The organism is Chryseobacterium sp. Leaf180 (assembly GCF_001424585.1).
In the GTDB taxonomy this organism is placed as follows: Bacteria; Bacteroidota; Bacteroidia; order Flavobacteriales; family Weeksellaceae; genus Chryseobacterium.
Map to the genome: position 1 here is coordinate 57,672 of NZ_LMPJ01000012.1, position 57,671 is coordinate 115,342.

General features: G+C 37.7%; 57 protein-coding genes (2 of these 57 cut by a window edge). 34 read left to right on the plus strand and 23 right to left on the minus strand.

Annotated elements, in window-relative coordinates; all coding sequences use genetic code 11:
* The 3 genes in view from ASG01_RS14275 to ASG01_RS14285 are tightly spaced (at most 45 nt apart) and all read right to left on the minus strand, a layout consistent with a single transcriptional unit that may run on beyond the window.
* Nucleotides 1–165 carry the 5' portion of a hypothetical protein gene (locus ASG01_RS14275; RefSeq protein ID WP_055865096.1) on the minus strand. Its footprint begins 132 nt before the window's first position, so the window shows 165 of its 297 coding nt (coding positions 1–165); it begins with the start codon at nucleotides 163–165; its stop codon lies off the left edge, out of view.
* A gap of 6 nt (nucleotides 166–171) precedes the next feature.
* Entirely contained in the window at nucleotides 172–1,251 is a 1,080-nt protein-coding gene (recF, locus tag ASG01_RS14280) for a DNA replication/repair protein RecF (RefSeq protein ID WP_055865099.1), read from the minus strand.
* A 45-nt stretch (nucleotides 1,252–1,296) separates the two neighbouring features.
* Nucleotides 1,297–2,058: a hypothetical protein gene (locus ASG01_RS14285; RefSeq protein ID WP_055865102.1), complete on the minus strand. Its 762-nt coding sequence runs from the start codon at nucleotides 2,056–2,058 to the stop codon at nucleotides 1,297–1,299.
* Nucleotides 2,059–2,153: 95 nt separating this feature from the next.
* Between ASG01_RS14285 and ASG01_RS14290 the strand changes: the two genes are divergently transcribed.
* The 11 genes from ASG01_RS14290 (at nucleotide 2,154) to ASG01_RS14340 (ending at nucleotide 15,560) form a co-directional block, all read left to right on the plus strand.
* A complete protein-coding gene (locus ASG01_RS14290; protein WP_055865103.1) occupies nucleotides 2,154–8,081 on the plus strand; it encodes an alpha-2-macroglobulin family protein in 5,928 nt (1,975 codons plus the stop codon).
* 113 nt (nucleotides 8,082–8,194) lie between these two features.
* Complete coding sequence (locus ASG01_RS14295) at nucleotides 8,195–8,650, plus strand: DUF1569 domain-containing protein (RefSeq protein ID WP_055865105.1); 456 nt, start codon at nucleotides 8,195–8,197, stop codon at nucleotides 8,648–8,650.
* A gap of 10 nt (nucleotides 8,651–8,660) precedes the next feature.
* A complete protein-coding gene (locus ASG01_RS14300; RefSeq protein ID WP_055865344.1) occupies nucleotides 8,661–9,137 on the plus strand; it encodes a hypothetical protein in 477 nt (158 codons plus the stop codon).
* 6 nt (nucleotides 9,138–9,143) lie between these two features.
* Nucleotides 9,144–9,515, plus strand: a complete 372-nt coding sequence (locus tag ASG01_RS14305) for a VOC family protein (protein ID WP_055865108.1) — start codon at nucleotides 9,144–9,146, stop codon at nucleotides 9,513–9,515.
* Nucleotides 9,516–9,612: 97 nt separating this feature from the next.
* Nucleotides 9,613–10,062 carry a VOC family protein gene (locus ASG01_RS14310; RefSeq protein ID WP_055865111.1) on the plus strand — a complete coding sequence of 150 codons (450 nt, stop codon included), beginning with the start codon at nucleotides 9,613–9,615 and terminating at the stop codon, nucleotides 10,060–10,062.
* Between the two features lie 90 nt (nucleotides 10,063–10,152).
* Nucleotides 10,153–10,827, plus strand: a complete 675-nt coding sequence (locus tag ASG01_RS14315; RefSeq protein ID WP_055865114.1) for a DUF2490 domain-containing protein — start codon at nucleotides 10,153–10,155, stop codon at nucleotides 10,825–10,827.
* Nucleotides 10,828–10,883: 56 nt separating this feature from the next.
* Nucleotides 10,884–12,497: a Na+/H+ antiporter gene (locus ASG01_RS14320; protein ID WP_055865115.1), complete on the plus strand. Its 1,614-nt coding sequence runs from the start codon at nucleotides 10,884–10,886 to the stop codon at nucleotides 12,495–12,497.
* A gap of 87 nt (nucleotides 12,498–12,584) precedes the next feature.
* The gene (locus tag ASG01_RS14325) at nucleotides 12,585–13,610 is read left to right on the plus strand and encodes a glutaminyl-peptide cyclotransferase (RefSeq protein WP_055865117.1); all 1,026 of its coding nucleotides are present in this window, start codon (nucleotides 12,585–12,587) and stop codon (nucleotides 13,608–13,610) included.
* A 44-nt stretch (nucleotides 13,611–13,654) separates the two neighbouring features.
* On the plus strand, nucleotides 13,655–14,572 hold the full coding sequence (locus ASG01_RS14330; RefSeq protein WP_185097246.1) for a hypothetical protein: 918 nt from the start codon (nucleotides 13,655–13,657) through the stop codon (nucleotides 14,570–14,572).
* A gap of 7 nt (nucleotides 14,573–14,579) precedes the next feature.
* The gene (locus ASG01_RS14335; RefSeq protein WP_055865121.1) at nucleotides 14,580–15,194 is read left to right on the plus strand and encodes a deoxynucleoside kinase; all 615 of its coding nucleotides are present in this window, start codon (nucleotides 14,580–14,582) and stop codon (nucleotides 15,192–15,194) included.
* 18 nt (nucleotides 15,195–15,212) lie between these two features.
* Nucleotides 15,213–15,560, plus strand: coding sequence for an arsenate reductase family protein (locus tag ASG01_RS14340; RefSeq protein WP_055865123.1), 348 nt, complete (start codon nucleotides 15,213–15,215; stop codon nucleotides 15,558–15,560).
* A 34-nt stretch (nucleotides 15,561–15,594) separates the two neighbouring features.
* Here ASG01_RS14340 and ASG01_RS14345 read toward each other — a convergent pair whose 3' ends face one another.
* Together ASG01_RS14345 and ASG01_RS14350 are read right to left on the minus strand one after the other, a co-directional pair.
* Nucleotides 15,595–15,900, minus strand: coding sequence for a DUF493 family protein (locus tag ASG01_RS14345; protein WP_055865126.1), 306 nt, complete (start codon nucleotides 15,898–15,900; stop codon nucleotides 15,595–15,597).
* A 38-nt stretch (nucleotides 15,901–15,938) separates the two neighbouring features.
* Complete coding sequence (locus tag ASG01_RS14350; protein WP_055865129.1) at nucleotides 15,939–16,616, minus strand: DUF4197 family protein; 678 nt, start codon at nucleotides 16,614–16,616, stop codon at nucleotides 15,939–15,941.
* A gap of 412 nt (nucleotides 16,617–17,028) precedes the next feature.
* Here ASG01_RS14350 and ASG01_RS14355 point away from each other — a divergent pair, with 412 nt between their 5' ends.
* From ASG01_RS14355 to ASG01_RS14380, 5 genes are all read left to right on the plus strand, one after another.
* On the plus strand, nucleotides 17,029–17,412 hold the full coding sequence (locus ASG01_RS14355) for a hypothetical protein (RefSeq protein ID WP_055865347.1): 384 nt from the start codon (nucleotides 17,029–17,031) through the stop codon (nucleotides 17,410–17,412).
* A 256-nt stretch (nucleotides 17,413–17,668) separates the two neighbouring features.
* A complete protein-coding gene (gene purB / locus ASG01_RS14365; RefSeq protein ID WP_055865135.1) occupies nucleotides 17,669–19,096 on the plus strand; it encodes an adenylosuccinate lyase in 1,428 nt (475 codons plus the stop codon).
* Between the two features lie 136 nt (nucleotides 19,097–19,232).
* Nucleotides 19,233–19,667, plus strand: a complete 435-nt coding sequence (locus ASG01_RS14370) for a hypothetical protein (protein ID WP_131725382.1) — start codon at nucleotides 19,233–19,235, stop codon at nucleotides 19,665–19,667.
* 48 nt (nucleotides 19,668–19,715) lie between these two features.
* Entirely contained in the window at nucleotides 19,716–23,414 is a 3,699-nt protein-coding gene (locus ASG01_RS14375) for a phosphoribosylformylglycinamidine synthase (RefSeq protein ID WP_055865140.1), read from the plus strand.
* Nucleotides 23,392–23,784 (plus strand): hypothetical protein, encoded by a 393-nt coding sequence (locus tag ASG01_RS14380; protein WP_055865144.1) that lies wholly within the window; start codon nucleotides 23,392–23,394, stop codon nucleotides 23,782–23,784. The genes ASG01_RS14375 and ASG01_RS14380 overlap by 23 nt, the downstream gene beginning before the upstream one ends.
* Here ASG01_RS14380 and ASG01_RS14385 read toward each other — a convergent pair.
* On the minus strand, nucleotides 23,776–24,141 hold the full coding sequence (locus tag ASG01_RS14385) for a diacylglycerol kinase (protein WP_055865147.1): 366 nt from the start codon (nucleotides 24,139–24,141) through the stop codon (nucleotides 23,776–23,778). The genes ASG01_RS14380 and ASG01_RS14385 overlap by 9 nt on opposite strands.
* 210 nt (nucleotides 24,142–24,351) lie before the next feature.
* On the opposite strand from ASG01_RS14385, the gene dnaN reads away from it, so the two are divergent.
* The 3 genes from dnaN to ASG01_RS14400 all read left to right on the plus strand — a co-directional run bounded on the left by dnaN (nucleotide 24,352) and on the right by ASG01_RS14400 (nucleotide 28,550).
* Nucleotides 24,352–25,482, plus strand: a complete 1,131-nt coding sequence (dnaN, locus tag ASG01_RS14390; RefSeq protein WP_055865150.1) for a DNA polymerase III subunit beta — start codon at nucleotides 24,352–24,354, stop codon at nucleotides 25,480–25,482.
* Nucleotides 25,483–25,655: 173 nt separating this feature from the next.
* Nucleotides 25,656–28,058, plus strand: coding sequence for a phenylalanine--tRNA ligase subunit beta (gene pheT / locus ASG01_RS14395; protein ID WP_055865153.1), 2,403 nt, complete (start codon nucleotides 25,656–25,658; stop codon nucleotides 28,056–28,058).
* Nucleotides 28,059–28,139: 81 nt separating this feature from the next.
* Nucleotides 28,140–28,550: an META domain-containing protein gene (locus ASG01_RS14400; protein ID WP_055865156.1), complete on the plus strand. Its 411-nt coding sequence runs from the start codon at nucleotides 28,140–28,142 to the stop codon at nucleotides 28,548–28,550.
* Between the two features lie 51 nt (nucleotides 28,551–28,601).
* Here the strand turns inward: ASG01_RS14400 and ASG01_RS14405 are convergent, their stop codons facing one another.
* Together ASG01_RS14405 and ASG01_RS14410 are read right to left on the minus strand one after the other, a co-directional pair.
* Nucleotides 28,602–28,844, minus strand: a complete 243-nt coding sequence (locus tag ASG01_RS14405) for a hypothetical protein (RefSeq protein WP_055865157.1) — start codon at nucleotides 28,842–28,844, stop codon at nucleotides 28,602–28,604.
* A 38-nt stretch (nucleotides 28,845–28,882) separates the two neighbouring features.
* Entirely contained in the window at nucleotides 28,883–29,668 is a 786-nt protein-coding gene (locus ASG01_RS14410; RefSeq protein WP_131725383.1) for a hypothetical protein, read from the minus strand.
* 152 nt (nucleotides 29,669–29,820) lie between these two features.
* Between ASG01_RS14410 and ASG01_RS15910 the strand changes: the two genes are divergently transcribed.
* Nucleotides 29,821–30,177 (plus strand): hypothetical protein, encoded by a 357-nt coding sequence (locus ASG01_RS15910; RefSeq protein WP_131725384.1) that lies wholly within the window; start codon nucleotides 29,821–29,823, stop codon nucleotides 30,175–30,177.
* Between the two features lie 34 nt (nucleotides 30,178–30,211).
* Here ASG01_RS15910 and ASG01_RS14420 read toward each other — a convergent pair whose 3' ends face one another.
* From ASG01_RS14420 to ASG01_RS14445, 6 genes are all read right to left on the minus strand, one after another.
* A complete protein-coding gene (locus ASG01_RS14420; RefSeq protein ID WP_185097248.1) occupies nucleotides 30,212–31,102 on the minus strand; it encodes a 3-hydroxybutyryl-CoA dehydrogenase in 891 nt (296 codons plus the stop codon).
* 10 nt (nucleotides 31,103–31,112) lie between these two features.
* Nucleotides 31,113–31,517, minus strand: coding sequence for a hypothetical protein (locus tag ASG01_RS14425; protein WP_055865168.1), 405 nt, complete (start codon nucleotides 31,515–31,517; stop codon nucleotides 31,113–31,115).
* Nucleotides 31,518–31,541: 24 nt separating this feature from the next.
* Nucleotides 31,542–32,420, minus strand: a complete 879-nt coding sequence (gene bla, locus ASG01_RS14430; protein ID WP_055865171.1) for a class A beta-lactamase, subclass A2 — start codon at nucleotides 32,418–32,420, stop codon at nucleotides 31,542–31,544.
* A 76-nt stretch (nucleotides 32,421–32,496) separates the two neighbouring features.
* Entirely contained in the window at nucleotides 32,497–32,958 is a 462-nt protein-coding gene (locus tag ASG01_RS14435; protein ID WP_055865174.1) for a DUF5362 family protein, read from the minus strand.
* Nucleotides 32,959–33,041: 83 nt separating this feature from the next.
* A complete protein-coding gene (locus tag ASG01_RS16335; protein ID WP_055865177.1) occupies nucleotides 33,042–33,860 on the minus strand; it encodes a M23 family metallopeptidase in 819 nt (272 codons plus the stop codon).
* A 3-nt stretch (nucleotides 33,861–33,863) separates the two neighbouring features.
* Nucleotides 33,864–34,826, minus strand: coding sequence for a Gfo/Idh/MocA family protein (locus tag ASG01_RS14445; protein WP_055865180.1), 963 nt, complete (start codon nucleotides 34,824–34,826; stop codon nucleotides 33,864–33,866).
* 157 nt (nucleotides 34,827–34,983) lie between these two features.
* On the opposite strand from ASG01_RS14445, the gene ASG01_RS14450 reads away from it, so the two are divergent.
* From ASG01_RS14450 to ASG01_RS14465, 4 genes are all read left to right on the plus strand, one after another.
* On the plus strand, nucleotides 34,984–35,634 hold the full coding sequence (locus ASG01_RS14450; RefSeq protein ID WP_055865185.1) for a protein-L-isoaspartate(D-aspartate) O-methyltransferase: 651 nt from the start codon (nucleotides 34,984–34,986) through the stop codon (nucleotides 35,632–35,634).
* Between the two features lie 38 nt (nucleotides 35,635–35,672).
* Nucleotides 35,673–36,065, plus strand: a complete 393-nt coding sequence (locus tag ASG01_RS14455; protein ID WP_055865188.1) for a DUF1801 domain-containing protein — start codon at nucleotides 35,673–35,675, stop codon at nucleotides 36,063–36,065.
* Nucleotides 36,066–36,120: 55 nt separating this feature from the next.
* Nucleotides 36,121–37,092 (plus strand): 2-hydroxyacid dehydrogenase, encoded by a 972-nt coding sequence (locus ASG01_RS14460; RefSeq protein WP_055865192.1) that lies wholly within the window; start codon nucleotides 36,121–36,123, stop codon nucleotides 37,090–37,092.
* Between the two features lie 78 nt (nucleotides 37,093–37,170).
* A complete protein-coding gene (locus ASG01_RS14465) occupies nucleotides 37,171–37,473 on the plus strand; it encodes a hypothetical protein (RefSeq protein WP_055865195.1) in 303 nt (100 codons plus the stop codon).
* 56 nt (nucleotides 37,474–37,529) lie between these two features.
* Here the strand turns inward: ASG01_RS14465 and ASG01_RS14470 are convergent, their stop codons facing one another.
* On the minus strand, nucleotides 37,530–37,958 hold the full coding sequence (locus ASG01_RS14470; RefSeq protein ID WP_055865198.1) for a hypothetical protein: 429 nt from the start codon (nucleotides 37,956–37,958) through the stop codon (nucleotides 37,530–37,532).
* Nucleotides 37,959–38,123: 165 nt separating this feature from the next.
* On the opposite strand from ASG01_RS14470, the gene ASG01_RS14475 reads away from it, so the two are divergent.
* Together ASG01_RS14475 and ASG01_RS14480 are read left to right on the plus strand one after the other, a co-directional pair.
* Nucleotides 38,124–38,558: a hypothetical protein gene (locus ASG01_RS14475; RefSeq protein WP_055865208.1), complete on the plus strand. Its 435-nt coding sequence runs from the start codon at nucleotides 38,124–38,126 to the stop codon at nucleotides 38,556–38,558.
* Entirely contained in the window at nucleotides 38,558–40,543 is a 1,986-nt protein-coding gene (locus tag ASG01_RS14480; protein WP_055865211.1) for a urocanate hydratase, read from the plus strand. Before ASG01_RS14475 ends, ASG01_RS14480 begins: the two co-directional genes overlap by 1 nt.
* A gap of 138 nt (nucleotides 40,544–40,681) precedes the next feature.
* Here the strand turns inward: ASG01_RS14480 and ASG01_RS14485 are convergent, their stop codons facing one another.
* Together ASG01_RS14485 and ASG01_RS14490 are read right to left on the minus strand one after the other, a co-directional pair.
* Entirely contained in the window at nucleotides 40,682–41,263 is a 582-nt protein-coding gene (locus ASG01_RS14485; protein WP_055865214.1) for a DUF4276 family protein, read from the minus strand.
* Complete coding sequence (locus tag ASG01_RS14490; RefSeq protein ID WP_055865217.1) at nucleotides 41,256–42,473, minus strand: AAA family ATPase; 1,218 nt, start codon at nucleotides 42,471–42,473, stop codon at nucleotides 41,256–41,258. Before ASG01_RS14490 ends, ASG01_RS14485 begins: the two co-directional genes overlap by 8 nt.
* A gap of 404 nt (nucleotides 42,474–42,877) precedes the next feature.
* Here ASG01_RS14490 and ASG01_RS14495 point away from each other — a divergent pair, with 404 nt between their 5' ends.
* Nucleotides 42,878–43,576, plus strand: a complete 699-nt coding sequence (locus ASG01_RS14495; protein WP_055865220.1) for a DUF6261 family protein — start codon at nucleotides 42,878–42,880, stop codon at nucleotides 43,574–43,576.
* A 176-nt stretch (nucleotides 43,577–43,752) separates the two neighbouring features.
* Here the strand turns inward: ASG01_RS14495 and ASG01_RS14500 are convergent, their stop codons facing one another.
* Nucleotides 43,753–44,172, minus strand: coding sequence for an endonuclease domain-containing protein (locus ASG01_RS14500; protein ID WP_082498391.1), 420 nt, complete (start codon nucleotides 44,170–44,172; stop codon nucleotides 43,753–43,755).
* 175 nt (nucleotides 44,173–44,347) lie between these two features.
* Here ASG01_RS14500 and ASG01_RS14505 point away from each other — a divergent pair, with 175 nt between their 5' ends.
* Both ASG01_RS14505 and ASG01_RS14510 read left to right on the plus strand, forming a co-directional pair.
* Entirely contained in the window at nucleotides 44,348–45,028 is a 681-nt protein-coding gene (locus ASG01_RS14505) for a peptidoglycan DD-metalloendopeptidase family protein (protein ID WP_055865357.1), read from the plus strand.
* Between the two features lie 91 nt (nucleotides 45,029–45,119).
* On the plus strand, nucleotides 45,120–46,457 hold the full coding sequence (locus tag ASG01_RS14510) for a WG repeat-containing protein (protein WP_055865222.1): 1,338 nt from the start codon (nucleotides 45,120–45,122) through the stop codon (nucleotides 46,455–46,457).
* A gap of 88 nt (nucleotides 46,458–46,545) precedes the next feature.
* Here the strand turns inward: ASG01_RS14510 and ASG01_RS14515 are convergent, their stop codons facing one another.
* From ASG01_RS14515 to ASG01_RS14525, 3 genes are all read right to left on the minus strand, one after another.
* The gene (locus ASG01_RS14515) at nucleotides 46,546–47,376 is read right to left on the minus strand and encodes an alpha/beta fold hydrolase (protein WP_055865225.1); all 831 of its coding nucleotides are present in this window, start codon (nucleotides 47,374–47,376) and stop codon (nucleotides 46,546–46,548) included.
* Between the two features lie 209 nt (nucleotides 47,377–47,585).
* Nucleotides 47,586–48,146, minus strand: a complete 561-nt coding sequence (locus ASG01_RS14520; protein ID WP_055865227.1) for a YdcF family protein — start codon at nucleotides 48,144–48,146, stop codon at nucleotides 47,586–47,588.
* Between the two features lie 3 nt (nucleotides 48,147–48,149).
* Entirely contained in the window at nucleotides 48,150–49,694 is a 1,545-nt protein-coding gene (locus ASG01_RS14525) for a S41 family peptidase (RefSeq protein WP_055865230.1), read from the minus strand.
* A gap of 108 nt (nucleotides 49,695–49,802) precedes the next feature.
* Here ASG01_RS14525 and ASG01_RS14530 point away from each other — a divergent pair, with 108 nt between their 5' ends.
* Nucleotides 49,803–50,900, plus strand: coding sequence for an MBL fold metallo-hydrolase (locus ASG01_RS14530; protein WP_055865233.1), 1,098 nt, complete (start codon nucleotides 49,803–49,805; stop codon nucleotides 50,898–50,900).
* Here ASG01_RS14530 and ASG01_RS14535 read toward each other — a convergent pair.
* The gene (locus tag ASG01_RS14535) at nucleotides 50,897–51,184 is read right to left on the minus strand and encodes a GNAT family N-acetyltransferase (protein WP_055865237.1); all 288 of its coding nucleotides are present in this window, start codon (nucleotides 51,182–51,184) and stop codon (nucleotides 50,897–50,899) included. The genes ASG01_RS14530 and ASG01_RS14535 overlap by 4 nt on opposite strands.
* Before the next feature lie 244 nt (nucleotides 51,185–51,428).
* On the opposite strand from ASG01_RS14535, the gene ASG01_RS14540 reads away from it, so the two are divergent.
* Nucleotides 51,429–51,881, plus strand: a complete 453-nt coding sequence (locus tag ASG01_RS14540) for a hypothetical protein (RefSeq protein WP_055865362.1) — start codon at nucleotides 51,429–51,431, stop codon at nucleotides 51,879–51,881.
* Nucleotides 51,882–52,006: 125 nt separating this feature from the next.
* Complete coding sequence (locus ASG01_RS14545; RefSeq protein WP_055865240.1) at nucleotides 52,007–53,197, plus strand: MFS transporter; 1,191 nt, start codon at nucleotides 52,007–52,009, stop codon at nucleotides 53,195–53,197.
* 441 nt (nucleotides 53,198–53,638) lie between these two features.
* Here the strand turns inward: ASG01_RS14545 and ASG01_RS14550 are convergent, their stop codons facing one another.
* The gene (locus ASG01_RS14550) at nucleotides 53,639–55,858 is read right to left on the minus strand and encodes an NADP-dependent isocitrate dehydrogenase (protein ID WP_055865242.1); all 2,220 of its coding nucleotides are present in this window, start codon (nucleotides 55,856–55,858) and stop codon (nucleotides 53,639–53,641) included.
* A gap of 167 nt (nucleotides 55,859–56,025) precedes the next feature.
* Here ASG01_RS14550 and tpx point away from each other — a divergent pair, with 167 nt between their 5' ends.
* Together tpx and ASG01_RS14560 are read left to right on the plus strand one after the other, a co-directional pair.
* Complete coding sequence (tpx, locus tag ASG01_RS14555) at nucleotides 56,026–56,523, plus strand: thiol peroxidase (protein WP_055865245.1); 498 nt, start codon at nucleotides 56,026–56,028, stop codon at nucleotides 56,521–56,523.
* A 136-nt stretch (nucleotides 56,524–56,659) separates the two neighbouring features.
* A protein-coding gene (locus ASG01_RS14560; protein WP_131725385.1) for an adenylate/guanylate cyclase domain-containing protein crosses the window boundary here: on the plus strand, nucleotides 56,660–57,671 show its 5' portion. The gene runs 992 nt beyond the window's last position; 1,012 of the gene's 2,004 nt are visible here — the first part of the coding sequence; it begins with the start codon at nucleotides 56,660–56,662; its stop codon lies off the right edge, out of view.

Here is a 57,671-nt window from a genome sequence, read left to right on the forward strand (position 1 = left end):
CTCAAGACTCACGCTTTCAATTTCGCTGAAAAGTCCTGCATCAAGATAGTCTTCAAGAAAATCTTTGATCTCAAAAGCCATCAGTTTGCTTTCAAAACCATGAATTCTGGCGAAAGACTGCACCAGTTCCGACGACTGAAATTCCCTTTTTTTGTTACGCTTCATTTCCTGTCAAATTTCAAAAATAATACTTTCCTCGTTGATCTTTTTTACAATATTTTCTGTTCGTTCCCGATGTGTATCGGTAATAAAAATCTGTCCAAAATTCTCCTTATTTACCAAATTGATAAGCTGTGCCACGCGAAGATCATCAAGTTTATCGAAAATATCATCGAGCAGTAAAATCGGAGTTTTATTGGTTAATTGCTTGATCAGATTCATCTGCGCAAGTTTTAAACTGATTAAAAATGATTTCTGCTGACCTTGTGAACCTATTTTTTTGATCAGTTGCGAATCCATTTCAAAAAGCAAATCGTCTTTGTGAATTCCCTGCGAAGTGTATGTGAGAACGCGGTCTTTTTCAATGTTTTTATCCAGAAGATTCTGAAAACTGTCTTCAGATAAATGTGAAGCGTACTGAACCCGAACCGTTTCTTTTCCGCCAGAAATCACTTCATAAAACTGCGATACAACAGGATTCAGTTTTGAAACAAAATTGCTTCTTTTCTCAAAAATTTTTGTTCCTAATTTTACAATAGGTTCATCATAAATTTCAAGCGAATCTCTTTCCCAGATTCGGTTTTTAGCAAAATATTTAAGCAAGGCATTCCGCTGCTGAATGGTTTTTTGGTACTGAATCAGATCAAAAAGATATTCTGAATCGGTCTGAGAAATCATCGAATCCAGGAACTTCCGCCGGCTTTCCCCGGAATCTGAAATCAAATTTGAATCGTAGGGCGAAATCATGACGCTCGGTAAATATCCGATGTGGTCGGCCATTCGGTCATAATTTTTTCCGTTTTTACGGATAATTTTTTTTCCTTCCTTTGGCTGGGATATTTTTATAACATCTTCATTTTCATCACTTAAAACTTCTGCATCGATCGAAAAAAAGTCTTCGCCGTTTTTAATATTTAAAATATCTGAACTTCCTAGAAAACTTTTTCCAACCGAAAGGTAATAAAGTGCATCTAATATATTAGTCTTGCCTGCGCCATTGTTTCCTACAAAGCAGTTGATCTGCGGCGAAAGATCGAATTTTTGCTCGTCGTGATTTTTGAAATTATAGAGAGAAAGTTTTTTAATGATCATAAAAGCGGAATATTTCAGTCTTTTGAAGATAAAGAATGAAGAATTTTAAAACTTGAAGTAAAGATAAAGAATGTAAAACAAAAACGGCAAACCTGAGCAGGTCTCGACCCAAAATGAAAAATAAGATTCGCGGTTGGTGGAATCTGAAAAATAAATCAAAATAAAAGTAATAATTGAAGTGATGAAAAAGCTCAATGAAAATGGAAAATCCAGATAAAAAGCAGAAAGCAGACAGGCAGAAAAAACGAGAATGTATGCCAGATATTTCGTGTTTTGCACACCTATCATTTTTGGAAAAGTTTTAATATTGTCGCTGTGCATATCGCGTATGTCAAAGGGCAAAACGAGCGCTGTGACGAATAAAAAACTGATCAGGAAAATTGGGATGTTGAAAGTGGGAAGCGTAAGCCATGAATTGACGAGCGCCCACACAAAACCGACGTAAAAGACTTTGAGTAAAGGGATTTTCCGGATATAATTTTCAAGAAAAAAACTATTGTAGAGCAATCCAAGGATAACAATTACTGCCCATTTTACAAGTCGGATTTCATTATGATTAAAAATAATAAACACTGCAGAAATAACTCCGGAAATAACATTCAGAATGAAAATTTTATAAAAATGCTCGGTTTGCTGGTATTTGGTGTACAGATATCCGCTGAAATACGTAATGAAAATTAAAACCGCAGAAGGAAAACGGAAGGTATTTTGCTCCAGCATAAAAAAAACCGACAGCAAAGTTCCCATCAGAGAGACGTAAAATTGGCTGTTGATAAAGTATTTTTTGGCTAAACCGAAAGGAGACATGAATCAAAAATAATATTAAAAAAATTTAAATAGCTTCAAAAACGGTTATTTTTATTCGAATATTCCATAAATTTCTAAAAGACAAACAAATCTCTATGAAAAGATTTTTTAAAATCATCTTATCCGTAGTAATGCTCATCGTAAGCAATGCCATTTTTGCCCAGAAATACTACGACGCACAATGGAAAAAAATCAGTCAGAATGCAGAAAAGGGATTGTACAAAAGCAATCTGCCGATCATTTCTGCCATAAAAAATCAGGCTATGAAAGATAATAATGCAGTACAGCTCATCCGTTCGCTGAAGGCGGAATTTTCGGTTGTCAATCAGACAGAAGACGATGAAAAAAATGATTCTGCATCAAGATTTTTCGCAAAATTAATTCAGACAGAAAAAAAAATGAAAGGCAATGATCTGCTATTTTATAACGTTTTGCTGAACGATTTTGTGACCGAATATTACAGCGAAAATCAGTGGAAAATCAACAGGCTGACAAATATTAATTCGCAGGATGTTTCTCAGATTGAAACGTGGAGCAAACTTGATTTTAAAAATTATCTAAGTAATTCTTTCAAAAATCTCGATTTGGAGGTTGATGCGATGCAGAAAATTAAATTGTCTGATTATAAAAATGTACTGTACAACACCGAAAATTCAGACTATTTTCCGACGCTGAAAGACTGGTATCTGCTTAAGAAAATCACTTTTTTATCTGACCGCGCATTGTTTACCAAAAACGAGATTGCAGAAAATAAAGTCAAGGTGAATGAAATTTACGATGATTTAATTACTAGAAATTCCGGCAATGCGAAGCTGTATTACATGCATCAGAAAATGAACAGCAGTTGTTTTGTTAATGAATGCAAAAATAAACTCGCGCAGCTTGAGACGCTGATGAAAAGTCGTGTAGAAGGCGACTATAAAGTATTGATTGCTCAGGAAATCATGAATGAACTTGTGGCGAAAAACCGGCAGAAAGAAGCTTTGGAACTGGCAGATTCGGTTAAAAAGCAATATCCAAAATCGCCCTTCCTGAAAAATTTAAAAAACATTGAAAATCAGATTACGAATGCTTCGCTGGTTTTAAAATTTGAACAGCAAACTCAGCCGAACAAACCAATTCATCTGGTTGCAGAGGCCAAGAATCTTTCCGCTTTCTCTCTGAAAATTTTTGAGGTGAAAGATGATATAAAGAATTTTTTGAATTACTCCAGAAGTCCGTATAACAATGCTTTCGAGAAAGTAAAGAAATCGTTGGTCAAAACTGAAAATTTTTCTTTGCCGGATGCGAAAGATTACCAGAATCATACAACTTCAATGGAAATAAAACCGCTGCCTGCCGGAATTTATCTGGCTGAATATATTATTTCTAATGATGCCGGTTCAAAAGATGAGTCGAACCAGCGACAGTTTTGGTTTCTGGTTTCAGATAATTCTATTATTTATCAGAAAAAGGAAAATGCGTACAGTTTTAATAACGAAATGAAACTCATTAACGCTGAAAACGGGAAATCTGTAAGCAATGAAGATTTGGTTTTTTATGAGAGCGGAAATGATAAGATCTTAAGTAAATTTTCAGGTAAAACCGATGCAAATGGCGTATTCCGTTTTCCTGATTCTAAGAATAAAGATTATTACCGGAATTACCTGATTTATCAGTCGAAAAGTAATTCTTTTCAGCTCATGGATATTTACGGAAACCGTGCAGAACAAAATGACGAGCCGGAAAATAATATTCGTACAAAAGCTCAGATTTTTACCGACCGCGCGATTTACCGTCCCGGCCAAACGGTTTATTTTAAAGTAATTAATACAAAAATAGATCAGCAAAAGGAAAGCGTTTTCGCAGGAATTAAACAGAAAATCACCTTAAAAGATGTCAACGGACAGGATATTTCTTCGCAGGATTTTACGACGAATGAGTTTGGGTCATATCACGGAAGTTTTATTTTGCCGAAAGGAAAACTCAACGGTAATTTTAGTTTGGTAACCAATGGAAATGCAGAAGCTTACAAATATTTTCAGGTTGAAGAATACAAGCGTCCGAAGTTTGAAGTGACTTTTGAGCCTGTAAAAAGCGAGTACAAATATGGCGAAACCATCGAGCTGAAAGGAAAAGCAATGACTTTTTCCGGAATTGCACTCAGCAATGTGACCGTAAACTATGAAATCAAAAAACAGAATATCCGCTGGATGTATTTTCCGTGGTATCCGCAGGATTACGGTAATGAAAATTCGATTTTGGGTGAAGCGAAAACCAATGATAAAGGAGAATTTACCATTCGTCTCGACCTTAAAAAAGATGAAAATGTGGAGGGAATTCAGATTGATAATTTTGCAGTAAATGCTTCTGTGACCGACATCAGCGGAGAAACTCAGTCTGCAGATACAAATCTGAAAGTCGCTTCGGTGACGCATTTCATCAAAGCTGATGCGGTTGAAAATGCATTTGATGACGAGAAAATAGAGGTGAAAGTTGAAACGAAAAATTACAGCGAGCAGAATTTAAAGAAAACGTATCAGGCAAAACTTTCTAAGCTGGAAGGTGCGGAAAGAGTCTTCAGAAGCAATTTTGAAAGTGAGATTCAGGATTTACCGAAGTTTTCAAAATCAGAATTTATCAGCAAATTTCCGCATGATCTTTACGACAAAAATGATGCGGCAGAAAACCGAAAGGTGTCACAAATCATTTTTACTAAAGAAAACAGCAGCGAAAAAACACTTGATATAGGAAAACTTCCGGCGGGCGATTACCGTCTCGAACTCTACAATATTGAAGGGAAAGACACCATAAAAACAATGCAGAATTTCTCGGTATGGAATAAAAAAATGCTGAGTCCGGCTCAGAAAACATTTCTTACGGTTGTTGCTCCGAACGAGGAGATTATAAGAGGAGAGAAGGAGAAAATCTTTGTTTATTCCGCGATTCCTGATGCGTTGGTAAATGTTTTTGTACAGGATGGAACCGGCAAAAGTACAGCAGAAGTTCTGACGTTGAAAAACGGGGTTTTGGAGTATGAAGTTCGGGCGCCGAAGGATGAAAAGGTGAGTCAGCTATATGTGCAGTTTCAGATTGCCGCATTTAATGACATTCAAACCAAATCCGCATTGTTAAAAATTAAAGATATCAAGGATGAACTGAAGATCGAGACGGTGACTTTCCGTGATAAAATTGAGCCGAATTCGAAAGAAAAGTGGTCAGTAAAAATCACAGGAAAAGAGAAAATTAATGCTGAAGTTTTGGCAAATATGTACGATAAATCGTTGGATCAGTTTGCGGTAAATACTTATCAATGGGAGAAGCTGGCTCAAAATTTTACAAATTTTGCATCGTACTCGATTGAAAAAAATCTTGCGGAAAGTTATTATTCAAAGACTGTAAAGTTTTTATCAGAAATTGATTTGAGTGAGCCTGAATTTATTTGGTTTGATGGAAATGTTAATTTTAAATATCTGCGTGAAGAAAGAATACAAATTATTAATAATGTAATTCCTGAACCAGTTAAAGCTGCAAAAGTTGAAACTCCTGTTATGAGGTTGCAGTCCTTAAGATTAGATGATGATGTAATCGACCTTTTAAATTCTGGAAGAAAATTAAGCGAAGAGGAGAAGAGACAACTAACTGATATTGAAAATTTTAAGTATGGATCGGATGGCTTACCTATCAAAGATTTCGCAGGTGAAGATTTAAATAAAATCCCGGTTCGGCAAAATCTAAATGAAACCGCTTTTTTCTATCCCGATTTAAAAACAGATGCTAACGGAAATGTGAATTTTGAATTTACTTCGCCGGAAGCGCTTACCAGCTGGAAACTGATGTTTCTGGCCCACACCAAAGACGCGCGCGCAGCGGTTTTGGAGAAGGACGTGATCACACAGAAAGAATTTTCCGTTTCGCCAAATTACCCGAGATTTCTGCGCGAAGGTGACGAGCTCAATCTGCAGTCGAAACTTTCAAATCTCACCGATAAAAAACTAAGCGGTACGGCACAGCTGCAGATTTTGGATGCATTTACAAACGAAGATATTTCGTCCAAGTTTGGTCTGAATCAGACAGCGCAGAATTTTGGTCTTGCAGAAAACGGGAATTCGGCTTTAAGCTGGAAAATTAGCGTTCCGAAAAATGTTTCTTCGGTCATTTTAAAAGTAGTGGCAAAAGCCGGAAAATATTCTGACGGCGAACAGATAGCAGTTGCCGTGCTTCCAAACAGAATTCTGATAACCGAAGCCGTGCCTGTTTTTGTAAAAGAAGGCGAAACGAAAACTTTTGTATTGGAGAATCTTAAAAATGCCAATTCTTCCTCTATTACCAATGTTTCAAATACTTTGGAACTCACGACGAACCCTATTTGGGAAATTATGTTTGCACTACCGAGTCTGAAAAATGATACAAACAGTTCGGCTGATGTGATTTTTAATAAATGGTTTGCAGATGTTTTGGCTTCTGAAATTTTTAAAGCCAATCCGAAGATTAAAACAGTTTTTGATGAATATCAAAACAAAGGTTTACTGATGTCGAATCTGGAAAAAAATCAGGAACTGAAACAGATTTTGCTCGACGAAACACCGTGGATCTTGGAAAGCAAAAATGAAACGGAGCAGATGCAGAAACTGGCGCTTCTTTTTGATGCCAACACGATGAAAAATTCGCTGTCACAGGATTGGGACGATTTTGCCAAACTTCAGAATCCGGATGGTGGATTTTCATGGTACAACGGTTATCCGAGCTCGCTGACGACGTCTTTATATATTCTTAAAAATCTGGGCAAACTGAATCTCTGGCTTAAAGAAAATATCAAAAATTACGAAAACGAAGATCAGAAAGATTTGGTAAAAAAACTGACTGCTTATGTTGATGCTGAGATTTCTAAAAGCCCTTTTAATAAAGAAAATGCGCTGTCAGATTTATATTTAAATTATCTCGATGCTCGCAATTACTGGGAAAAAGAATATCCGTTTACTTCAAAAGTTGCGGCTCTGAAAACTTTGGTAAAACAACAGGCAAAAACAGCAAAAACTTCAGATTTTACTTTCTACGGACTGCACAGAATGGCTTTACTGACCAACAATTACGGACTTAAAGATGTTTCGGATAGATTTTTAAAATATTTGAAAGAAACTTCTGTGGAAAGCAAAACGCAGGGCGTTTACTGGAAGCAGAATCTTGATGACTGGGGCTGGTTTAGATCAAAAGTGGTGAATCATGCGGGCGCTTTGGAAGCTTTCAATACGTTGACGCCAAACGATCAGAAATTTATTGAAGAAATGAAAATCTGGCTGATTACGCAGAAGGAAGTGAATTCATGGGGAAGTTCAAGAGGAACAGCAGAAGTAATTTTCACGATTTTAAATTCAGGGAAATCCTGGACTTCGGCGGACAGCGATAAAGCAGAATTTTTGTGGGGTAAACCCAATCCAAATTTTGCAAAAGGTAGAAACCAAATTTCGGCGACAGGTTATATCAAACAGACCATAACGTCGGATGAAGTTGATAGAAATTTGGCGACAGTAGTAGTTAGAAAACCAGGCACAGGAATTGTGCAGGGTGGATTATTCTGGCAGTATTATGAAGATTTGGATAAGATAAAATCAACTGAAAATTATCTGTCCGTAACGAAAGAGCTTTACAGAAAAGTGAAAACGGTGAACGGTGAAGAACTGCAGAAAATCACACCATCAACTTTGTTGAAAGTCGGTGATAAAGTGACAGTGAGAATGATTATAAATACCGATCGCGCCATGGAATTTATTCATGTGAAAGATATGCGCGCCGCCGGTTTTGAGCCTTTGGATGTAATTTCCGGATATCAGTGGAAAACAGGTTTGGGTTATTATCAGTCGACAAAAGATGCGTCAACCAATTTCTACATCGAATATATGCCAAAAGGAAAATATGTTTTTGAGTACGATTTTGTGGCCAATGCTTCCGGTAAATTTTCGAACGGAATTACCACCGTTCAGAATTATTACGCACCGCAGATGAATGCGAATACGAAAGGCTCGACAGTAATTATTCAGCCTTAAAAAACAGCAATCATTACATTAAATCTTCATCTTTAAAAGGTGAAGATTTTTTGTTTACGCTAATTTTTTAAAACAGCAAAAACTGATTATATTTGTTTGCAAAGAAATAAACCATGGAAAACGTTTTTGATGCCGCAGTGGCGCAAAATTATATCATCAGAATCAACAAACTTGTGGAAGATACGCACGGCCACTGGGGCAAAATGACGGTCGACCAAATGCTTGCACATTGCTGCATCACGTACGAACTGGTTTATGAGCCGGAAAAACACAAAAAACCGGGTGCCATTGCTAAATTTATTCTGAAAACATTTGTGAAGCCAAAAGTAGTGGGAGAGAAGGCGTATCCGCACGATTCTCCAACGGCTCCACAGTTTCTGATCAAAGAAAGAAAAAACTTTGACGAAGAAAAGAAAAGGCTGATCGGTTACATCCAAAAGACGCAGCAACTCGGCAAATCAGCTTTCGACGGGAAAGAATCTTTTTCTTTCGGAAAACTCAATGCGCAGGAATGGAACAATATGTTTGCGAAACATCTCAATCATCATCTGAGCCAGTTTGGCGTTTAAAATTACAGCGATGAAAAATTTCTTTTTTATCCTGATTTTTCTGTCTTTGCAACTTTCTGCGCAGATGCCAAATATTTCTAGAGTCTTTTTAAATGAAGGCAAACCATATATTGGCAGCATTTCGGAAGAACGCAAAAAGCTGACATTGAAAATTGATATTTCGGAGCAGAACCGGAAAAACGATCAGCAGTATTATGTTTCAGGATTTACGGTGGTCGATAATACGGCGATGAGATTTGAAGGAACGATCACTATTACCGAATACAAAGACCGAAAGAAGCGAAGCATAATTTACGGAATTTATGATTTTGCGGAAGAAAATAACGGTCCGCATTCGGGGAAACTGACAGGAAAATTTGTCTACAAACTCAACTGGAATAAAAAAACCGAGCGGCCGGAAAATCAGGATATAAAATTCAACGGAAACTGGATAAGTTATGATAAAACCATGCATTACAAAACAGAATTCAGTAACGGCAAAAATTAATTGGATATGAAATTAGGCGTTTTTTCGCTGAGTCTCAGCGTTAAAGATTTAACGAAATCTAAAGAATTTTACGAAAAACTCGGCTTCGAAAAAATGGGCGGTGACATGAGCAGCAATTATCTGATCATGAAAAACGGCTCTACGATTATCGGAATTTTTCAGGCGATGTTTGATGGTAATATGCTGACTTTTAATCCGGGTTGGGACGAAAACGCCAAGAATATTGATGCGTTTGATGACGTACGCAAGATCCAGAAAAAATTAAAATCAGAAGGAATTACGCTTGAAAAAGAAGCCGACGAAAGCACCAGCGGCCCTGAGCATATTTTTCTGAAAGATCCGGACGGCAATATGATTCTCATCGATCAGCACAGATGAGTATTGATTTAAAATAAAAAGATATAAATTCTGATAATTAATTTTACTAAAACCTACAACCAAAACCGACAACTAATAACCAAAAAAACCAAAAAATATGGCAGCAGTAAATGTGTATCTGACTTTCGATGGCGACTGCAGAGAAGCTTTTGAAATGTATCAGAAAGTGTTTGGAGTAGAAATTCCATACATGGGAACTTTCGGAGAAATGCCGCCGCAGGAAGGTTATGAATTGCCCGAAGCGGATAAAAATAAGATCATGCACGTCACACTTCCGGTTTCGCAGGAAACGTCGATAATGGGAAGCGATATTACCGGTCAGCATCGTGAAGGTTTCAAAATGGGAAATAACTTCGCGATCTCTATTAATGCCAATTCAAAGGAAGAAGCAGATCATCTTTTTGCAGGTCTTGCCGATGGCGGAAAGGTTACGATGGCGATGGAAGATACCTTTTGGGGCGCTTATTTCGGAATGCTTACCGATAAATTTGGCGTAAACTGGATGGTAAACTATGACGATCCTGCCAAAATGCAACAGCATCCGTAGCAAAATCTCTTTTAAATGACAAAAAGACTGCATAGATAATGTAAATTGATTCTGGCATTATGATTGTCAAAATAGATTAAGTTCTACTGTATGACAAAGCTAAATTCTCTATTCTCCGCAGTCTTTTTGTTGATTTTTTCCACTTCATTTGCTCAGAAAAGTGATGTGGGTGCCTGGTACATGTATTTCGGAAATAATAAAATCAGTGAAAAGTTTAATTTTCATAATGAAATTCAATACCGGAATTTTGATGCGGGCGGAGATCTTGAACAGCTTTTGATTCGTACAGGAATTGGTTACGATCTTACCGAAAACAATAATAATGTATTGCTCGGTTACGGTTTTATTCTCAGCAAACCATATTCAAACGGTGTAAAAACCGAAAACATTGAGCACCGGCTTTTCCAGCAGTTTATTACAAAGCAGAAATTTGGCAGATTCAATATTCAACACCGCTTCCGTCTGGAAGAACGTTTTTTTGAGGAAGATTTCAGAATGCGGGCCCGTTATTATTTCGGGCTTAATATTCCGCTTTCCAATAAAGAAATGCTGCCCAAAACCTTTTATCTTTCGGCATACAACGAGATTTTCATGCATCTCGACAGTCCGGTTTTCGACCGGAACCGTGTGTATGGCGCTTTCGGTTTCGTGATCACTAAAAACCTGCGCATCGAAGCTGGATATATGAATCAGATTCAGGAAAATAAAAATCGGGGACAGGTACAGATCGGATTTTACAACAATATACCTTTTACCAAAAACTGATTTAAAATTTTCTGTAAGATGTCAAACTTTTTACTCAACATTCATTCAAAAATATCATGATCCAAACTTACGTTATCATTGGCATTGCAGTTTTGCTTTCAGTCATGATTCTTGTGCTGATCGGCCAAAAACTGAAAGTTGCCTATCCTATATTTCTCGTCATTGCCGGGCTTATTGTGAGTCTCATTCCTGGAATGCCCGCGATAGAAATTGAGCCTGATCTCGTTTTCCTGATCTTTTTACCTCCTATTTTATTTGAAGCGGCATGGTTTACTTCCTGGCAGGATTTTCACAAATGGCGCAAACAGATTTTTTCCATGGCGTTTGGTCTCGTATTTCTCACCTCGATTGTTGTCGCGTATCTTTCATCATCAATCATTCCGGGACTTACAGTCGCAATGGGATTTCTTTTGGGTGGCGTAAATTCCCCACCAGATGCTGTGGCCGCAACTTCGGTTTTAAAGCACATGAAAATTCCGAAAAAGATTACCAATATTTTAGAAGGCGAGAGTCTGATTAATGATGCTTCGAGTTTAATTGTTTTTAAATTTGCTTTGGCAGCCGTGATTTCCGGACAGTTTATTTTCAGAGAAGCGATCGGAAGTTTTTTCACCATGGCGATTGGCGGTATTGCAATCGGTCTCGCCACAGGTTTGGTTTTTGGTAAATTTCTCCGCTGGATTCCATCAAACTCAAATATTGATACCGTTTTTACGCTGATTGTCCCGTACATTATGTATGTCGGTGCAGAGCATTTTCATTTTTCGGGTGTACTTTCCGTTGTTGCGGGCGGTTTGGTGATGTCATACAATTCGCACTGTTACATGAGTCATACGACAAGAATACAGGCGGGAAGTGTCTGGAGTGTTCTTGTTTTTTTAATGAACACGATTATTTTTATTCTGATCGGTTTAGAACTTCCTATTGTGATTGCGGGAATGGAAGAATATTCAATTTCTGAAGGAATTCTGTACAGCATCGTAATTGGCGGCGCGATTATTTTAACCCGAATTTTATACAGTTATGCCGTGATGTACTTCCCTTGGTTTTTATCAAAAAAAATGCAGGCGACGACCCCAAGACCTGACTGGCGAGAACCGTTTATCATCAGTTTTGCAGCAATGCGCGGTGTAGTTTCTCTGGCAGCTGCTTTGGCAATTCCCGCGTTTTTACCAAATGGCGAAGCGTTTCCGCATCGCAATATTATTCTTTTCGTAACGTTTGTTATCATTCTTATTACGCTTGTCGGACAGGGTTTGATGATCACCCCACTTTTAAAATTATTAAAAATGAAAGAGTCGGGAAGTGAACTGCCGGAAGAAAAGCAGGAAGTGATTTTGGTAAAAAGATTAAAACAGTCGGCATTACAGAAACTCGAGAGCGATTTTGGCACTTTGGCAGAAACCAACAGCTTGGTACAGCATCAGAAAAACCGACTTACAAATGAACTTGTTATGATGACGGATAAATCCCAATGTATGGCGTCTGCCGCAGATTATGCTGCTGCAATGAGCGAAAGCAAAGACGTGACACGCCAGCTCATTCAGGAACAGCGCAATGAGCTTCACCGCCTGAAACGTGAACGAATTTTTGACGATCATGTTCTGCGGGCGGTTGAAATGCAGCTTGATTTTGATGAAGCAAAAATTACCGGCTTTTCAAATGCTTAAGTTGAAAACAGCCAGGAAGTAATCAGATCAAATTTAAAACATACAGGGAGAAATAATTTTCCTATTTTTGAGCCATATTAATTATCAATGAAAAAGAAGATCATCGTTGGCGTCGCAGCACTCATGCTTTTTGTGGCGTGCAATAAAGATAAAGAAATACTCAACACGCTGGCAGATTACAACACTTCTATGGAGAGCAAAGGCTATCATTTTGGTGATAAACTGCAGCTGCCAAAAGAGGTGACAGACAATGCAGAAAGCATCACAATCAGTTTTGGTGACAAAGAAACGTCTGATCTGGTCATCGATTCAAAATATTATACACTTGGCGACAATGCGGTGACTTTTAATATCAAAACAAAAGGTGGCGAAACGCTCAATCAGGATGCAACGATTAATGTTTTCGCTAAAAATCCGGTGAAAAATATCAATTATGAGATCGCAGCCGATTATCCGCACAGCACCGAAAGTTTTACCGAAGGTTTTTATCTGGAGGGAAATACGGTGTATGAAAGCATTGGGCATGAAGGTTCGTCGAAGCTGATGAAGTACGAATTGGGCAGCGAAGCCGTTTCAAAAGAAGTAAAACAGCCGGATTCTATTTTCTCGGAAGGTATTGCAAACATCGGAAACAAAATTTATCAGCTGACGTATAAACAGAAAATGGGATTCATTTATGATAAAAACACGTTTGAGAAAATCGGAGAATTTCAGTATCCGAATGTGATTGGCGAAGGGTGGGGCGCGACGACTGACGGAAAAAATCTGATCGTATCTGACGGAACAAAAAATATCTATTTCCTGAATGCCAATGATCCTTCCAAAATTGTACGATACATCTCTGTAGCCGGAAATTCTGAAGTGTATGACATGGTAAACGAGCTGGAATATCACAAAGGTTTTATCTACGCGAATGTTTGGCAGAAGCCGATTATTCTGAAAATCAATCCGGCAAACGGTGAAGTGGTCGCCAGATTTGATTTTAAAACTTTGGCAGATAAACATACCAAAGACCAGGATGCTGTACTGAACGGGATTGCTTTTAAAGGTGACAATATGCTGATTACCGGAAAAAACTGGCCAAAAATCTATGAAATCAGGATTAATCAATAAATACAGATAGCGCTCCCAAGGAGCGCTATAATTTTCTACTGCTGGTGAGAGTTTTATACTTCTTTTTTGTTTTAATTTCCGGGGTTTTTTCTGCGCAGAAAATTCTCCCGTTTGACACTTTAAATTTAAAGGAAGTAAAAGACATGCAGATCGATGATTACGGAAATGTGTATCTCTACAGAAACAAAGATTTCAGTTTTACAAAGTACGATTCAGTTGGAAGACAGCTCGGGAAACTGATGTTTACCGTTCCTTACCGTGTGCAGAATGTACAGAATCCGCTCAGCATTCCGGTTTTTTCTGAAAACGCTCAGGAAATGAAATTTGTCGATCAGAATTTAAATGAAATTCAGAAAATCAATCTGAGAGAAAAATTTTCGTTCATACGGTTTGCGTATGCGGAAGATCTCCAGCAAATCTGGCTGCTCGACGAAAGTACAAAAAGACTTATTCAGTATAATTTCAGGAACGATACGACGATCAATGCATATCCTTTTAATCTGAACATCGAAGATTTAATTGATCTTCTGATTTATGAAGGAAAAGTGTATATGATTTCAAAAGATTTTTTTTCTGTGTACAATTTGAAGTTTGAAAAACTTTTTGAGGCACCGATCGAAAACGCGAGAAGACTTAGAAGAGAGAACGAGCGCATCGCCGTAATCTGCGCCAGCAAAATATTTCTGTACACCACAGAAGATGGTTTTCAGAAAATTTTTGAAGATCCTGAAACGCAGATTGTGGATAAAAACTCACTCGCTTTTTTTGAAATAAAAGGCAACAAACTTTATCTTTACACCAAAGGAGATCTTAATGAAAACCGCTTTCCGAAAAGCTTTGAAACAGGTCTGAAACCTAAAGAAGAAGAACGGCCGGCAAGCATCATCGAAGAAATTCTGGAGACCGACAAAGTACTGCGCGAGGAAGAAAAAGAGCCCGCATCGCAACAACAAAAAGACTAAAACAGATATGCACATTGCCGTTACAGGAAATATCGGAGCAGGAAAAACAACGCTGACGACGATGTTGGCAAAACAGTATGGCTGGGATGCCCAGTTTGAAGATGTAGACCGCAATCCGTATCTCGAAGATTTCTATGTTGATATGAGCAAATGGAGTTTTGCACTGCAGATTTACTTTCTGGGAAGTCGTTTCCGGCAGGTAAAAGAAATTCGTGAGAGCGGAAAAAACATTATTCAGGACCGTACGATTTACGAAGACGCACATATTTTTGCCGAAAACCTTAATGAAATGAAACTTCTCTCTGACCGGGATTTTGAGAATTACAATTCGCTTTTCGGGCTGATGAAAACTTTCGTTTCGGCGCCCGACCTTTTGATTTATCTAAAATCTGATGTTCCGAATCTTGTAAAAAAGATCTACAAGCGCGGTCGTGAATACGAAGCCAGCATCAGCATTGAGTATTTATCTAAGCTGAATCAGAAATATGAAAAGTGGATTTCCGGCTACACAGAAGGAAAATTGCTGATCATTAATGTCGATGATCTCGATTTTGTTGAAAAACCTGAAGATTTTGGCTTTATTCTTGAAAAAATTGATGCTGAACTCAACGGTTTGTTTTAATTCAAAACTAAACATAAAATGGTAAAAGTAATACATAACAGCAACTGCTCAAAATCTACAGCTGTACTGGAATATCTCGACGAAAACGGCGTTCCGTTTGAAATAATCGATGTGATGCAGGATCCGCTCAGCGAGCTTGAAATTAAAACTTTACTGAAAAAACTCAACGCAGACGTTTCGCATATCATCCGTAAAAATGATAAATTGTATCTGGAAAAATTTGCCGGTAAAAATTATTCAGAAGAAGAATGGATTAAGATTTTAACGGAAAATCCGTCTTTAATACAGCGCCCGATCCTGATAAAAGGTTCGGTTGCGATGGTAGGAAGGCCGCTGGAAACGGTAAAACTTTTCGTAGAAGAATAAAAAAAAGTCAGCATTTACGCTGACTTTTTCTGTTTTATAGAAGAATAACATTTTCTACTTTTCCGACTTCTTTATAGATTTTGATTACCTGATCGGCATCCAGAACAAAAGCACTGATGTTACATGCGGTATACTTCCCGTTGCGGCTTTCGCGGTTGCTGAGTGTAAACTTGATGCCGTCGAATGCGCGGTAAATTTCCGTAAGTTTTACATCATCCGATGGCACGATAAATTTAAAAGGATAATCATCCGGAAAATCGTAATTGTTATTCAATTTTTCCCTCAGAGATTCATAAAATTCCTCAGGATTTTGATTGGCGTCGCCCTGTAATATTTCCATTGATACAAAATTAAAGAAACAAGATAGGGAAATTCTGCCTAATTTCCAACAGCACGTTTGATCTCGTCGCCGCTTTCTTCCTCAGTCTGGCGAATGATGTTGTACATTCCGTTTACCAGTTGCTCAGAAACCAACATACTCAGTCCGCCGGAATTCACTTCATTACGCGTTCCACCGAGCAGTCCACCCAAAATATTTGATCCCGAAAGTGCAGTATTTAAAGTTTTCGTTACGCCGTACTTATTAAGTTCCTGCTCCACGCGCGGTGCAAGTGCCTGAACCAGCTGTTGCGAAGATTTCTCAATAAGAATCGTTGTGGCAACACCTTTTCCGCCCTGTACAATTCTACGCACATCTTCTTTAGTCAGGTTATTTACCGCATTCTGAAGAATCGGTTTCGAAATATTTACGGTACTCACGGCTACTTCAGCAATATTTTCTTTCTGTCTTGCCACTAGTGATGGGGCGACACGCTGCAAAGTGTTGTAGATTTCGCGGAGGTTTTTAGGAAGCGCCTTTTCGATCAGATCGTTTCGCATAAAAGCATCCTTGCTGCTGTACGTCGCCGTCGCACGGTCAATCCCACGCAGCAACATTTTTTTCACAATTGCCATTCCGAGATCGGTAGTCGCCAATGTTGCACAAGACTGTACGCTTGTGGTAATTACCGCTCCGGAACCGATGAGAAGTGCGGCAGTAATAAATAATTTTTTCATATCTAAAATTTTTTGTGGTAGTTTCAAATTTTACACCAAATGATCATAAAAGCTAAATGATCATCAGTAAGATTGCGATGCTCTTGCAATGTTAAAAAAATCTGCGAAAAGATTTTGTGACTGCGTTAATGATTTTAAAAGGAGAAATTAACCGAAAGTTAGGCTGAGATCAATTCATTAAAAAAAATAATTTAACCAAAATTTTTTAACGTACTGTTAGTTAATAAATTGTATCTGAATAATACAATGAAACGGTTGATTGCCTCATTATATTTTTTTTATCTAATAAAATGCTTTACCAATTTTATAAAGCAATCTTTTTATTTTAAACATAAAAATGGGGAGAAGAAAAATATATTTCAGCGAAACACTTTTTTTGTACCTTCATTTTATTAAACAAAAAGCATTCATTATGAAAAAAGCATTTATTTTCGCCTCTCTTTGCGTCTCAGCATTCGCATTCTCTCAGGTAGAAACACCTATCGTAGGCGGCGACCGCGACGCTCATGGCTGCATCGGCTCTGCGGGTTACACGTACTCACAAATTAAAAAAGACTGCATCAGAACATTTGATCAAAAAATCAAACTATCCGAAGTAGCAAACAACGGCAGTATGATGTCGGCCGTCATCTTCAGCAAGGATATGAATCAGGCGGAAGTTTTCCTTCCCACAGATAAAGAAAGTTTAATTCTGAAAAAATCCGGCAGAGTCTGGAAAAACGGAAAATATACACTTTTATCACCCACAAAAATGAAATACGTGCTCAAAAAAGATAATGTGATCATTTACAAATAAATCTGCAGCCACTCATTGTGAGTGGTTTTTTTTCTTTTTATTTCGTTGATTGTTTTTTTTTAGAAGCAATTCCCGCTTTCCGCTGTATCTTTTTTACGGCGGCTCCGCTTCGCTTCGCCGCCACAAAAAAGGATGCCGCTGCAATCGGGGCAACTTTTAATATAAGAGATTTTCGTCTAAAATCGCCGCATGCGCACTTTTATCTCTCGGTCATAAATCGTACTTTTGCATATCTATAAAAAAGTAAAAGTAAAGAATGAATTCCTACAAAAATCCTTTGGAAGAGCGCTACTCCAGCCAAGAAATGTTGTTTAACTTTTCTCACAACAACAAATTCCAGAATTGGAGGAAGCTTTGGATCGCTTTGGCTGAAATTGAAAAAGACTTAGGTCTTGATATCACAGAAGAGCAAATTGCAGAGTTAAAAGCCAATGTTGACAATATCGATTACGATAAAGCGGCAGAGTACGAAAAGAAATTCCGTCATGATGTGATGGCTCACGTTCACGCTTATGGTGACGTTGCGCCTTCGGCAAAAGGAATTATTCACCTGGGAGCAACTTCGGCATTTGTAGGAGACAATACAGACTTAATTCAAATCCGTGACGGACTTTTAATTTTAAAGAAAAAGTTGGTTAACGTGATGAAAAATCTTGCTGATTTTTCTATTCAGTATAAAGACCTTCCAACTTTAGGATTTACACATTTCCAGCCGGCTCAGTTAACAACTGTTGGGAAAAGAGCAACACTTTGGTTACAAAGTCTGGTTCTTGACATCGAAGAATTGGATTTCTTTTTAGAAACATTAAGATTCAGAGGGGTAAAAGGAACAACCGGAACGGCTGCAAGTTTCCTTGAGCTTTTCAACGGAGATTATTCCAAAGTAAAACATTTAGATAAAGAATTGTCAAAAAGATTCGGTTTCGAAAAAGTTTTCGGGGTTTCCGGACAGACTTACGACAGAAAAATCGATGCAAAAGTGGTTGCTCTATTAGGAAATATTGCACAATCTGCTCATAAATTCACCAACGATTTACGTTTACTTCAAAATCTAAAAGAAGTTGAAGAACCATTCGAGAAAAATCAAATCGGTTCATCAGCGATGGCGTACAAACGTAATCCCATGAGAAGTGAAAGAATCGGAGCATTGGCAAAATATGTTATGTCTTTGACGACAAGTTCTGCAATGGTGGCTTCAACACAATGGTTTGAAAGAACTTTAGATGATTCTGCAAACAAAAGATTGACTATTCCACAGGCGTTTTTAGCCGTTGATGCAATTCTATTGATTTGGAACAACATCATGAACGGAATTGTGGTGTATCCGAACAGAATCAACAAACATATTATGGAAGAACTTCCTTTCATGGCGACCGAATACATCATCATGGAAGAAGTGAAAGCTGGTGGCGACCGTCAGGAAATCCACGAAGTGATCAGAGTTCACTCCATGGAAGCTTCTAAACAGGTAAAAGAAGAAGGTAAAGAAAACGATTTGATCGAGAGAATTTTAAACGATCATTCTCTGAAACTTGATAAATCAAAACTGAAAGAAGTTCTCGATCCTAAAAATTTCATCGGTTTCGCACCGATTCAAACGGAGGAATTCATCGCGAATGAAGTTCAGCCTATTCTGGATGCAAATCAGGATTTGATTGGCCTTGAAGCTGACCTTAAAGTGTAATACGTGCAGCTTCGGCTGCATTTTTTTTAAAAACTAAACTATGAAGCAATACATTGTTTTTATTCTGATTGCTCTTTTTTGTTTTTCATGTAAAAGTTCTGCGCAAATTAAATCGCGAGATTTAAAAGCATTTCAAATGACGAAACAAGAATACACTCAATTTAAGAATTTTCTTTTATCAAAAAATCTACAGGTGAAGGATACAGTTTTTATCAAATACGATTTTGATAAAGAAACCTGCTGGAATGGACTTGATTCTGAAGGCAAGAAATATATAAATATCATTGTAAAGCAATTTCAAGAGCATGTTTCCAACTTCAATTCGCTTTATCCCACGGCAGTTGCCTATAATTTCAGACAGCCAGGAAAAAATTTCAATAAACTTAAGCTTTGGGATGAGACTATAATTGTTGATGATACAGAATTGCTGAAGAAACTCATTTTTAAAAACAAAGCAACGTGCGGAACTTCTGCAATAATTCTGGGAGACGGTTCCTATTTGCTTTACGAGTATGATCCCCATTTTGAACTGCTGAGCCTGCATCACAATTATGATGGGAAAAAGTTTTAACCCAAATTATATTTTAGTATACATTTAATTTTTAATATCTGACATATTATGTCTCAAAATAAAAGAATTTTCGTAGAAAAAAGAGGGATTTTCGATGTAGAAAGTCCAAAGATTTTTGATGAAGTAAAAGCGGTGGTTCCGTCTGTCCAAAGCGTAAAAGTGTACAACGTTTACGATATTTTTGGGTTAAATGATGGTGAATTCGAAAAAGTGGTGAACAGCACTTTCGTGGATCCGGTTACCGATATTTTAATCGAAGAAAATCCTGCCAAAGGAGTTTATTTCGCTTTAGAATTCTTACCCGGACAGTACGATCAGCGTGCGGATTCTGCTCAACAGTGTATCGCTTTACTGACTGAAAATGAAAAGTCTAAAGTGCGAAGCGGAAAATTGATCGAATTTGAAGGAGTTTCTGAAGCTGATTTAGCTAAAATAAAAGACCTTCTGATCAATAAAGTAGAATCTCAGGAAAAAGATTTATTTGTTTTAGATATTCCCGCGGATGAAACGCCATCAAAGGTTCTTGTTCACGAAAATTTCATCAATTTTGATGATGCTCAGCTGGAAGAATTCTTTAACAATCATGGTTTTGCATTAGGTTTGGACGACTTAAAATTTATCCAGGAATATTTTAAAACTGAACAGAGAAACCCTACGGAAACGGAACTTAAAGTTTTAGATACGTATTGGAGCGACCACTGCCGTCACACAACCTTTGAAACAGAGTTGTCAAATATTGAGTTTGAAGGACAGTTTAAACATACATTGGAAACGATTTTCAATGATTACATCGAAAAAAGAAAATTCTTAGGACGCGAATTGAAACCAATCTCTTTAATGGATTTGGCGACCGTTTGCGGAAGATATTTCCATAAAACAGGCAACCTGGAGAACTTGGTGGTTTCTGACGAAATCAACGCTTGTACGATCCAGATCGAAGCTGAGTACGACGGTAAAAAAGAACCGTGGTATTTATTATTCAAAAATGAAACGCACAATCACCCAACAGAAATTGAACCTTTTGGCGGTGCTTCAACGTGTTTAGGTGGGGCAATCAGAGATCCTTTGTCAGGACGTTCATTCGTTTTTCAGGCAATGAGATTGACAGGTGCTGCTGATGTTTTGGAACCTGTAAGTCATACATTGCCAGGAAAATTACCTCAAAAAACAATCACAAAGCAGGCTGCAAACGGATATTCTTCTTACGGTAACCAAATCGGTTTGGCGACTACAATGGTTTCCGAAATTTACGATGAAGGCTACAAAGCAAAAAGAATGGAAGTCGGTTTCGTTGCCGGAGCGGTTCCCGTGGATTGGGTAAGACGTGAAAAGCCTGAAGCTGGTGATTCTATCATTATTTTAGGAGGCGCAACAGGTCGTGACGGTGTTGGTGGAGCAAGTGGAAGTTCAAAAGAACAGGACGAAACTTCTATTCACACGATGAGTTCTGAAGTTCAGAAAGGAAATGCCGTTGAAGAACGTAAAATCCAGAGATTATTTAGAAATCCTGAAGTAACGAGACTGATCAAAAAATCTAATGACTTTGGAGCTGGTGGTGTTTCCGTTGCAATTGGCGAAATTGCTGATTCTTTGGAAGTTAATCTGGATGTTTTACCTTTAAAATATGAAGGTTTGAACGGAACCGAGCTGGCTATTTCTGAATCTCAGGAAAGAATGGCGGTTGTGGTTGAACCAAAAGATAAAGAACAATTCATCAAGTTCTGTGAGGCTGAAAATATTGTGGCTGTTGAGGTGGCTAAAGTGACAGATTCAGGAAGAATGCAGATGTTCTGGAAAGGTGATAAGATTGTTGATCTTTCAAGAGAATTCTTGGATACCAACGGTTGTTCTAAAAGTCAGGAAGTTAAGATTACCCATCTTAATGAGTTGAAAGGCGATACTTTAAAATTTAGCGAAGAGAATTTCTTGAAAATCCTCGCAGATAAAAACGTTGCTTCTCAAAAAGGTTTATTGGAAATGTTCGACTCATCGATTGGTGCTACTACAGTTGCGATGCCTTTAGGTGGTAAATATCAGCAGACTCTGATGGAAGGAAGCGCTCAGACGTTACCAATTTTAGGAGCTAGAAACGTTGAAACAGTTTCTTTTGCAAGTTGGGGATTTGATGCAGAAATTTCAAAGCAGAATTCACTGTTGGGGTCTTCTTACGCAGTTGTTGAAAGCGTTGCAAAAATCGTTGCAATGGGCGGCGATTATAAAAATATCAGATTAAGTTTCCAGGAATATTTTGAGAAATTGGGTCAGCATCCTGAGAAATGGGGCAAACCTTTGGCTTCTCTTTTGGGAGCTTATGATGCTCAAATAAACTTAGGTTTAGCAGCCATCGGAGGTAAAGATTCTATGAGTGGAACGTATCAGGATTTGAATGTTCCGCCAACGTTGATTTCTTTCGCTTGTGCGAATGGTGAGAAGAAAAATGTGATCTCTCCCGAATTTAAACAGGAAGGAAATAAACTCTATTTCTTCAACCATATTCCACAGGAAAACGGACTTCCCAACTATGATAATTTAAAGGTTGTTTTTGAATTGATTTTCGAATATATTAAAGCCGGAAAGATTGTTTCTGTAAAGACCGTCAAAGAAGGTGGAGTTGCTGTTGCTCTTGCAAAAATGAGTTTCGGAAACAGATTGGGAGCTGAAATTAATATTGCTGATGAGAAAGTTTTATTAGCTAAAAAAATTGGTAGCTTAATCATTGAATCAATTGAAGAATTAAGTTCTGTTGACCTTCAATTAATCGGTGAAGTTAAAAATTTAAATATTTTGAAAATCAATGATTTGAATTTTGAAATCGAAAAATTACTTGAAGCAAATACAAAAACTTTTGAAAACCTTTTTTCAACAGTAGAAAAAGAAAAAATTACGGTTGAATTAGATTCAAAATTAAACTCTATCAATCCAAGAAATATCATCATTAAGAAACACGGAATTGCTCAGCCAAGAGTTTTTGCACCGGTTTTCCCGGGAACGAACTGCGAATACGACACGCTGAATGCATTCCAAAAAGAAGGTGCAATTGTTAGCAGTTTGCCTTTGATTAATATCAATCATCAGTTGCTTGACGACAGCATCAATGCGTGGGTAGAAGAAATTAAACAGTCGCAGATTTTAGCATTCTCAGGAGGGTTTTCTGCGGGTGACGAACCGGATGGTTCTGCTAAGTTTATTGTCAATGTTTTGAAGAATGAAAAGATGAGAAATGCCGTTCATGAATTACTCGACAGAGACGGAATGATCATCGGTATCTGTAACGGTTTCCAGGCTTTGGTAAAATCAGGATTATTGCCTTACGGAAGAATTAAGGATTTGGATGAAAATTCTCCAACGTTGGCTCACAATGCAATCAGAAGACATATTTCTCAAATGGTTAATGTGAAAGTTCTGAACGACGAATCGCCTTGGCTGAAAGGAATGAAAGATCAGGTTTTTACCATTCCGATTTCTCACGGTGAAGGTCGTTTTATGGCTTCGGAAGAAGAAATTCAGAAGTTGTATGAGAACGGACAGATTGCTACCCAATATTTAGATTTAGATGGAAACATTGCTCACGGAATGCCGTTCAATCCAAATAACTCATTGTTCGGAATTGAAGGAATCACAAGTCCGGATGGGAAAATTTACGGTAGAATGGGGCATCCTGAACGATTCGCAGAAGGTTTAATGAAAAATATTCCAACAGCGAATTATCACAATATATTTAAAAATGGAGTTGAATACTTCAAATAAAAATAACAGGAAATCGGCTGTCATTAGTGGCAGCCATTTTTCTGATCTGTCAGGATTCTACGAAGAAGTTTCTGATGTCTTTATGAATGATGAAGACTGGAAAGTTGGAACACTAGATGGTTTTGATGATATTCTTTATGGTTTTGAAGGTGAAATTATTTGGAAAGAAGCTGAAAAATCAAAAGAAGATTTAGGCTTTGAAGCCACCAAAGTATTTTACCAGAACAAAATCAGACAAGGGAAACCTTTTAATAAAGAGCTGATCCAGCAAAAACTGGAGGAATTGGTTGATGGAATCGGACAAACTCTTTTTGAGATTTTAATTGAGATTATTAAATCGCATTCGAATATCAAGCTGATCTTAGAATAGAATTTTTTCAAGATATTTCCAGTAAACAAAAACACCCACAATCACCGAAAATGCAGCCATCAATAAAACTCCTCCTGCGGAAATATCTTTAATAAAACCAACACGCTTATCGTAATTGGGATTGATTATATCGCAGATTTTCTCAATAGCTGTATTGAAAATTTCGCACACCAAAACACCAAAAGAGACCGCGAGAATGATCAAGATATCTGTTTTATTAAGTTTCAAAATAATGATCAGAAAAATATTGATGATAAGCGCCAGACATTCAATTCTGAAATTTCTTTCAGATCCGAAAATACAGTACAAACCATAAAAGGAATTTTTAAAACTTTTGAAAATCGATGGTTTTCTCATGAGATATTCATCGGCTAAAATTACAGTTTTTGTTAAAATTTCAGCAAAATAATTGTGGTAAACTCATCAATATTATCCTTTCCAATCTTAGTTCTATTTATTATATTTGTGGAACTTTATTAAAATTGATGAAATCGGTACTGCACTTTAAAAACAGAGTTTGTTTTGTTGCAGCGATGACATAAGACTAAAAAAACAATCAAAATACGTATGAAATTTATTATCTCGAGTGGCGAATTGCAGAAGGCATTGCAGACGGTAAGCGGCGTGATTTCCAGTTCACAATCAAGACCGATTTTAGAAAATTACCTATTCGATTTATCTGAAAATAATCTCAGCATCACGGCTTCCGACGGCGAAACCACTTTGGTAACTTCTCTGGATGTGAAATCTGAAGACTCCGGTAAATTCGCTGTTCCGGCGAAAATTTTTCAGGATTTTATAAAAACGTACGGCGAGCAGCCACTGACTTTGGTGGTGAAAGATAATGCAGACGGTACAGGAAGTCAGCTTGAAATTCTTGATGAGCGCGACAATTTTGCTGTTGCTCTCGATAATGCAGACGATTATCCGGAACTTCCGGAATTTGATGCTGCACAAAGTGTGACAATGCCTGCTGGGGTTTTGTCAGAAGCTTTAGCAAACACCCTATTTGCAACCAGTAATGATTCGCTGCGTCCGGTAATGACAGGCGTTCTGTTTCAGTTTGGTGAAAATGAAACCAATTTCGTTTCTACAGATTCTCACAGACTTGTGGTTTACAAAAGAACCGATCTGATAAATGCTGAGCCGATGGAATTCATCATGCCGAAGAAGCCGCTTAACATTTTTAAAAATATTCTTGCCAGTTCAAACGATGATCTTACGATCGAGTTTAACGAGAATATGGCAAAATTCACTTTCGGTAAAAATATTTGGATCTGCCGTCTGATCGACGGGAAATATCCAAACTACACGGCGGTTATTCCAAAAGAAAACCCGAATGTGCTTACCATCAACAGAAATCTGCTTTTAGGGGCAATCAGAAGAGCATCTATTATGTCTAATAAATCGACTAATCAGGTGAGATTTAAGCTTTCTGCAAACATTCTTCACCTTCACGCTGAAGATACAGAATATGCGAACAAAGCTGATATGCAGATTCCTTGTGACTATAACGGTGATGATATAAACATCGGTTTCAGTTCAAAATTTTTGACGGAAATGCTGGGAATTCTCAATGCCGATGATATTACGATGAAAATGTCACAGCCAAACAGACCGGGAATTATCGAGCCTGTGGATGGTCTTGAAGACGAAGAAAAGATTTTAATGCTCTCGATGCCAGTAATCGGCTTATAGTATCAAAGATTTTATTATATAGAGGCAGATTTTTTCTGCCTCTTTTTTTGTGCGTAAAGGCTTAAGATTTCGGTCTTTCTTAAAAAAAGCCGATATTTGCAGTTAAGATTTTACAGAAATTAGAAGCAATGAAATTTAAAACACTTGCTTTAAAATAAAAGAAGACTGAGAAGATGAAAATATCGCGAAACTGGCTAAAAGATTATATTAAAACTGATTTGAAAACCGAAAAACTCGGTGAGTTTCTCACAGATATTGGTCTTGAAGTAGAGGGGATTGATAAATTTGAAAGCGTGAAAGGCAGTCTGGAAGGAATTGTAGTGGGGAAAGTTTTAACATGCGAAAAACATCCTAATGCCGATAAACTCAATAAGACTACGGTTGATATTGGCGGAGATCAAATTCTAAATATTGTTTGTGGCGCACCAAATGTAGCTGCGGGACAAACCGTTCCGGTGGCCACAGTTGGAACTAAAATTTATGCTAAAGACGGCAATTTTTTTGAAATAAAAGAAGCGAAAATTCGTGGTGAAGTTTCTCAGGGGATGATCTGCGCAGAAGATGAATTAGGTCTGAGCGATGATCATGGGGGAATCATGATTTTGGATGAAGCTAAATATGAAATCGGAAAAAATTTCGCAGATTATTTTGAACTAACCGATGACGAAGTTATAGAGATCGGTTTGACGCCAAACCGTACCGACGCGATGTCGCATTACGGCGTGGCGCGCGATCTTCACGCATATATGTCGACGAATCAGCAGAAATCTGATTTTGAAAAGGTTTCAGCGTATGCTTTTCAGAGTGAAGGTTCAAATGATTTTTCTATTGAAATTGAAAATGTCGACCTTACGCCAAGATATATCGCTGCAGTAATCGAAAATGTGCAGGTCAAAGATTCGCCGGATTGGCTGAAAAGCAGACTGAAGGCAATTGGTTTAAGTCCGATTAACAATATTGTTGATATTACAAATTATATTCTTCACGGTTTTGGTCAGCCGCTTCACGCGTTTGATGCCGATAAAATTTCAGGCAAAAAAGTAAAAGTGGGAACCGTTTACCAGGGAACAAAATTCAAAACTTTAGATGGTGTCGAAAGAACGCTAAATGGTTCGGAAATTATTATAAAAGACGGAAATGATCAGCCTTTATGTATTGCCGGAGTTTTTGGCGGTGCAACTTCTGGCGTTTCAGATGAGACAAAGACGATTTTCCTGGAAAGCGCCTATTTCAACCCGGTGGCGGTGAGAAAGGCGGCGAAATTTCACGGTTTAAATACCGATGCTTCTTTCAGATTTGAAAGAGGTGTAGATCCTAATATCACAAAAACAGCAATTACTCAAGCAATTAAATTAATTGAAGAACTGGCTGGCGGAAAAGTTTCTGGTGAACTTTTGGAAGAATATCCGAAAAAAATTGAAGATCATTATGTGATTATCAGGTTTTCAAAAATCGAACAGATTTTAGGAACAAAAATTCACAGAGAAAAGGTGAAAGAAATTTTAAAAGCACTGGAAATTCAGGTTTTAAATGATATTCAGAATGGTTTCGAAATCTCTGTACCGGCTTACAGAGCAGATGTGACGCGGGAAATTGATGTGATTGAAGAAATTTTAAGAATTTACGGATACAATAAAATTGATGCACCGCAGAAAATTTCATTTACGCCTGTAAAGCTTGATGCAGATGATCAGGATGAACTTGAAAACTCGTGGGCGAGAACTTTACAGAGTCTCGGTTTTAATGAAGTAATGAATAATTCGCTGACTTCTTTGAAAGACGAGACGGATGCGGTCAAATTACTGAACCCTTTAAGCAACGATTTGGCTTTTATGCGAAAGTCTTTGCTGGAAGGTCTTTTGCAAAATGCAGCATACAACATCAACCGGAAAAATCAGGATATTAAGTTTTTTGAATTCGGAAAAATCTATCATAAAAAAGAGACATACGAAGAAAGAAAACAACTAGCAGTTTTGGTTTCAGGTAGAAATAATGCAGAGAATTGGTTGCAGCCAAAATCTGCAACCGATTTTTATCATTTAAAAGGTTACGTGAAAGTTCTGCTTGAAAAATTAACGGTTACTTTTAAAGAAACAGCGCTGGAAGACGCAAGATTTTCTGATGCAATCGCTTACGAAGCTGGTGGTAAAATTGTCGCAAGAATAGGAAAGGTTTCAGCGCAGATGCAGAAAGATTTTGATGTAGATCAGGATTGTTTCTACGCAGAAATTGAACTGGAACTGGCTCAGCAAATGCGTTCGCAAAATCAACTGAAGTTTAAAGATATTCCAAAATTTAATAAGATCAGAAGGGATCTGGCGTTGCTGATTGATAAGAATATTACGTATCAGGAATTGTATCAGTCTGCGAAAAAGAACAAATCGCCGTTCATCAAAAACATTAATCTTTTTGATGTCTATGAAGGCAAGAATCTTCCGGATGGTAAAAAATCTTATGCGATGAGCTTTGAGCTTCTAAATGAAGAAAAAACTTTGGAAGAAAAAGAGATTGCTCACGTAATGGATTCTCTAATTAAATCTTTTCAGAAAGAATTTAATGCAGAATTAAGAGGATAAAATTTAAGAAAGTCTTTGAGAGTATTGTATTTTTGGAATAAAAATAGCATCTCAGAATGTTAATATTTAAAATTAATTAAAATGAAAAAGATATTTTTTAGCATAATGACATCGGCAGTTTTGGTTTCTTGCGGAACAACTGCGGGAAGTTCTTCAGCAAAAGCAGGAAAGGCACAGCCATCGATTTCAAACTCAAAATGGACGCTTGCAGATAACGTAAAAGGCAAAACGCCAACACTGAACATTGACGGCGAAAAAGTGAACGGAAACGGCGGTTGCAACAGTTATTTCGGGACATTAATCACTGATGCTTCAAGCGGAACTTTTACAGCTTCACAGCTTGGTTCAACCAAAATGGCGTGTGAGAATATGGCGGTTGAAAGCAACTTTATGTCGATGATGCAGAAAGCCAACCGATATGTAGTGAGTGGCAATACGCTCGAGCTTTATCAGGATAATTTGCTGCTTTTGAAGTTCAACAAAGTACAGTAAATAAAAAAGGAACTCGATCTGAGTTCCTTTTTTTATGCTTAAAAAATAAAATTATGCTTCGTCTTCTTCTTCATCGTACTTAGCCAACTCTTCGTCGCACCATTTGAAAGCTTCTTCCACAACTTTCGTTGCTTCGTCTGCCATCGTTTCTTCGTCGTCGCCTTCCAAATCATCCAGCCACTCAACTTCTTCTTCTTCTACATTCAGGATAAATCTTGGATATTCTGTATGCACTACAAAAAGATCTTCAGGAAAATCTGAATTGTCTGCCAATAAAAACTTAGGTAATTTCATTTTCTTAATGTTTAAACTTTACTCAAAGATATATAAAATTATTGGTATTTGTTTCGGTCAATTTTAAATTTTTGTAAAACTTTATGCGGTGTAAGTGTGTTTTTTTTGAGTGTATCTTTTGCTTTAAATGTCAGATCAATATCAGGACTTACCGTGCTCAGAAGTTCAGCCAGCTGTATTTCTTCGAGATTCTCCACATCTTTTACATAAAACAAAATCGGCTTATCTTTAAGTCCCTCTGAAGTTAGAAATTCTTCGGCGCCTTTTCTGTTTTTTAAATAATTTCCTTTGGAAAGCATTGTAAAAAGTAATCCGGAAGCCAGACTTAAAAAGGCGATTGCGTAGGTTTTAAGCGAAAACAGTGCAAACATTTTTTTAAATAAAACCAGCCAAAGCGGAAATGTAAAAGGACAGAGCAAACGGAAATCTAAAGCATCAACCCAATATATGTATTGGATGAAATACGTGAGCAGAATGCCTGAAATGCCGATCGTGATCAGAAATTTTTCAAAGACTGAAATGCCAAATTTAAAGCAGAGAAAAATCAGAGCGAAAATTGTTGCAGCGCCGATTCCGTAGATGAAAATATTGATCGATCCACCAGCAGGATTTGCTATGTGGATAAACGGATTGAAGCTTGTGGTAAGCCCGTTAAACAGTTCGGGGAAAAGTATGTAAGTATCTTTTGTCGCGGAACCAACAGATTGATCTAGATAATTTTGATTAAAATAATTGATAAAGAAAATCTGATATGGAATCACAAAAACTCCGGAAATAAGCGACGATGCAATCATGGCTTTTCCAGATGATTTTTTCCAGTTCATTATACCGAAAAAATCCGGTTCCGATCATAAAAAATAATGCGGTGTAGCGGATATTGTAAAGTACAATCAAAATTAATGAAAGGTAGATTACCGATGTTTTGAAACCGTATTTTTTCTCAGTAATATTTCGGCAGATAAAGAGTAAAATAAAAATGAAAAGAAGCATTAAAGCTTCACTTAAGGTCGCTGCAAAAACACTCACGAAAGAAAAAAGACAGCACGTCATGAGTACTTCTCGAAGGAAAAAATTTTTCCATTTTGCAAATACGATTATACCTGATAAACAAAGAATTCCCAAAATTTTGCTGCTCCAGAATTCGTCGCTTCCGAAAAAAGTAATCAGTTTAATTGCTAAAGGATATCCTGTTGGTGTAATCGTGTTATCAATTACCGGAAAAACGTGGGCAAATCTTATAAAGCGAATAGAATCAGGGCTTACGCGGCCTTTCTCATTAAGCAGAAAACGCAAAATGGTCATCACGATTACCGCGATGACCAAAATTATCTGAATATGTTTTTCCTTTATTTTCAAATGGAAAAGGTTTATTTTGCAAACATTTTTGCAACTTTTTCTGCTTTTTTACTTTCAGAATAATCGTAAAAACCTTCACCCGATTTTACACCAAGTTTACCGGCCATCACCATATTAACCAATAGCGGGTTTGGAGCATATTTTGGATTTTTAAAACCGTCGTACATCACATTCAAAATCGCCAGACAGACATCCAGACCGATAAAATCTGCAAGCTGAAGCGGTCCCATCGGATGCGCCATTCCGAGCTTCATCACTGTATCAATTTCTTCAACACCGGCAACGCCATTGTATAAAGTTTCGATCGATTCATTAATCATCGGCATCAAAATTCTGTTGGCCACGAAACCGGGATAATCGTTCACTTCGACAGGAACTTTTCCCAGATTTTTGCTCATCTCGTAGATCGCATCAAATGTTTCTGCAGAAGTAGAGTAGCCTTTGATGATCTCCACCAACTTCATTATCGGAACCGGATTCATAAAATGCATCCCAATTACTTTATCAGCTCTTTTTGTGGCAGCCGCAATTTTTGTGATTGAAATAGAAGAAGTATTGGTTGAAAGAATGCAGTTTGCGGGCGCAAATTCATCCATTTGTCCAAAAATTTTCAGTTTTAAATCCTGATTTTCAGTTGCAGCTTCTACCACAAGATCAGCTTCAGCCACGGCTGATTTCAAATCTGTGAAAGTTTTAATGTTGCCAAGCGTCTCAGATTTTTTTTCTTCGGTAAGATTTCCTTTAGCAATGATTCGGTCCAGGTTAGTGGTGATGGTTTTCAGACCTTTATCCAGCGCGTCCTGAGAAACATCCACAAGATGTACCGAAAATCCGCTCTGTGCAAAAGTGTGCGCAATACCGTTCCCCATTGTTCCCGCGCCAATTACTACTACGTTTTTGATCATTTTCATATTATTTTAAAGGCATCAGATTTTTATCTTTTACTTCTGCCTGAGTGATAATTTTACTGCTTTCGAAATTCACAATTCCGTCGCTGCTTTTATTTCTTGCGCTGTTTTGTTTTAAAATAGCGGTTTCCAGGCCTTTTATAAAGCTGCTTCTCTTAGATTTAGAAAAACTGTCGAGACCGATATAAAGATTGAATTCGCCTTCTCTACCCAAACCAGACTGCCTGAGAATTTCCATTGATTTCATCTTGTTTTTCTTCTGAAACTGCGAAACATACATCATCAAAGGCGCCGTTGAAGGCGTGCCGCAACAGATGCTCGCATAACTGATCTCAACGTACGATTTGCTTTTCTGTGCAAAAATAAAACTGCTGCAAACAATAGCAAGTGCCAAAACTGTTTTTTTCATAGCCTTAAAATTAAGATTAAAAATTTATTTACTTAAGAGATCATAAAATACTTTCGAAATATCTGCAATAATGCCGCAGTTTACTTCAGCAGTTTCTGTAGAATCACTTATTAACACAGCGATCGCGTAATGTTTGCCATTTGGTAAAGTTACGATTCCCATATCATTTTCTGCGATTGTAAGACCTTCATTATCTTTTCCGGAAGAACCGGTTTTATGCGCTACCCGAACATTTTTTGGCAACCAGCCTTTTAATTTGTTGGCGCCAGTCGATGTAGAAAGCATCGTATTCATCAGAAACTCTGTTGATTTTCTGCTGATGATTTTGTTTTCATAAAAACTTTTCAGAAGGCGCACAGCAGATTTTGTGCTGGAAAAATTTTCGTACATATTTTTCCGGTCCTGCTGCATGGCTTCCTCATTGACTTTGATCTGAAAATCTTTTACGCCTTTAGAATCCATAAATTTCTGCACTGTTTCGGTTCCGCCAATCAGCTTCAAAAGTTTATCGCAGCCGTTGTTATCGCTCTGCGCAACGGTATATTCGAGTAGTTCTGCCAAAGTCAGTTCCACATCGCCTTTCGGAAATTTCTCACGGATTGGCGACCATGTATCGGGAATCATTTCAGCATCAGTTAAAATAACTTTTTGATCTAAAGCCAATTCGCCTTCGTCAACCAAATGAAGAACTGTTGCCGCAATATGAAATTTAAAAACGCTGAGCAAAGGAAGTTTAGCATCGCCGTTTTTATCAAATGAATATTCTTTTTCGAAACCCAAAACAGAGACCGCAACTGTCGCTTTTTTATCATATAGAATTTTGCTGACATCCATTTGTGTACTGCGGATCTGCCCAAAACAAAACCCCGAAATCAGCAGAAATATAACTGTAATTTTTTTCATGTTCAGATATAAAAATTCCTTCTTTACATGATAAGATCGTGAGAAATCAAAATGTTAAAAGAAGGAATATAAAAATTTACATAGTTGCGCTTCCCATCGCTGCTACCATTACAAAAACCATTGCCAGAATGTAGAATGCGATCATCACGATAATTAAAATTCCCATAAACTTGTAATGAGATTTCAAAAACTCGAATGCTTTCGTCAGACTTGCCTGATTGTTTGCTGTAAGAGCATTTCTCATATTTGAAGAAAAACGGTACAGATAGCTTATCGGAAAATAGTAAAAAACGGCAAACAAAAGATAGATGATTCCGATCATCATGCCGCCGCCAAAAGGCATCATTGAACTTCCCATCGCCCCAACCGTAGCACCAAAGAAGATAAAAAATAAAGCACCAAGTACCATAAAAGCGAGACCGATGTAGCCAAGAATTGCTAAAAATGAGGTCCATTTTGCCGCTTCCAAAAGAAAGGTTTTTGAAGCGTTGTCGATTTTTAGTTCGTCGAACTGTTCAAAAGGAGATTTTGTTTCCATAGTTTATTTATATAATTTATTCGTTGCGGAATTTACATAAAATATCAATTAGTTCGGCGTCTGATAAAGGATTTTTATAAAAATTATTCTGTTCTAGAATAGGTTTTGCCTTGTTCGAGCAGCGTACCAGCATTATGAGCAGATGTCTTAAACTTGGTTTTGATGTAATTACGCTCGCCGTTCATCTTATTTTTAAACACTGAAAAGTGAAGATGCGGACCTTTTGCCCAGCCGGTACCACCACTGTATCCCATCAGCTGACCTTTTTTTACAGAATCATTTACTTTTACTGCAGTTCCGTTTTTATTAAGGTGAACATATTCTGCAAAACTTCCGTCAGAATGCAGGATCATGATTTGATTATTGTATCGTGCACAGTCTTTCGTCAGACAGCTTTTATCATTTTGATCAACAACTTTTACCACAATTCCTTCTCGTGCTGAAAATACTTTTTCGCCAGGTTTCATATTAAAATCAAGCGAGAAAGAATTTTGATGCGAAAAATTTCCATTGTAACCCTGATCTATGCGGTATTCTTTTTTAATGTCGAAAGGTAAACTGTAGATGTAATTTTCATCAAATGTCTGATCATTGACGTCTCCCATCATGCTGTATACATTGTAAGAAAATTTCGTTAGTAATCTCTTATTAATATGTTTCAGTTCGCTGATGACATTCTTTTTTGAGTTTGCTTTAAAGATGAGAATCTTTTTATTTTCAGCAGACGAGCTCATATTTTCTGCTGTGTAACTATATTCAAAAGATGCAGGCGCAGCTTCTTCATTATCGGCGTAAATGACAAACATGTCACCGACTTTTTCGCGATACACTTTAGTTTTTATAGAATCCTGCGAAAAAATCTGAACCGAGATAAAAAGGAAAACAAATAAAAGTATTCTCATTTTTCACTGTATTAATTTCATAATCTCCAATGCCACTTTTAAAGCCTCTGTTCCGTCTTCGAGTGACACTTCCACGTTTTTGTTTTCAGCAATGGCTTTCGCGAAAGAATTAAGTTCGTCTAAAATCGCATTGTTAGGCTGAATACTTGGATATTCAAATAAAATCTGATTTTTTTCGCCTTCCGCATTTTCAATAATCATATCAAAAGGTGTTGCAACCTCAGGCGCTTCCTGCATGCGGATTACTTCAGCTTTTTTCTCTAGGAAATCAACCGAAATGTATGCGTCTTTCTGGAAGAAACGGCTTTTTCGCATCGCTTTCATTGATATTCTTGAAGTCGTAAGATTGGCAACACAACCGTTTTCAAACTCGATTCGGGCATTCGAAATGTCGGGACTTTTACTCACGACACAAACGCCGCTCGCGTGAATATTTTTCACCGGAGATTTTACCACGCTCAGGAGAATATCAAGATCATGAATCATCAGATCCAAAACAACAGAAACATCGGTACCGCGCGGATTAAATTCTGCCAGACGGTGAATCTCAATAAACATCGGGTTTTTGATGTAATCTTTTGCACCGATAAATGCCGGATTATATCTTTCAACGTGCCCAACCTGAGCTTTGATGTTGTTTTCGCGGCATTTCTGTACAATTTCTTCTGCCTGCTCCAGCGTTTGCGTCACCGGTTTTTCAATGAAAAAATGCAGGCCTTTTTCTATAGCTTTTAAAGCGTAATCGTAATGATAAAGTGTCGGCGTTACGATATCCAGGACTTCAATTTGGTCTAAAAGTTCGTCGAGATTTTCAAAAAAAGGATAACCTGAATCTGCTTCCAGCTTTCTGCCGTTTTCGACATCTTTGTCATGAAATCCCACAAAATCGTATTGATCCGACTCATTTAAAAGCCGCAAATGTATTTTTCCCAAATGTCCGGCGCCTACCAAACCTGCTTTCAACATAGTTTTTTAATTTTCGTAAAGATATAAATTAGCCGTCAGTTTTTTTACAGGAAATTTTTAGCACAAAACGTCTGTCAATACCTATTTTTACTTTGCTAATTGTTATTTTTGTCTTAAATCAGTTCAACTACGAACAAATTCAGAAAGAAAAAAAAGCATGCAGGATACCTTCGTACACAAAGGAAAGAGGAAAATTTTAACCGAATATCTCCGCGAGAAAATAGGAATATCTGACCGTGACGTACTTGCAGCGATGAATGCGGTTCCGAGACATTTATTTATCGAAAGTATTTTTGAAGACTTTGCGTATGAAGACCGCGCGTTTCCGATTTTGGCGCATCAGACGATCTCGCATCCTTCGACGGTGGCCGAGCAAACCGAACTTCTCATGTTGAAACCTGGCGAAAAGGTATTGGAAATCGGAACTGGTTGCGGTTATCAGACCGCCGTTTTGCTGGCAATGAAAACTTTGGTTTACACAGTGGAGCGCCAGAAAGACCTTTTTGATTACGCTAAAACGAAATTCCGGGAGCTCAATCTTTCGCCTAAATTTCAGAGTTTTGGTGATGGTTTTGCCGGTTTGCCGACTTTTGCGCCTTTCGATAAAATTATTGTGACATGTGGCGCTTCAGTTTTGCCGACCGAACTTTTAAAACAGCTGAAAATCGGGGGCGTGATGGTCATTCCGCTTGGGCCGACGAATGAGCAGGTTTTGTTTCGTTTTACTAAAAAGTCAGATTCAGAAATTGAAAAAGAAGAATTTGGGGCGTATAAATTTGTGCCGATGTTGAAAAATACCAATCTATAATTTCGGTTATTCAAAAAAGATTTTCAAATTTCAATAATATGAATTCAGACATCCAAAAATACATTGCATCTCAAACGGAATCTGATCAGCTTATCTGCGAAAGATTAATAAAAATAATCAGTGAAAATGTGACGGAAGCAGAATCGAAAATCTGGCACGCGCATCCAGTTTGGTTTTTGGATGAAAATCCTGTTGTAGGTTTCAGCAAACAGAAAAAAGGCATTCGTCTTATGTTTTGGAGCGGAAAGTCTTTTAATGAAGAAAAACTAAATGTACTCGGAGTAAAATTTCAGGATGCGTCGATATTTTATAATGAAAAGAATGAAATCGAAGAAGCTGATTTGAAAAGATGGCTCGAAAAATCACGAGAAATTCAGTGGGATTATAAAAATCTGGTGAAAAGAAAAGGTGAACTGATCAGGCTTAATTAATATACAAAAGACCATTTCGGAATAAAAATTGACTTTCAAGAGTGAAAATTTAGAGATGAAAGTTTTTATTAACAGACCGATTCCAGAGATCGGCATGAAGATGCTGAAAGATGCCGGTTTACAAATTATCATACCCGAAAATCCGCATCTGGAGCCGGATGAATGGATTTCTTACTGCAAAGATGCCGATGCAATTCTCAATGTGGGACAAAATGATTTTGATGCCGATTTCTTCGAAAAATGTCCCAATATTAAAGCAATTGCACTTTTCAGTGTGGGTTTTGATTCTGTTGATATTGAATATGCGACCGCAAAAAAAATTCCGGTAGGAAATACGCCAGATGTTTTGACGACCGCGACAGCAGATATTGCTTTTCTCCTGATGCAGTCGGTGGCGCGAAAAGCAAGTTATTATTTCGACAGAATCCGGAAAGACGAATGGGGAACTTTCAACCCAATGCACGAACTCGGGCAGGAGCTTGACGGAAAAACCCTGGGCATTTTTGGTCTCGGAAGAATAGGAATGGTAATGGCAGAGCGTTGCCGCAAAGCTTTTGGGATGAATATTATTTATCATAAAAGAAATCAGAATAAAGAAGCAGAAGAAAAACTGGATGCAAAATATGTTTCTTTTGGTGAGCTTCTTGAGAAATCTGATGTTTTGAGTATTCATGCAAGTTTTAATGATGAACACGCAGGAAAATTTAATAAAGAAACTTTTAAGAAAATGAAACCGAACGCGATTTTCATCAACACAGCGCGCGGCGGTTTTCACGATCAGAAAGATTTGTGCGAATCTTTACAAAATAAGGAAATCTGGGGCGCAGGTTTTGATGTGACGAATCCTGAGCCGATGGATGCTGATGATCCTATTCTCAAACTTTCAAATGTCTGCGTTTTGCCGCACATCGGTTCGGCAACCGTAGAAGCAAGAAACGGAATGGCAAAATATGCTGCCGAAAATATGATCGCATTTTCCAGAGGTGAAAAAATGCCACACTGCGCCAATCCGCAGGTTTACGGTTAAAAGGTAAAATATTTTATTATAAATGAATTTCTTGGAATCATTTTTGACTTACACCAATCAAATCAAAAGATAAATAATATGGAAACCGAAGACAACAGCTACGAGCAGGAAAGAAAATTAGAGGAAATGGATTACAGCCCAAGCGAAGATATATTTAACCGCGAAGAGCACATTCCGTTAGACGGAGATGGAAATCCAATTACCAATCCGGCACATTTGAATGACGAAATGCCATACGGACTTGATATTCCGGGAGCCGAAGATGATGATAATTTTGAACAGATTATCGATCAGCTGCCAGACGAAAACTCCGACCGATTTGGCATCAGCGATCATACATCAGAAGATATGGAAGACGAAACCGACAACATCATTTTCTAACAAATAAAAAACCTTACAGATTCTGTAAGGTTTTTTTCATCCTGTGTTTTTAGAGTTTAATCTACTTTATTCTTTACTTCTTTTGCCGTTTTCTCAACTTGCTCCAGCTGTTGTTCAGCAGCTTCTGTTTTTCCGTTCAGTACTTTGTTGGCTCCTTTCATATCGCCGTCTGTACTTCTGATTTCTTTTCCTGTGTTCGCCTGAATATTTTTCACCTGCATTTTCAGTTCGTCAAGTTTTTTCTGAGCAGCGTCTACCAAAACCTGATCTCCTTTTGCTTTTGCATCGTCAAGTTCTTTCTGAGCTTTATTGATTTCTTCCTGTGCATCTTCAGCGTTTTCGTTCAAATCTTTCTGAGCCTCGGCTACGTTTTCACCTGTTACCGTTTCTACGTCTGTGGTAACCACTTCAGGTTTAGAATTATTGTTACAAGATACCGTGAAGGCAAGAGCGGCGATAGCCAGCGTTAATGTTACTTTTTTCATAATAGTTTAAATTTTCGAAAATAGGGTATGCAATAAAACTGCCGATTTTTATTTCGCCCAAAAATTTTATGCGAAAACTGTTGCGACGGGTATTTCAGCTAAGTTTGAGGCGGAATTTTTTTAAGTTTTATGTATCTTTAAAACTTTGAAAATCGAAACTTCATTATGAAAAAACTTTTTACTAAATATCTGTTTTTCGTATTTCTACTGCCGGTTTTAATATTCATCGTAGCTTATTTTTTTGGAACGAAAACAGAAGGTGAAATACAAACTTGGGGAGTCAATGAAACTATTAATTTTGGAATAGATTTTAATGCAATTTTGAGTAATCCCGTTTATACAATATCAAGTTTCTATTTATCATATGTGATATATCTTTTTGGTTATTTTATCATATTTATAACAGGTAGACGTACTAATTTCCTTTACTCTATAATAAACCTTCTTGTATTTATGGCAAACTATTATTTCCTTTACATTGATACAGTAAGCAAAATCCTTATTCCAATAAGTTTTATTGGTATTATAATTTTCATTTTAAATATCTTTAAAACCATAAAAAAGCCATCAACTATCAACCAACAACTATCACCTAAGTAATGACTTTCCAACAACAGATACAGCAAGGGATTCCCACCGAATTACCTCAACCAAAACAATACGATTCCAATATTAATCACGCACCGAAACGTAAAGAAATCCTTTCAGACGAAGAGAAAAAACTCGCTCTTAAAAACGCTTTACGCTACTTCGAACCTAGATTCCACGCAGAATTATTGCCGGAATTTAAGGAAGAACTCGAGAAATACGGCAGAATTTATATGTACCGCTTCCGTCCGGATTACGAGATGAAAGCAAGAGACATCGCCGAATATCCCGGGAAATCTAAGCAGGCTAAAGCCATAATGCTGATGATTCAGAACAATCTGGATTACGCCGTGGCGCAACATCCGCACGAATTGATTACTTACGGCGGAAACGGTGCGGTGTTCAGCAACTGGGCGCAATATCTTCTGACGATGAAATATCTGTCTGAAATGACGGACGAACAAACGTTGACCATGTATTCCGGTCATCCGATGGGATTGTTTCCTTCGCACAAAGATGCACCAAGAGTGGTGGTGACCAACGGAATGATGATTCCAAATTATTCCAAGCCGGATGATTGGGAAAAATTCAATGCGCTGGGTGTTTCACAGTACGGACAAATGACGGCCGGATCTTATATGTACATCGGTCCGCAGGGAATTGTGCACGGAACAACGATTACCGTTTTGAATGCTTTCAGAAAAATCAATAAAGAACCGAAAGGTGGATTATTCGTCACTTCCGGTTTAGGTGGAATGTCGGGAGCTCAGCCAAAAGCCGGAAATATCGCAGGTTGCATCACCGTGATTGCAGAAGTGAATCCAAAGATTACCAAAATCCGTCACGAGCAGAAATGGGTGAATGAAATCCACGAAAATCTGGATGAATTGGTGGCAAGAGTAAGAAAAGCTCAGGAAAATAAGGAGACAGTTTCATTAGCATACCTTGGAAACATCGTCGATATCTGGGAGAAATTTGATGAAGAAAATTTAAGAATAGATATCGGTTCAGACCAGACTTCGCTTCACAATCCCTGGGCGGGCGGTTATTATCCTGTCGGTCAAAGTTTTGAGGAATCCAATACCATGATGGCAGAAAACCCTGAATTATTCAAAGAAAAAGTTCAGGAAACTTTGAGAAGGCACGCTTCCGCCATCAACAAACATACAGCAAAAGGAACCTATTTCTTCGATTACGGAAATGCCTTTTTACTCGAAGCTTCCAGAGCCGGAGCTGATGTAATGTCGGAAAATCCTACGATTGGAAGAGAATTCAAATACCCATCATACGTTCAGGATATTATGGGGCCGATGTGTTTTGATTATGGTTTCGGGCCGTTCCGTTGGGTTTGTACCAGCGGAAAACCGGAAGATTTACAGAAAACAGATGAGATTGCCTGCCAGGTTTTAGAGGAAATGATAAAAAATTCTCCCGAAGAAATTCAGCAGCAGATGAAAGACAATATCCAGTGGATCAAAGGCGCGCAGGAAAACAATCTGGTCGTTGGTTCGCAGGCGAGAATTCTGTACGCCGATGCAGAAGGCAGAATGAAAATCGCTGAAGCCTTCAACAAAGCCATTGCCAACGGAGAGATCGGAGCGGTGGTTTTGGGAAGAGACCATCACGATGTTTCGGGGACGGATTCGCCGTACAGGGAGACTTCCAATATTTATGACGGTTCGAGATTTACGGCAGATATGGCGATTCACAATGTGATTGGCGACAGTTTCCGTGGGGCGACCTGGGTGAGCATTCACAACGGTGGCGGCGTTGGCTGGGGCGAAGTGATCAACGGTGGTTTCGGGATGTTGCTCGATGGTAGCGATGATGCCGACAGAAGATTAAAATCTATGCTTTTCTGGGACGTCAACAACGGAATTTCAAGACGAAGCTGGGCACGAAATGAAGGTGCAGTTTTCGCGATTAAAAGAGCAATGGAAGCTGAGCCAAATTTGAAAGTGACGTTGCCGAATTTTGTGGATGAGAGTTTGTTTTAAAACTTTTTAGATATAGAAAAACCTGCTGTGAGGCAGGTTTTATCTTTGTATGATAACGCAGATTTATAATTAGTGCTTTGTTTTTTTGCTTACTCACGGATTGAAATCTAAGAAATTGCGATCAGTTTTGTCTTTATTTTAGATTTTACTATCAATAACAAACTCATGAAGAGCTTTAAAAGATTTACATTTGCTTTTAACGATATCGATATCAATTGCTTTAGCAATTAATAAATTATGTTTTGTATTTAAATAAATTTTAGAATTGTTTGATGCTTTTTCAATTTCATTACCTAAAACTTCTTTAGGTGATTTTATTGTTTCTGGATGATGATATTTTTTAGGTGCTTTTCTTAAATTTAAAGCACTTTTTATACCTTTTTCATCAGCTAAAAACCAAGCTTCCATTTCTTCTGTAGGTATGTTTATTAATGTTTTTGAAATAACAAATGGATGTATACTTTTATGAATTATATCATAAAGATCTTCATATTTATTTCTGTCTAAATCATGAATAAGTATGAGTACTGAGCATCCTCTTTTTTTTAATTGTGTTGCCCAGTCATCCGCTTTTCTCTTAATTTTCCCACAGCCTCGCCCTACAAAATGTTTAAAACCAATATTATTCTTTCCAGTAATTCTCTTAATTAATTCTCTTATTGCTTCAACGTCACTTTCATCTTCAGCAATTATTCCTATTTTCTTTGGTATTTTACTCATGATCTAGTCCTCCTTCTTTCCAATATTCACCTAAATTTCCTGCTTCTTCTAAATAAGACTTTAAGGCTTCATAATCATTCTTTGACAAAGCTTTATCTAAAGGTTTAGCAACTGTGCCTTTAAGTAAATTTTTTGTAACAATAATTAAATTTTCAGGTCTTAATCTATCTAATACAAAGTCAGAATGAGTGCTAATTATAATTTGTTTCTTTTTAGATTGCACCGAAATCAATGAAATAATACTATTAAGTAATCCATGATGAACACAAACTTCTGGTTCTTCAATTAATAATAACTCATTTTCATCAGTAAGAATATAAAATATTAATGCAAGAGTTTTAAAAGTACCTTCAGAAAGCTGATTTGGTGAAAGTTCAATGCTGTCTATGGTTATATACGGTATTATTAACTGTCTATTCCTTTCAATGCGTTTTATTTTACCTCCAGATTTAACTTCATAAGAGCTTGATGGCATATCATATTCAGCAAATGTAATATTATCTATTATTCCAATTCCGTCTTTATTAACAGTAGATATAAATTTATTAAACTCTTTGTTATTATTTTTAAATTTTATATACAAATCATTTAGAAATTTTTCATGTTGGAGATTAAAGCGACTATTTCTATAAGGTCTATTTTCATCCAGTTCAAATGAAATCGGACATTTTGAAGGATCAGAAAACTGACTTGCGCTGTAATAACTTATTTTGTTAAAAAAATCTCTAATTGGATATATCGCATTAATTTGCGATTCTGTCAGATTAGGAAATTTGAAATACTTTGTCAATAAAAAGTTATTTTCTTTTGACTTAAATTCATGTATATATTTAAATAATTCAAGTGGTATTTCAACCCATCTTTTATTACCTGTTATTTCAAAAAAATTGAATTTCAAGGTAGAATCTAATACTTCGTCATTATTTCGATCGTCTGTTTCGTATCGTAAAGTAGCTTTTACTTTTATAGCATGTTCGTTGACTTTATAATCAAGAGAAATTTCAGCTAGTGAACCTGAAATGTTTTTTTGTTTAAGTTCAGGGATTTTATAAGTTTCCTTTAATTTTTTAAGGAGAAGTAAACCATTTAGTATATTAGTTTTTCCAGCGCCATTTATTCCAATTAAGCACATCAAATTCTGATTTAAGTCGAGATTTGTTTTAAGGCACGACCGATAATTACTAACTTCAAATTTTGTAAGTTTTATCATATATTGGTTATTAGTTTTTTAGTGTTATTATCATCAAATATATTAAAAACATCCAATAATTGATTACGTTTTCCCGTAAAGATGAAGGATCACTATTTGAGATAATTATTAAACTCAATTTCTTAATGTTGTGAAGCGTTATATTTATTATACATTAACACCACAACTGCGAAAAACTTTCGCAGAACCTTACAAACACCCTTAAAACATCTTTCCTGCATCCGCATTTTCTTTAAAACAATCTTGTTTGTAACCTCCTGCAATTGCAGGAAGTCTCCAGCAAGTTGCGGGGAGCTTCATGCAACTGCATTTTATTTCCCACAAAATGTTTTAAACTAAATGTACAATTATTTATATTTTTTTTGAGTAATTAATACATTTTTAACAAATAAACACATTAAACGATGAAAATTTCATTAGTGAGACTGAGCACTAAAGACCTTGCGACTTTGGCTCAAAGAATTCTCAACACCATTCAGTCAGGAAAATATCCTGTGATTTCCAACCATCCGCTCACTGCGACGCTGCAGAGTTCGTACGCCGAATATGATGAGGTGTATACCAAGCAGATCTACAGCGGAAAAGGAAAAGATGTCGCCACGGCAGACCATGAAAGAGATGTCGCCTATACCAGTTTCAAAGCTTTTCTGGATGGATACCGAAAGCTACAGTCGGCACCCCATTCTCAGTCGGCGGAAGATCTGTACGGTATTTTTAAAACTTTCGGACTGGATCTTGACCGCCTCAGCTATTCGTCCCAAACCGCTCAGATGACCAAGCTGATTGAGGCATTGGAAAGTCCGGAAAACCAACAGAAAATTGCGCTTCTTGCTGTGAACACCGCCTTCACCGATATGAAAACGAAGCATGAAGATTTTGAAGCGCAGTTCGCGGATCAGGCAGAAGCCAATGCCGACCTGAGAAATATGACGAGTGCCTCCGCCATCCGTAAAGATCTGGAGAAAAACCTCAAAACATATCTCAATTTGCTGACGGCGATGCAGGATGTTCCGGGTTGGGAACTGCTCTATAATGATACGAATGAATTGGTGAAAGCCGCCAAAAATTCGGAAGTCAAGAAGAAGGAAGAAGAGCCTTTGTAGAAAGGATAGTGAACCGAAGAAACAAAATTTGCCTCTGTTGAATCGCTAATTGGAGGAATGAAATTCGCCTTTGCTGAATTGTGAATCGAAGGAACGAAATTCCCCTCCTTTGGAGGGGTGGCAAAAATTGAAAATTTTTGACGGGGTGGTTTTATAATCCGCTCCTTTTTTTGTGCTCAACTGTAATTCTCTATAATATAATCCTCCAGCTGTTTCAGCGACAGAGCCAAATTTTGTTTCACATCCCAGTCGGTAATCCTGAAAACTTTTAAACCTAAACTTTCGAAATATTTTGTTCGTTCCAGATCATAATTTATTTTATGATCATGATTCCACCCGTCAATTTCTATAATTAGTCCTAAAGTTTTTACATAAAAACCGACAATATAATTTCCGATAATTCTTTGCCGGTCGAAGTCGATTTGGTGAAACGTTTTATTGCGAACGGCTTTCCAGAAAATGACTTCAGATAAAATACCGAGTTTTCTTTTTTCCTTTGTCAAGGCTTTAAGATGAGGATTGTAGGGTAGATTTTCAACAAAATTGCGGTAGATAATAATCCCGTTGATTTGGGTGAGAATTTCTTTTTCAGGCATAAGTGTTTTTTATGAAGATAGACATTTTCCGTTATGTGAAAAAATCTGAACCACCCCGTCATAAATTCTGCGAATTTCTGCCACCCCTCCACAGGAGGGGAATTTTTGCCTGTAATATTCAAGTTTTGATATTTTTCAATCACAATCTCTATATTTGAATTTAATTAAAAATGACATGAAATCAGTAGAAGAAATTCTGGAAAATCAGCAGAATGTGTATGTGATCGATTCAGATATTGTGTACGGGAAGTATATGCCAATTGATCTGTCGGCGGCGCATACCGATACGCTGGAACTTGATCTTACGGATGCCGAAGCATTTGAACATTTTGTGGAAGATCATCTTGCAAAAAGCCATGCACAAGTAGCTTTCGGTGGGTATCTCGAAAAACGGAATTTGTATAAAAGAAGTGACAATTTCAACAGCGAAAATACAGACGAACGAAACATTCATCTCGGAATCGATTTGTGGATCAAAGCCGGAACTTCGGTTCTCAGTGCGCTGGATGGTACCATTCACAGTTTTCAGAACAATACATTATTGGGCGACTATGGTCCAACAATTATTTTGCAGCATGAGATAGAAAACGTTACGTTTTATACTTTGTACGGACATTTAAGCCTCGAGAGTCTTGATGGAAAACGGGAAGGACAATCCGTGAAAAAAGGGGAGAAGATTGCCGAACTGGGAAAACCGCCTGTGAATGGTGATTATGCGCCGCATCTTCATTTTCAGATCATCAAAGATATTCAAAATAAAAAAGGAGATTACCCCGGCGTTTGCAGTCAAAAAGATCTTGATTTTTATAGAGAAAACTGTCCGGATCCGAATCTATTACTGAAAATCAACGGTTAAAATTTCGAAAAAAAAGATTTGAAAAACAATCAGAAGAATTTAATGAATGTTCATTATTAGATAAGATCATTCCATTCAAAAATATATAAAAATGAATCAATTGCTGCTGTCAGTTTTGCTGTTTTTGCCGATACTCAGTTTTGCGCAAGATAAACTTGAGGGAAACTTTCACCGTGAATACGGGATTTTCACGACGGTACATGAAGACCGCAAGTATTTTGTTGATCAGTTTAAATATGGACAGGGCGTTTTTTACGATGCTTTAAACCTTAGTTCGGTCACGCATTATGATAACAACAGCGAGGTCGAAAGCTACAGCCCGTGCGGACTGATCGATTCTACCGGTAAGGTTTTACTGAAACAGGCGTATGATAAAATCAGCATCGTTAACAGTCATGTGGTGAGACTTACAAAGGATAAAAAACACTGGCTGTATGATACGCGCCTGAAAAAAGATATTTCTAAAAAATACAATGTGATCTCCTATTTTCAGGACAGAAATATCACGCTGACCAGTGAAGGAAATCTTTACGGTCTGATCGATCTTGCAGGAAACGAAATCCTTAAATGTGAGTATACTATACTTTCACCTTATGACAAAGACGTTATTATCGCAAAAAAAGATGAATTTTATGGCTGTTTTACAGTCGGTGGTGAACTTTTACTTCCGTTCATTTATAAAGACATGAGCGCCAGCGGTCATTATATTTTTGCTAAAAAAGATGACGGCGTAGAGGTTTATGATAAGAAGGGAAAAATGGCTGTCTTCTTTAATTCTAAACGGGTAAAAGAACTTACTGAAAATATACTTGCCGTAGAAGAGCATGGCCGAACGTATATGTATGATCTTAAAAATAATAAAAGAATATCAACTGAAACGTATCTTGAAATTGCCGATTCAGATTTTGACAGAAACAGAGATATTCATTTTTTGGTCTTCGAAAAAGACGGGCTTTACAGCTTGAAATCAGGATTTATCAATGTTCAGGGCGATATTGTGCTGCCGGTAGATTACAAAATAGGGAACTTCAGAGAAGGTTTTGCATCCATAGGGAAAGATGAGCGATATGGTTTTATAGATGAAAACAAAAAGATTGTCGTTCCGCTGATGTTCGACAGAGTCTGGAATTTATTTGACGGCACAGCCAAAGCGATTTATCAGGGTAAAAACGTTTATATTGACACTAAAGGAAAAATCTTGTTTGAATCTGACATCAATCCTGAAACGATGAAAGAAAACATGGGTTTTTTCTTCGAAGGAATGGCCGTTAAAACTAAAAACGGAAAATCCGGTTTTGTAGACCGTTCAGGAAGAGAAATTATTCCGCTCCTTTATGATAATGTTCACGCGTTCAGAAACGGTGCAGCTTTGGTTTCAAAAGATCAGACGTATTTTTTTATCGATAAAAAAGGAAAAAGAATCGAATAATTGAAAGCGATAAATTTTCAAGCTTTAAAATCATAAAAAATGGGCAGTAAAATTAATTTACTGCCCATCTGTTGACTATTTAAAGAAACTAATTCCCGTTTAAGAAGTTGGCCAAAACTGTATTAAGCTGTTCGTAATGCGTTACATTTAGGCCATGAGGTGCGCCTTCAACGATTACAAAATCGTTATCGGCAATGCCTTCTGCCGCCTGTTTTCCTGCAGTTTCAATCGGTACGACTTTATCGTCATCTCCATGTACGATTAATGTTTTCACATTTACGTTAACTAATTCAGATCGAAAGTCGGTTTCACCCCAGCTTTCGGCACATTTAATTGTAGCGATCGGATTGGCACAAGAGGCAATGTTCCAGTCAAAATCTAACTGTGCCTGACTCACCGATTGTGATAAAAGTCCGTAATTGTAGAAATTTTTGTGAAAAGTTTCAAGGAAAGTTACTCTTTCTTTCTTCAGACTTTCCATGATTTCCTGAAGATCTGCCTGCGGCACGCCATCAGGATTGTCTTCTCTCTGTTTTACCAAAGGAATAATCGAAGATATGAGCGCAACTTTATCAATGTTTTCAGATCCGTAATTCGTCAGATAGCGGACAACTTCGCCGCCGCCCATTGAAAATCCGAAAAGGATCACATTTTTAAGTTCGAGTTGAGAGATCAGTTCGTGAAGATCGGCAGTGAGAGAATTGTAATCGTAACCGTCAGCGGTCGGTGCTGATTTTCCGAAACCTCTGCGGTCATACGTAATCACGCGGTAACCCAGCTCCAGTAAAACCGGAATCTGCATTTCCCATGATTTCCCACTCAGCGGCCATCCGTGAATTAAAACAATGGGTTGACCCGAACCGAAATCTTCATAATACAGTTCAAAATTTTTTTCGTTTTCTTTTTTGATAAAAGGCATACTATTTTGTTATTTGGTGTTTTAAATCACACTCAAATTACAAGCCACCACATCTGAAAAAAGCTTTACAGTTATTTTTTTATGATATTTTAAGAAATTGAAGAAAATGTGTGCGTTTGAGAGGAAAATTTTGAAGGATCTGAAATGGATTGATTTTGTTTGGAAGTTTCGGCGGGCCGGAGGCCCGCCGAAACCCAATTCATAAAATATTATTGAGAGTAATACGCCGGAAACTCTCTCAAAACAGAATAAAAATCCCGCCACTCAAAATATCGCGGACTCATACTGCTCACATTATCAAAACCTTTTTCCCGAAACAGTTTCTTCGTCCGCGTCACATGGAAATATTGTGAAACCACAATCAGACCTTTAAAAGGAAACTTTTTCTGAATTTTTAAAACATTGTCAACCGTCAGCCGCGTATTGTTTCCTTTATTGTCAACAATGATCACAGAATCCGGAATTTTTTTGGTGAGAAGAAATTCTTTCATTTTAGAACCTTCATAAAATCCCTCTTTTCCCAGTCCACCACTCACGATAATTTTCTTGACGCGTTTCTTTTGGTAGAGTTCAACGCCGGTTTCCAGCCGTTTTTCCAGCCTCTCAGATAACGTTCCGTCTTCATTTACTTTACTGCCAAGAATTACTGCAACATCAGCTTTCCCACCGTTATCAGATAATCCGTCATAAATAATGTAAACTGAATGAACGACAAACCAAACCACAATCACCAAAAAAAATATCTTAAAGATTCTAATTATTCGTTTCATTTATTAGTTACCATCTTTGTTATTTTTTAATATTTCAATCTCAGCTTTCACATAATCCAGCACCGGATCTTCTTTTCTGATGGCATTTTCTAGCGTTTCATCAATTTTTAAATCAGGTTTTACGCCTAAATCTTTATTCTCAAAAGTGATATTCGGCTGTACCAGAAGAAGTCCGATCGGAAGCTGGAGTTTAGAATTTGGAAGTTTTTGATAGGAATAAAATCCGGCTACCGTGCCGTCATTCGCGCCGCCGGTTTCTTCACCTACAAGAGTTGCTCGTCTGTCGTATTTCATCTTTGCCGCGATAATCGATGAGGCCGAGAAACTTCCGCCGTTAATCAGCAGAAACACTTTTCCTCTAAAAGCGTCGGCTTTAGGCTGCGTGATTTTATTCTCTTTGGTATTATAAAATGCATTTCCATTTTTATCTTTTTTCACACTGAAAAGATGCGCCGTCAAAACGCCCGGATACAGAATTCCTTTGATCACGTAACCAATCGGACTCGTATTCGCGAAGAAATTGGTCTTGAAAGGTGTGCTTTTCGAAACAATTTTCGACGGTTTTACAAGTGTGAATGGTTCGGGTGCGAGATAAGAGTATAGATTATTAATTTCCGCAAGCGAACCGCCATAATTTCCACGAATATCGATCACAAGATATTCTGCTTTCGACTTCTTCAGTTTGGCAAAAGACTGCTGGTAAAACCTTTTGGAAAACAGCTGAGAAAAAGTCCGGATTTTCATATATGCTGCGGTACTGTCGGTGTCGATAAATTTAAAAGTGCGGTTATAAGTATCGGTCAGCGCTTCATAATCGTTTGTGTTTTTTTCTGCAGAACTTTTTTTCGCTTCCTTTTCTTTGGCGAGGTCAGCTTCACTTTTGGTTTGGCGATTCAGCGTGATATTCTGAATTTGTCCCTGGTATGAAGTTTCAATTCGCGCGCTGTCTTTGTAGCCTTCATCCAGCAGATACAAAGTGAAAAAAGCATCACTGAGATAATGTTTTGTAAAGGTTTTATTTTTTCCGTCACTGGTGATGAGTGCAGAATATCGGTTTACATATTTTGAGATGGGTTCGTTATTGATACTTAAAATTTCTGTTCCCGGACGGATATTCTGCACAGAATCTTTATTTTCAATCACAAAAAGGCGATTGTCTTCAAGCCGATAATTCATTCTTCCGAAAAGCCCGGTTTTATTTTTAAAATTCTTCATTCCGGCGCGGTCGTAGCGTTGTGCAGGAATTCTGAAAGACAGATGACCTTCCCGAATCTGCGCGATCACAGGCTGTATTTTAAAATAAAATTCGACCGGAGTGAGCGGTTTTGTGATGGTTGTTTTCAAACTGTCAAATTTAAAATCCAGCTGCTCTTTGGGAATGTACCAATACAGTTGAGGATGAAATTCCTGCAGTTTTCTGTAGGTGAAATCCACATCCTGCCGCAATTTCTCGGTAGCAATGGCTGTGTTTCTTCTTACGTTATATCTCTCTACAGATTTGCAGGAAAATAGTGTCAGAAAAATGATGAGTATAGAAAATGGTCTCAAGGGTTTCAGTTTTAGCGAATATAAAATATTTAAAGCAGAAATAAAAAGTAAAATCGTTCAGAGATACGTCATGCTTTTTGCTTAACTGTTTAGATTTAAATAAATTTTATGCTCTACATTTTCATATTCGTCGCCGTTGTGATCGCTTTGTATTTTATTATAATGTCTCAGGAAGTTTTCGGCGGAATGCCCACCGGAAAAAGACTGGAGCAGATGAAAAATTCTCCCAATTTTAAAGACGGTAAATTCTGGAATCAACACGAAACTCCTCAGTTCGCCGAAGGATATTCGATGCCGAAAGTGATGTTTGACTTCTTTTTCTCTAAAAAAGATCCGCACATAAAGCCGCATCATCCGGTGATTTCTGTAAAAACTGATCTTAAAAATTTACCGGAAAATCAGGATGTTTTTGTTTGGCTTGGTCATTCGTCATATTTTATAAAAACCGATGGCGTTTCTTTTTTAATTGATCCTGTTTTAAGCAGTTTCGGTTCGCCTTTTAAATTTTTTAACAAAGCATTCACGGGCGCTGATCTCATTAAACCGGAAGATATTCCGGCAATAGATTATCTTGTCATCACACATGATCATTACGATCATCTTGATTTCCCTACGGTAAAAGCGTTGAAAGACCGCGTCGGCAAAGTCATTCTTCCACTTGGCGTCGGCGCACATCTCGAAAAATGGGGTTACAGCGAAAATCAAATAATTGAAGAGGATTGGGGCACGGAGGTGAGTTTAAAAAACGGCTGCAAAATCACGTATACGCCGGCAAGACATTTTTCCGGGAGAAAACTGCACCGCAACAATACGCTCTGGACTTCCTATGTTTTGGAAACGCCAAGACATAAAATTTTTCTCGGTGGCGACAGCGGTTATGATACACATTTTAAAATGATCGGTGAAAAATTTGGGCCTTTTGATTTTGCGGTTCTTGAAAACGGACAGTACAATCCGGCATGGCGATACATTCATGCATTGCCTGAAGATGTGATTAAAGCCAGTGAAGACATCGGTGCGAAGTATATTTTCCCGGTTCACAGCGGTAAATTTGCGCTCGCACTTCATCCGTGGAATGAACCTTTGGAAATGGTAACCAAACTTGGGCAAGAAAAAAATCTACAGATTCTGACGCCAAAAATTGGTGAACCTGTAGATCTGAATATTCAAAAGTATCATTTCGGAAGCTGGTGGCAGGAAGCTTAATCGTGCCAGATTCCCTTATATCTTTTGGGGTGGTTTTCGAGTTGCTGTCTTACAAAATCACATTCCGGATCGATCATTAAATCTTTTTCTTCGGCGAAATTCACAAGTTTGTCGAGGAGAAGTTTGGCAAAACCGTGACCTTCATATTCGGGATCTATTTTGGTATAATGTACATTCATCAGCCTGCCGTCGACAGAAATCGACATATAACCGACTTTTTTTCCGTCTAAAATGAGCTGAATTTCATCCTGATACGGCGTAATCTCAAATTTTATCTGTTCCATAACTGTAATTTTTTTCTTTGTAAATAATGATGTTTTTATGATGCTTTTTTAAAGTTACATAATATTATCGAAAAGCTGAAACCTTCATTTCGCTTTATTGCTTTTTTAACTTTCGGATTTATTTCGAATCCTAATTACAGAAAATCATGATGTGGCTTCGTTTGGTGTATTAGTTTTTGATTTTAACAAAACATTAAAAACGGCACTTAACTTGAACATCATTTTTACAATAAAAAATTTGAGTATGAAAAAGTTAATTTTTACGGTGATGCTTTTAGGCGGATTCACCTTCGTTTATTCTCAGGCTGGGTTTAATGATTACAGAAGAAGTATTTCAGATATCGACTGGCAAGGCCTGATCTCGTCTTTAGCGTTAAATGATAATCAGGCAAATCAAATCTATGCGTTAAATAACCGTTACGACAATTACGACAGCTGGAACCGTACTTACGGCAACAATCCAGACCGCTGGAGAACCGACCGCTATGGTGAGCTGGAGCGCATTATGGGACCTGACAAATACGGAAAATTTAAGAATAAATACTACAAAGGAAAAAATCCTGTAGCCGTCTACAACAGCAACAAGAACAATGATAAGCGCTACAAACACATGTACGGCAAAGCGCAGTATCATAAAGGCCCGAATGGAAAAGGTCCGGGGAAAGGACATGGAAAAGGAAAAGGCTCTAAAAAATAATTTTTGTTTTAAAAATGATAGAATGACCGATGTATTTTCGGTCATTTTTGTTTTATATCTCTGAGGTTCCCTCTACATTTGTCGTCTGAAATGAGCGTCATTAAAAATGTTCATAAAACGATGATATGCTGAAAGAAAAAAATAAATTTATTGCCACCATTCTGGCGTTTGCGGTAATTCCAATGTCTGGTCTGGCCACCGATATTTACCTTCCGAGTATGCCGAGTATGGCTTTAGAACTGCAGCAGCCTGAAAGCAGAATTCAGCTTACACTTACGATTTTCTTAATCAGCTATGGTCTTACGCAGTTTTTTGCCGGAAGCGTTGTCGATACTTTTGGCCGATATCGTGTGGCGCTGATCTCGCAGGCGCTCTTTGTTTTAAGTTTTCTTATTACCGCTGTTACCAAAGATATTCTTGTGATTTATGCCATGCGGGTTTTGCAGGGAATGCTTTCCGGGTTTGCAGTTGTCTCGAAAAGGGCTTTTTTTGTGGATGTGTATGATGGTGAAGAGCGGAAACATTACCTCAGCATCATGACGATCGTCTGGTCTGTCGGCCCGATTGTCGCACCTTTTATTGGCGGTTATCTGCAGAGTTTATTTGGCTGGCAGTCTAATTTTTACGTGTTGGCGGGTTACAGTTTGCTGTTGCTGATTTTGGAATTTGCATTCTCCGGGGAAACATTAAAAACGAAAAAAGTATTTCTTCTTTCAGATATGATCGGCGAGTATAAAATGATGTTCGGCACGAAAGATTTTTTTTACGGAATGCTGATGTGCGGCGTGAGTTATGCGATGGTAATTTTTTTTAATCTTTGCGGCGCTTTCATCATCGAGCACAAAATGGGCTATTCTGAAGTCGTGGCCGGTTACGTTTCGCTGATTCTCGGTTTTGCGTGGATGTCTGGCGGATTTCTCGGCAAAGCTCTTATCGCAAAGCCTTTTATGCCAAAAATCCGGTATGCAAATTTCATCCAGATTATTCTTATTGTTGCAATGCTTTTTGCTTCCTTTTATTTAAATTCCATTTACAGTCTGGTGGCTTTTGCCTTCGTCGTACACATTACGGCAGGGTTTATCTTCAATAATTATTTCGCCTACTGCATCGGCCGTTTCCCTGAATCTGCAGGCATGGCGGGCGGACTCACCGGTGGCGTAGCGTTCATTTTTACTTCTGCCCTGAGCTATGGAATTGTCGCGATCATCAAACCGCAAAACCAAATGAATGTCGCCGAAGGTTATCTTGTAATGGGCATTTTAGGATTAATAATTCTTACGGTTATCAGACTCAGGAAAGCATATACTGTTCATTAATCTTCCGGTTAATTTATTATTGTGAAATGTCACTGAAAACCATCGTTCTCAAGATCTGATTAACTTCTATAGCCAGATTTAAAACCAGGCAAAAAGGCTCAACAGTCAGGCAATTTGCTTGAAATTCCAGGCAAATAGGGTGGATGTCGAGGCAATTAGGCTCAACGTCGAGGCAAAAAGGGTGAAATTCGAGGCAAAAAGGGTGGAATTCGAGGCAAAAAAGGTGATAGATCAGGCAATAAGGCTGGTTTTTAACTGTAAAGATTCATCAGCTTGTAAAATCATTTATGTTTAAAAGTAAAAGACCTACTGGCAGAGCTCTGCATCAGTTAATACAGCGTGATGAAGAAGAGAGGAAGGATTTTGAAATGCTCTAAGATATTTTAAACACAAAAAAAGCCCCTTAAAAAAGGAGCTTTTTATTTCTATTTAAATCAAGAATTAAATTCCGTCAATAATTTCATTTAAAACGGTACTTGGTCTCATCGCTTCATACGTTTTATAGGTATCTGTTTTGAAGTAACCGTCGATGTTCTGAGGCTTACCCTGAGCACCAATCAATTCAGAATTGATAACTTCTTCGCTTTCCTGCAATGCTTCTGCAACAGGAGCGAACTGTTGAGCTAATTCCGCATCAGCAGTTTGAGTGGCCAAGGCTTCAGCCCAGTACATTGCCAGATAAAAATGAGAACCTCTGTTATCGATTTGTCCCACTTTTCTTGCAGGGGATTTATCTGTAGCCAGGAATTTAGCATTTGCTTCATCCAAAGCGTCAGCCAAAACCTGAGCTTTTGTATTTCCCTGAGTCTGTGCCAAATGTTCTAAAGATGCCTGTAAAGCTAAAAATTCACCTAAAGAATCCCATCTCAAATAACCTTCTTCCAGGAACTGCTCAACGTGTTTTGGAGCAGAACCTCCTGCACCTGTTTCAAACAAGCCACCACCGTTCATCAGTGGAACAATAGAAAGCATTTTTGCAGAAGTTCCAAGTTCAAGAATTGGGAAAAGATCAGTCAGATAATCTCTCAAAACGTTTCCTGAAACAGAAATCGTGTCTTTTCCTTCTCTTGCTCTTTTCAAAGTTTCAGTCATTGCGTCTTTTACATCAAGAATCTTAATGTCTAAACCGTTGGTATCATGATCAGCTAAATATTTTTCAACTTTTTTGATCATTTCTCTGTCATGAGCTCTTCCTTTATCTAACCAGAAAATCGCAGGCGTATCAGAAAGTCTTGCTCTGTTAACTGCTAATTTTACCCAGTCCTGAATCGGAGCATCTTTTGTCTGACACATTCTGAAGATATCACCCGCTTCAACTTTCTGAGAAAGTAAAATAGTTCCTGCTTCGTCCTGAACTTCAACTGTTCCTTCAGCTGTGGCCTGGAAAGTTTTGTCGTGAGATCCGTATTCTTCAGCTTTCTGAGCCATCAAACCTACATTCGGAACAGAACCCATTGTTGTAGGATCCAGTTTTCCGTGCACTTTCATATCATCAATCACAGACTGATAAAAACCTGCATAAGAACGGTCTGGGATGATACAGATTGTATCTTCTTCCTTACCTTCTTTGTTCCACATTTTACCGCCACCTCTCACCAAAGCAGCCATAGATGCATCAACAATAATATCAGAAGGAACGTGGAAATTGGTGATTCCTTTATCAGAATTTACCATGGCTACTCTTGGTCCGTTGGCCAGAGCAGTTTCGATATCAGCTTTTATGTCAGCTTCCTGAGCATTTCCTTTTATTTTATCGAAAAGGTCAGCCAAACCATTGTTTGGATTTACGTCTAGAGAATCGAAAGTCTCAGCATATTTTGTGAAAACATCTTTGAAGAAAGTTTCAACGATCGCTCCGAATACGATTGGATCAGAGATTTTCATCATCGTTGCTTTCAGGTGAGCCGAAAGTAATACATTTTTATCTTTGGCTTCCTGGATTGCTTCCTTAACGAAAGATTTCAAAGAGTTTAAATTCATTACAGAAGAATCGATCACTTCTCCCGCCTGAAGACCTGCGAAATCTTTCAATAAAGTCTCTGCAACGTCGTTTCCTTTGAAAACGATTTTATATTTTGTTGCATTCTCAAGAGTGGTTGAAGTTTCTGTGCCGTAGAAATCTCCGCTTTCCATGTGAGCAACATCAGTTTTGCTGTCTGATGCCCAGTCACCCATTCTGTGAGGGTTTGCTTTTGCATAATTTTTAACGGCTTTCGGAGCACGTCTGTCAGAATTTCCTTCTCTTAATACAGGGTTTACAGCGCTTCCCAATACTTTAGCATACTTGGCTTTAATTGCTTTTTCCTCCTCATTTTTCGGTTCTGCAGGATAATTTGGAACTGCGAAACCTTTGGCCTGCAATTCAGCGATTGCAGCATCCAACTGCGGTGCGGAAGCAGAAATGTTGGGTAATTTGATGATGTTTGCATCAGGCTGAGTTGCCAGTTCTCCCAGTTGAGCTAAAGCATCAACGGTTTTCTGATCATCTTTCAAAAACTCAGGGAAGTTTGCTAAAATTCTTCCGGCCAGAGAAATATCCGGAACGTCAATCTCTATGTTTGCTGATTTTGTAAAAGCTTTCACAATCGGTAAAAACGAATGTGTTGCCAGCATTGGAGCCTCATCTGTAAGTGTGTAATAGATCTTTGATTTGTCTGACATTATCGTGAAGTTTATTTTTTAGAATTTTGATGCACAAATTTAATTAAAAAATGCCTTTTTTCTGTGTGCGCAGTCAACTTTGTTTTTTAAGATTTATTTAACCTAATAAAGATTTTATCAAAAACGGTTTTTAAGTACATTTGATTCACATAAAAAAAATAAACAATATGTCTAAAATTACACTCGGCGGAAACGAGGTCAACACCATCGGTCAGCTGCCTGCAGAAGGAACTACAATCAAAGATTTTGCGCTTGTTGATTCAGGACTGAATGTGAAAACACTGGAAAATTTTACAGGCAAAAGAAAGATTTTCAACATCTTCCCAAGCGTAGACACCGGAATCTGCGCGCAGTCTGCAAGAAAATTCAATGAAGAAGCGAGCCAGCTGGATAATGCTGTGATCATCAATGTTTCCAAAGATCTTCCTTTCGCTCTGAAGAGATTTTGTGCCGCAGAAGGCATTGATAATGCAGAAACACTTTCTGATTTCCGTGGAAGTTTTGGCGATGATTTTGGCGTTACCATGACAGATTCCCCAATGAAAGGTCTGCTCAGCCGCGCAGTAATCGTAACCGACGAAAACAATAAAGTACTTTATACCGAGCAGATATCAGAAATCGGGCACGAACCGAACTATGAAAATGCACTGAATGCATTGAAGTAGTCGTAAATATTTATCATTAAAAAAATCATTCTGTTATTATAATAGAATGATTTTTTTATTTTTGTGAACCGGCGTGGCAAAATATTATGAATGAGAAAGTAATAAGAACTTCGGAAAAAAATAAACAAAAAACCATTTGAGAAAAAATATATTTTTTGCTTCTTTAGCATTTCTTTTTATCAGCTTTTTGACGGTCTGCAATGCGCAGATTTCCAGAAGCAATCCCAGAATTTTTACTGCGAAAAATTTTAAATATAGTAATGAACTGAATGATAATCTAAGAATGATCAGGAATGATAATCCTGATTATTCTTCAATAGATTTTGACGACAGCCGTTGGTCAATCGTACACCCGGATACGTTACGGAAAAATAAATCAGAGGCTGTGGTTTGGTTTCGGTATTATTTTAAAGTAGATTCCAGCCTTGTAGACAAACCGCTTTGTTTTCGTGTAAATCAAATGGGCGCATCAGCAATTTATCTGAACGGGAAAATTCTTGATACTATCGGAAAGATTGGACGAGCAGGAAACCGACAATACAAAGTGCGAAATCCGGTACCGAATTTTTTCACGATAAAAGATACCGCAGTTCATGTTTTGGCAATACGCTTTCAGCCGTACATCAGAAATGAAGAAAAAACCGTGAATATTAATTCCTCACAACTTCGTGTGAGACTTGTAACTGCCGAATCTTATGTGCAGGATGAAGCGGAGACAGGAAAGGAAGTTGCTTTTTACGTCATGCTCATCAGCGGGATATTTCTTGCGCTTGCGTTTGTACATTTTCTGCTCTTTGTTTTTTATCGTAAAGCACTTTACAATCTGTATTTTTCTACCTACAACTTGTCAATTGCCCTCCTGAGTTATTCAGGTTTTCTGATTTATGAAATGTCTGATCCGCTGCAGATGTCATCTTATACCTTTTATGCATTTGCTGCCCTCGTGGTATTTGGCGCCTCACTTACGGGTTTTATCAATACGCTTTTTGGTAAAAGCAAGATTAGATTAGCAATCATGCTAACGTTGGCCGGTCTGCTTTTCATCTTTTACTATTTTTATCAGGCTCCGGCGATTGTTTTTTCTCTTCTTTATCTGGTTATTGTAGCGATAGAATCATTTTGGTTAATAATCCGCGCGATGATCCGCC

Coding starts and splice junctions, on each gene's coding strand:
- ASG01_RS14380 (WP_055865144.1), top strand. CDS start 23,392: ATGGAGTTGAATACTTCAAATAAAAATAACAGGAAATCGGCTGTCATT.
- ASG01_RS14385 (WP_055865147.1), bottom strand. CDS start 24,141: ATGAGAAAACCATCGATTTTCAAAAGTTTTAAAAATTCCTTTTATGGT.
- ASG01_RS14320 (WP_055865115.1), top strand. CDS start 10,884: ATGATCCAAACTTACGTTATCATTGGCATTGCAGTTTTGCTTTCAGTC.
- ASG01_RS14480 (WP_055865211.1), top strand. CDS start 38,558: ATGACTTTCCAACAACAGATACAGCAAGGGATTCCCACCGAATTACCT.
- purB (WP_055865135.1), top strand. CDS start 17,669: ATGAATTCCTACAAAAATCCTTTGGAAGAGCGCTACTCCAGCCAAGAA.
- ASG01_RS14450 (WP_055865185.1), top strand. CDS start 34,984: ATGCAGGATACCTTCGTACACAAAGGAAAGAGGAAAATTTTAACCGAA.
- ASG01_RS14345 (WP_055865126.1), bottom strand. CDS start 15,900: ATGGAAATATTACAGGGCGACGCCAATCAAAATCCTGAGGAATTTTAT.
- ASG01_RS14340 (WP_055865123.1), top strand. CDS start 15,213: ATGGTAAAAGTAATACATAACAGCAACTGCTCAAAATCTACAGCTGTA.
- ASG01_RS14545 (WP_055865240.1), top strand. CDS start 52,007: ATGCTGAAAGAAAAAAATAAATTTATTGCCACCATTCTGGCGTTTGCG.
- ASG01_RS14355 (WP_055865347.1), top strand. CDS start 17,029: ATGAAAAAAGCATTTATTTTCGCCTCTCTTTGCGTCTCAGCATTCGCA.
- ASG01_RS14490 (WP_055865217.1), bottom strand. CDS start 42,473: ATGATAAAACTTACAAAATTTGAAGTTAGTAATTATCGGTCGTGCCTT.
- ASG01_RS14305 (WP_055865108.1), top strand. CDS start 9,144: ATGAAATTAGGCGTTTTTTCGCTGAGTCTCAGCGTTAAAGATTTAACG.
- ASG01_RS14445 (WP_055865180.1), bottom strand. CDS start 34,826: ATGTTGAAAGCAGGTTTGGTAGGCGCCGGACATTTGGGAAAAATACAT.
- ASG01_RS14410 (WP_131725383.1), bottom strand. CDS start 29,668: ATGAACTGGAAAAAATCATCTGGAAAAGCCATGATTGCATCGTCGCTT.
- ASG01_RS14530 (WP_055865233.1), top strand. CDS start 49,803: ATGCTCTACATTTTCATATTCGTCGCCGTTGTGATCGCTTTGTATTTT.
- ASG01_RS14455 (WP_055865188.1), top strand. CDS start 35,673: ATGAATTCAGACATCCAAAAATACATTGCATCTCAAACGGAATCTGAT.
- ASG01_RS14550 (WP_055865242.1), bottom strand. CDS start 55,858: ATGTCAGACAAATCAAAGATCTATTACACACTTACAGATGAGGCTCCA.
- ASG01_RS14500 (WP_082498391.1), bottom strand. CDS start 44,172: ATGCCTGAAAAAGAAATTCTCACCCAAATCAACGGGATTATTATCTAC.
- ASG01_RS14435 (WP_055865174.1), bottom strand. CDS start 32,958: ATGGAAACAAAATCTCCTTTTGAACAGTTCGACGAACTAAAAATCGAC.
- ASG01_RS14335 (WP_055865121.1), top strand. CDS start 14,580: ATGCACATTGCCGTTACAGGAAATATCGGAGCAGGAAAAACAACGCTG.
- ASG01_RS14375 (WP_055865140.1), top strand. CDS start 19,716: ATGTCTCAAAATAAAAGAATTTTCGTAGAAAAAAGAGGGATTTTCGAT.
- ASG01_RS14425 (WP_055865168.1), bottom strand. CDS start 31,517: ATGAAAAAAACAGTTTTGGCACTTGCTATTGTTTGCAGCAGTTTTATT.
- ASG01_RS14475 (WP_055865208.1), top strand. CDS start 38,124: ATGAAAAAACTTTTTACTAAATATCTGTTTTTCGTATTTCTACTGCCG.
- ASG01_RS14460 (WP_055865192.1), top strand. CDS start 36,121: ATGAAAGTTTTTATTAACAGACCGATTCCAGAGATCGGCATGAAGATG.
- tpx (WP_055865245.1), top strand. CDS start 56,026: ATGTCTAAAATTACACTCGGCGGAAACGAGGTCAACACCATCGGTCAG.
- ASG01_RS14465 (WP_055865195.1), top strand. CDS start 37,171: ATGGAAACCGAAGACAACAGCTACGAGCAGGAAAGAAAATTAGAGGAA.
- ASG01_RS14510 (WP_055865222.1), top strand. CDS start 45,120: ATGAATCAATTGCTGCTGTCAGTTTTGCTGTTTTTGCCGATACTCAGT.
- ASG01_RS14285 (WP_055865102.1), bottom strand. CDS start 2,058: ATGTCTCCTTTCGGTTTAGCCAAAAAATACTTTATCAACAGCCAATTT.
- bla (WP_055865171.1), bottom strand. CDS start 32,420: ATGAAAAAAATTACAGTTATATTTCTGCTGATTTCGGGGTTTTGTTTT.
- ASG01_RS14370 (WP_131725382.1), top strand. CDS start 19,233: ATGACGAAACAAGAATACACTCAATTTAAGAATTTTCTTTTATCAAAA.
- ASG01_RS14400 (WP_055865156.1), top strand. CDS start 28,140: ATGAAAAAGATATTTTTTAGCATAATGACATCGGCAGTTTTGGTTTCT.
- ASG01_RS14325 (WP_055865117.1), top strand. CDS start 12,585: ATGAAAAAGAAGATCATCGTTGGCGTCGCAGCACTCATGCTTTTTGTG.
- ASG01_RS14405 (WP_055865157.1), bottom strand. CDS start 28,844: ATGAAATTACCTAAGTTTTTATTGGCAGACAATTCAGATTTTCCTGAA.
- ASG01_RS14300 (WP_055865344.1), top strand. CDS start 8,661: ATGAAAAATTTCTTTTTTATCCTGATTTTTCTGTCTTTGCAACTTTCT.
- pheT (WP_055865153.1), top strand. CDS start 25,656: ATGAAAATATCGCGAAACTGGCTAAAAGATTATATTAAAACTGATTTG.
- ASG01_RS14310 (WP_055865111.1), top strand. CDS start 9,613: ATGGCAGCAGTAAATGTGTATCTGACTTTCGATGGCGACTGCAGAGAA.
- ASG01_RS16335 (WP_055865177.1), bottom strand. CDS start 33,860: ATGAGAATACTTTTATTTGTTTTCCTTTTTATCTCGGTTCAGATTTTT.
- ASG01_RS14505 (WP_055865357.1), top strand. CDS start 44,348: ATGAAATCAGTAGAAGAAATTCTGGAAAATCAGCAGAATGTGTATGTG.
- ASG01_RS14290 (WP_055865103.1), top strand. CDS start 2,154: ATGAAAAGATTTTTTAAAATCATCTTATCCGTAGTAATGCTCATCGTA.
- ASG01_RS14350 (WP_055865129.1), bottom strand. CDS start 16,616: ATGAAAAAATTATTTATTACTGCCGCACTTCTCATCGGTTCCGGAGCG.
- ASG01_RS15910 (WP_131725384.1), top strand. CDS start 29,821: ATGAAAAGAAGCATTAAAGCTTCACTTAAGGTCGCTGCAAAAACACTC.
- ASG01_RS14540 (WP_055865362.1), top strand. CDS start 51,429: ATGAAAAAGTTAATTTTTACGGTGATGCTTTTAGGCGGATTCACCTTC.
- ASG01_RS14470 (WP_055865198.1), bottom strand. CDS start 37,958: ATGAAAAAAGTAACATTAACGCTGGCTATCGCCGCTCTTGCCTTCACG.
- ASG01_RS14495 (WP_055865220.1), top strand. CDS start 42,878: ATGAAAATTTCATTAGTGAGACTGAGCACTAAAGACCTTGCGACTTTG.
- recF (WP_055865099.1), bottom strand. CDS start 1,251: ATGATCATTAAAAAACTTTCTCTCTATAATTTCAAAAATCACGACGAG.
- ASG01_RS14515 (WP_055865225.1), bottom strand. CDS start 47,376: ATGCCTTTTATCAAAAAAGAAAACGAAAAAAATTTTGAACTGTATTAT.
- ASG01_RS14535 (WP_055865237.1), bottom strand. CDS start 51,184: ATGGAACAGATAAAATTTGAGATTACGCCGTATCAGGATGAAATTCAG.
- ASG01_RS14315 (WP_055865114.1), top strand. CDS start 10,153: ATGACAAAGCTAAATTCTCTATTCTCCGCAGTCTTTTTGTTGATTTTT.
- dnaN (WP_055865150.1), top strand. CDS start 24,352: ATGAAATTTATTATCTCGAGTGGCGAATTGCAGAAGGCATTGCAGACG.
- ASG01_RS14295 (WP_055865105.1), top strand. CDS start 8,195: ATGGAAAACGTTTTTGATGCCGCAGTGGCGCAAAATTATATCATCAGA.
- ASG01_RS14485 (WP_055865214.1), bottom strand. CDS start 41,263: ATGAGTAAAATACCAAAGAAAATAGGAATAATTGCTGAAGATGAAAGT.
- ASG01_RS14520 (WP_055865227.1), bottom strand. CDS start 48,146: ATGAAACGAATAATTAGAATCTTTAAGATATTTTTTTTGGTGATTGTG.